The sequence below is a fragment of the Gaoshiqia sediminis genome (assembly GCF_025907915.1).
Taxonomy (GTDB): Bacteria; Bacteroidota; Bacteroidia; order Bacteroidales; family Prolixibacteraceae; genus Gaoshiqia; species Gaoshiqia sediminis.
Genome location: NZ_JAPAAF010000037.1, coordinates 1 through 45,295, shown reverse-complemented (window position 1 = coordinate 45,295; position 45,295 = coordinate 1). Strand labels below are relative to the sequence as shown.

Below are 45,295 nucleotides of genomic sequence, written 5' to 3'. Positions count from 1 at the left end.
CTTCGACGAAAAGTATCTGATTTAAGAATGTTGAACTCCTTCGGAGTTCCTGCTTTTCCGATCCGCTATCCGCCAGTTACACTGGCGGTGATGAACGTGACACTCCTTCGGAGTAATCGGGACGACTAAATAAGAGAACCTCAACCGAAGCACCCGATCACGAAGTGATCCAACCATTCATCACCCCCAATCCAATTGGGGGACTACGACAACCAACCACTCTCCCAACCCCGAAGCGGGTTGTACGAACCGGATATCGCGGCACCCGGAAAGCTTTCCGTCAATAATAATAGATGATGGAACGTGACCCCAACGCCCAATTAAACGAACGCGCCTGTTCTTTGGCAGCCGTATGGTCACGACATGTCGTGACCATACGCGTTACTGCATACCGGAAGCAACTTTTCGGCCCTAAAATCCAATTCAACTCCTTCGGAGTAATCAAGGCGACTAGAAAAGCCAACCTCAACCGAAGCACCCCGATCACGAAATGATCGAACCATTCATCACCCCCAATCCAATTGGGCGAATACGACAACCAATCACCACTCCCGCAACCCCGAAGCGGGTTGTACTAAACGGATATCACGTCTCCCGGAAAGCTTTCCGTCAAAAATAATAGATGATGGAACGTAGCCCCAAACGCCCAATTAAACGTAAGCGCCTGTTCTTTGGCAGCCGGACGGTCACGACATGTCGTGACCATACGCTTTACTGCATACCGGAAGCAACTTTTCGACCCTAAAATCCAATTCAACTCCTTTGGAGTAATCAGTACGACTGGAAAAGCCAAGCTCAACCGAAGCACCCCGATCACAAAGTGATCCAACCATTCATCACCTCCAATCCAATTGGGGGAATACGACAACCAACCACCACTCCCCCAACCCCGAAGCGGGTTGAATGAAACCTTGGATCAGCACCCAAATACCATCATTGGATCCGAATCGAATTTAACCCTGACTTTTCCTTAATTATATCTAAGTCTTTTCTTATTTATCTAGTAGTAAGCTTACAGAAACCTTGGAAAAAGTAAGCTTATAGTCTGAAGTTGATATGGCAGAATCCATTCGATGATCGAACCTGATTGGCCTGCCTTACAGGCCTGGCAAATGCCGGGGTATGCCGGGGTTGAAATGACCTTTCAGACAAAAACGAACGTACTATAAATTAATGGATTACTATTCAGGAGCTGTATTTATATCATCCAGCAGGTAAATTTTCGCAGAAGAAACATGAACATTCGTGCGCTATTTAGTGTTTGATTATTGCGGTTATCTTTTACCGATTTATGACATTTTTTTAATCTTCAAGTCTTAACTTTAATAATTAACCAAAAAATTAAAAAGAAAATGGAACAAGTCCAAGAACAACAAGCTTTTGGCATGCCGCGCATTGGCGAGGCTGCTCCCCAATTTAAAGCCGTAACTACCCAGGGCGAGATCAACTTCCCTTCTGATTATAAAGGAAGTTGGGCCATCCTGTTTAGCCATCCAGCCGACTTTACACCGGTTTGCACATCCGAGTTTATGACCTTCGCCACCCTGGAAGATAAATTTGCCGAAGCAAATTGTAAACTCATTGGCCTGTCGGTTGATGGATTGTACAGCCACATTGCCTGGTTGCGCACCATAAAGGAAAAGATCGAGTACAAGGGCATGAAGGATGTGGAAGTTAAGTTCCCGCTGATTGAAGACATCACCATGGAAGTAGCCAAGAAATACGGAATGATGATGCCAGGTGAAAGCAACACCAAAGCGGTGCGCGCCGTCTTCTTTGTCGATCCCAAAGGAATTATCCGCGCCATCATTTATTATCCGCTAAGCCTTGGCCGTAATTTCGATGAGCTTTACCGTGCGCTGATTGCCATGCAAACTGCCGACGCTTTCTCGATTGCTACGCCAGCCGACTGGACTCCGGGCGACGACGTGATCATTTCGCCTGCCGGATCGTGCGGAACAGCCAAAGACCGGATGGATGGAAAAGAAGAAGGCCTGGAATGCAAAGACTGGTTCTTCTGCACCAAGAAACTGGACAAAGAAACAGTGCTGAAAACCGTGCTAAAAAAATAATGGGTTAATACTAAGTTGATTGAAAGCGGGGTGTCTTCAGGGATATCCGGCTAATTCCTATTCAGGGTTTCACATCACGTGAAGCCCTGAATCATTTACCGACCTAACCTCCTACGCGCTTTACCTTGTAACCCTCGCTCTGAAGGATTTGAATAATTTTATCGCGAAAGTCCCCCTGGATCAAGATTTCGCCATCCTTTGCCGAGCCTCCTACCCCACATTTGGTTTTCAGGGTTTTGCCCAATTCTTTTAAATCATCTTCTGTGCCCACAAAACCGCTAATGAGTGTTACAGCTTTGCCTTTCCGGTTTCGCTTATCAAGCTCCACTTTCAGATTTTGCTTTGCTGGCGGAAGGGTATCCTGGCCTTCCTCCTGCCCGCCTTCAAATTGAAAATCAGGATTGGTTGAATAAACCACCCCCAGCCTATCTTTCCAGTCTTTTGCCATATCGCTAATTTTAGCTCCAAAAGTAGCAGAAAAACGCTAGTGTCCGAAACGCCGATATCCTAAAAATAATTCACCCACCAACGCAATAGCAACGAAAACGACAATTGCCCCAGTCACCAGAATCCCACGTAGTGTCTATATCACAAACACTTAAGCAGCACCACACAAAATTCAGGCACAAAGCAATCCTGTTTTATCCCGATGCGGGTGAACTTTTCGTTCTGCTTCCCGGTTTGAAAGAAAGGGAAACATCTAAGCGAAATGACTAAATTGATCGAAGTACATGCCACCAGCGATATTCTGCCGGAATACAGGAACACCCCCATCGGACTTTTGCTGGAATATCACAACTTGAATAAAACCTTCTGCAAATACGATCAGGCACAACTACTGATCGGGATGTGTATGGACAACCGGAAAAACTTGTGGATACCGGAAAATTTTGCTTTTATCATCCGTTCGGGTGGGGCCAACCTGTTTTATCATGAATTTCAGGTTTCGTATGCCATCGCGGTGGGCGACCTTCGTTACATCGCCCTCATCGGGCACAACAAATGTGGCATGGTTGGACTGGAAGAACGAAAAAAGGAATTTATCAGCGGACTGGTGAAAAATGCAGGATGGAAAGAAGAAAGCGCCAAAAATCATTTCGAAAACCTGTCGCCTTTTTTTGAAATTGGCGATGCCATTGAGTTTTTGGTGGCCGAGGCAAACCGTCTGCGAAAACGCTATCCCAACATAAAAGTGGCCCCGCTGTATTTTAATGTGGATACCGGCAAAATTGCCCAGATCCAAGCATAGCTAAAAAACAAACCCCGAAGCCGAAGCCCCGGGGATTTTGGAATCAAAACTTGAAATCAATTCCGGCAAAGAAATGAATTCCGGCCTGCGGGAAATACCCGTCCATCGCGAAGCGTTCGCCCCCCAACAGATACGAATATACCCAGGCATTACTATCGTATTCGGTATCGAACAGGTTATTCACCATCAGGTGCAACTTCACCTCGTCAAATAGCCTGCACTTCATGGCATAGTCTATTTTCAGGTTGTTCACAAACCAGGCGTCCAACTTACGCTCGCTACTCGATGTATTGTCGATATACTGGTCGCCAACATAGCTGGAAAGCAGGCTGATATTAAGCGCCTGCATCGGCTTATAGCTTAACTGACTGTTAACGATCACGTTTGGCGAAAAAGCCAGATCGGTCTTTCCCAGTTCAAAAGACTCTTGGCCCCAGGTATCCCAGTTGTCAACATACTCAATAAAGTTTTTAATCTTGTTTTTGCTGAAGGTGGCATTGGCGTCCCAGTTTAAGGTACGGCTAATTTTAAGACCGCCCGAAAGTTCAATCCCGGCGCGATAGCTATCGTCCACATTCACCAGAAGCGGCGTACCAACATCGTTTACTTCGCCGGTTTGAACCAGTTGGTCCTTGTAATCCATGTAATACAGGTTAGCCCCTAACAGAAAACGCGATGTTTTCCAGGTGTAGCCCGCTTCGAAATCATTCAGCGTCTCCGATTTTGGCGTTGGATCACCTTCATCCACATCCACAAAGTTGCTGCGGTTGGGCTCGCGGTTGGCACGCGCATAGCTCAAATAAGCTTCCCGTGAGTTATCCGGCCGGTAATACAGCCCGAACTTTGGGTTGAAAAAGTTGAATTTGTGCGACTGCGTCAAATCGCGCAGGTCGTCATCGATACCGTCAATATCGTAATTGATGTGGCGGTATTGCAAATCCGCATACAAACTGAGCGCTTCGGTCAACTGGTAATTGTATTTTCCAAAGAGGTTGAAGTCCTTTTTCAGCCCGGTACCCCGGTACCATTCGTGGTCTTTCTCGTTTTCTCCCATGTACTGCGCCCAAATCACCTGTCCAAAATGATCGCCATCGTACACGTTGTAACCACCTCCAAAGGTAAAGGCCGATTTATCCTGCTCGTAATTCAACGAGAAAGTGGCTCCGTAAAAATCATTGTCCAGCCACTTGCGGGTAACCAAATCGGTAGTTTCACGCCCGTCGGGGGCAATCATCTGAAATTTACTGTATTTCTTGTCTTCCTTGTAGCCTTCGTAATACCCCCGACCGTAGGTATAATGCAGGGCAGCGTTCAAATTGAGCGCTTCGGTAAACTTGTGCGAGACATGCAGCTGATAATGATCCTGCTGATAGTTGTCCACCTCATTTTTGTAAGTGTAAATGTTGTATGTGCGGCTGTCGGAATTGATCATCTCTTCAGTTTGTTGCGGCGTGTACAACCAGTGTTCTTCGTAACGTCTCATCCCTTCCAGGTCGTTGTTTAGCCGAACAGACGGGACTCCATTCCATGCCTGGTAAGTTTCTTCGAAACCCGAAAAAACATTGGCTTTCAGAAGGGTGTTACCCGAATAGTAGGCCGCCGAAACAAAGAACGATTTCAGATCAGACGAGGCGCGGTCGATAAACCCGTCGGAAGTTACTTTCGAAAGGCGGGCATCCACGGTAAACTTGCCGTTGATCAGTCCCGTACCGGCAGCCACCGAATTTTTAACGGTATGGAACGAACCGGATGAAGTTTTGTACTCGGCATACGCCTCTTTGTTGAGCGTAGTGGTTTGCAGGTTGATGGTTGCCCCGAAAGCAGCAGCCCCGTTGGTAGAAGTCCCCACCCCGCGCTGTACCTGAATGTTGTCGATCGATCCGGCCAGGTCGGGAATGTCCACAAACCAGGTACCGTGCGACTCGGCATCGTTCATGGGCACACCGTTGATGGTGACATTGATGCGGTTCAAATCAGTGCCCCGGATGCGGAAATTGGTGTAACCTACTCCTGCCCCGGCATCCGATGTGGCCACATACGAGGGGGTCATACTTAGCAGGTACGGAATGTCCTGCCCCATGTTCCGGTTGTCAATGGTGGCCTTGTCAACTGAGGTTTTGGCCACAGGCGCTTTATCGCCTGCCCGTGTGGCAGCAACCAGCACCTCATCGGTCAACACCCCGGATTGCTTCAACTCAATTTGCAGCGTGAGCGATTTCTGAAGCTTAACCGGCACAGTCTTTTTCTCGTAACCGATAAACGAAATCTGAAGTTCGTAATTCCCGGGCTTCAGTTGCCCGAACTCAAATTGTCCCTGCTCACTGGTAGCAGTTCCCCGGTACGTGCCGTTCAAAATGACGGTTGCCCCGGGTAAAATTTCTCCATCCGCACTTTTCACAACCCCGGTTACCGAAAGTTGCGCAAATGCACATACAACAGCTCCTTGCAACAGCAACAGCATGAATAATCGTTTCATTTTTTTTGAAAATTTGGTTAATAACTAACCAATGAGGTAGGAAACAGCATTTCCTTTCGCCCTCCCTACGCCGGCATTACCCGGATCAGGTTCATTGGGTATGATCTCAGTCCGATTCTTTAGGACACCCCATTGCGTAAAATCGGTAGCAAAGGTAATGTAAAAAATTAGAAAACCTCAACATCTTTTTTTATTCAAATTTCACCCCACACTGAAATTTTTTCAGAACGAACGAGTTAAAAACCTGAAATATTGACCCTTGAAGCGACATTTTGACAAGCAAAACCGGCAGGAAAATCGTATCGGGATACAAAAAATGGCTTGGCCTGCACTTTGATAATCTACAGGTGAAAAGCAATAACAAACAGTGTTTAACTAAAGAATAGGAGGACAAGTTATGTTACCATTAATCCGAAACAACAGAAACGTTCCGAATTTATTTGATGAATTTTTCGGAAAAAATTTGTGGAATGATTTTTTTGAAAAATCCGGATGGAACTCAAGTCCCAGTGTGAATGTTTACGAAAACAAAGAAAACTACGAGATTGAAGTTGCCGCTCCGGGCCTGGATAAAAAAGATTTCCATATCGACCTGAAAGACAATGTCCTGACGGTTTCGTCGGAAAGGAAAGAAGAAAAACAGGAAAAAGAAGGCAGCAAAGTAGTGTTCTGCGAGTTTAATTACTCGTCATTCAGCCGTTCGTTCCAATTGCCCGACGGTGTGGATATTAATAAAATTAACGCTTCGCACAAAAATGGCGTGCTGAAAGTAGTTCTTCCCAAACGGGAGGAATTTAAAGGTCATGCACCACGAATGATCGAAATTTCGTAAGCGCGGCATCATGTGCACAAACGATTTTCATAATTGGTTTTAGTTTAGTTGAGTTTTGGGCCCTGCCGGTTGGCGGGGCTTTTTTATTGAACAACCTGATAATCGATCTCATTAACAATGACCTTCATATCTGTCAGATCCTGTTTGCTGCGTATGCCAATTAACCCATAAACGGGTTTCCCGGGCATCAACTTTTGAGAGGCCAGTTGAAAGTCCATCAGTTCCCGATGAAGGTCGAAATTGGCCTTTTTACGATTAGCCTCGGCTTTACGGGCAAGCTCGTCCGTGAGGTAGTACGATTCCGGTTCATTGGACGCCTGGTGATAATATTCCTCCTCATCATCATTCGAATGAAAGAGACCGTATTCGATCAGGTGGGCCGGAAGAAACAAGATCATGAACGGAGAAACGCGCTGCCTGACCTTTTTGGCCAACCAACGATTGTGAATAATTTCAGCCTGCCCGCCATTTGTCAAAAAAGAAATCTGCGATCCGTGCACCGGATAATTGGCCGTATTCACCAACCGGATCGCAATTACATGAATATTCTTCCGTTTGGCCCATTTGGCCGCCCGTTTATTGTTGGTTTCATCCAAAACATCATCAACAAATCCAAAATTCACCTGATGATCAAACTGCGATTGCGGATAGGCCCACTCCCGGAGGCCGGATAGACTTTTGTGCTGCACGGCACAAGATGACAGCAAACAAATCAAAACCAAGAACATTAAAATCCTATTCATCTACACCCAATCTTTTATCTATCAAGAGATTAAACACCTCCCCTTTTGTTCGTATGATTTATCCGGAATGAAGTTTTTCTCGTCTTCCGGAGAGGGGTCACATATCCTGAAATGTCCTTTTCTTTTCCATGTAAAATTTCCAGATCACGCTTTTGCACAGAATTTCATCGTGCCACTTTTGCGAGGAAAGATGCCGCAATTCTTTCCGCTTTTTCCGCAGCGCCGGCAACGAACGGTAGAAAGCCACATGCGCCCTAAAAACGCTGCCAAACCCATTTACATTCCCTTCACTGAGCAGCTTAAAAGCAGCGGCCCCGTCGAGCAACATGCGCCCTGCCAACACTTTGTAGAACTTTCTGCGTGGCAGGTTTTTATACATTAACCACAAGCTGTTGCGGAAGTTCAGGAAAAGCTTATGCGGATTATCGTATGGCAAGCTACCACCGCCCAGGTGAAAAACCCGGCTGTTTGGCGTAAACTGAATTTTGTACCCCATATTTTTCAGCCGCCAGCACAGATCAATTTCTTCCATGTGGGCCCAAAAGTCGGCATCAAATCCACCGGCCTCGCGGAACAGGTTCGCCCGGATGGCCATGCAAGCGCCAGTAGCCCAGAAGATAGACGTAACCTGATCATACTGACCTGTATCTTTCTCATTGATATTGAGGATACGGCCACGGCAAAACGGGAAGCCCAGCTTATCGATAAAACCACCGGCCGCACCGGCATATTCAAACTCATCCTTGTTGTGCCAACTGAGGATTTTGGGCTGAACAGCTCCCACTTCCGGATTATCTTCCATCAGTTGGATCAGTGGATCGATCCATCCCGGAGTCACTTCCACATCCGAATTGAGCAATATGTAATATTCGGCGTCTATTTGTTTGAGCGCCTCGTTGTAGCCACGTGCAAACCCATAATTGTGGTCAAGCTGAAGCAATTGAACTTGCGGAAATTTTTCCTGAAGAAGTGAAACAGACTGGTCGGTAGAACCATTGTCGGCAACAATGATTCCGACACCTTCTTGCTGACTGTTTTCAATGACGGATGGCAAAAACCGGGGAAGGAGTTTCTCCCCGTTCCAGTTGAGTATAACAATGGCAGTTTTCAATGGCTTCATCCGCGCAAAGATAGTCAGGAAATCATAATCCTTGATAGAATATTGATGAGGTTTTCCTTATTCAAAGCATTTAATTTTTCACTGATTTTCTGCGCACGGTCTGAAATATTTTCTGACATAATTTCTTTAAGCTCTTTGATCTGCTTGCCGGTAAGTTCATCTTCCAGAATATCCCAAATAGCCGATGTGTGCTCTGTCTTCCCGGGGATCCCCAATGTTTCAAGTTCGAGAACCGCAGCATCGAGTATTTCACGGGCTTGCATCTTTACGGGGTCGTCGGTTTTTTCATTACCCGTCGCATCGCGCAAATGCCAGCTCGAATAGTCGTATTTCAGGTCCGAGATCATCTTTACAACCGGGTGGTCCGGCCCAAAAATTCGGGTCAGGAAAAGCAGGGTCTGTTTTTTCCAGGCCTCCAGGTCGAAACTATTATCAGCAAGTTTTTCAACCTGTTTGTTGAGTAGCGCAATTTCTTTTTCAGCCATGTCGTACTTTTTCATGCAAGTTAAGGCATTGGCCGTGGTTGAACAACGGGTATGCTGAAAAACTATCCAAGGTGCTCGTTTACCTTCTCAAAAAATGACTGGAAATAATTGGCATTGGCCGCCACCAGCTCTTTTCCGAACAGGAAATTGTCGCCTCCCTTAAAATCAGACAATTTACCGCCCGCCTCCTGGACCAAAACAATGCCGGCCGCCACATCCCAGGGATGCAGGGCATGTTCGAAGAAACCGTCGAAACGTCCGCAAGCCACGTAGGCCAAGTCAACCGCTGCCGATCCCATGCGGCGCATGCCTCGCGTTTCGATCATGAAAAACTCAAGCAGGCGAAGGTAGTCGTTCAGCATCTCGAAATTGTAGTACGGGAAGCCGGTGGCCAGCAACACATCCTCGTGCTTTGATGACCTGGACACCGAAATTCGTTGTCCGTTCAGCCAGGCGCCGCCTCCCTTCCAGGCCAGAAAAAGCTCGTCTTGGCCAACCTCGTAAACGGCCCCAGCAACCGGGACATTATCTTCCAGCAAACCAATGGATACCGAATGCGGGAAAATGCCATGAATGAAATTGGTGGTACCATCCAGCGGATCGATCACCCATTTGTACTTTTCTCCCTGCTCGCCAGCTGTACCTTCTTCGGTAATATAACCGGCCTCCGGCAAAATTCTCCGAAGCTCGGCCACCAGCATCTGCTCGGCTGTTTTGTCCACGTAGGTAACCAGGCTCGCTTTACCTTTCAGCTCAATGTCTTCACTGGTAATTTTCGACCGTTCCTCGCGAATAAACTGTCCCGCTTTTTTCGCAATTACCCCAATCTGTCTGCAAATATCTTGCAAATCCATCTTTCTTTTTTGTTCGAAATTCGGTTAAAGCAAGGTGACTTCAAAATTTCCTTCGTTATTTATTTCTGAAAGTTTAACCGGGCACACCTGGTTGACCAGTTCGGGACGATAATCCGCTTCTACCCGGATGTAATTGTCAGTGAACCCCTTGAGACGTCCATTATCGTGTTCGTCTTCAAACAGCACCCGACGAACCTGCCCGGCATGTTGTTCGTAAAAAGCCCGCAATTTCTTCTCCGAAAGCATGATCAGCTGATGGGTCCGTCGCTTGCGTTCGTCCACCGGAACAACCGGTTTTATTTCCAAAGCCTTGGTGCCCGGCCTTTCGGAGTACGGGAAAGCATGTAATTGTGAGACATCCAGGCCTTTCACAAAGTTGTAACTGTCCAGAAAGAACGCTTCAGTTTCGCCATTGGTTCCGGCAATGATGTCAACACCAATGAAAGCATTGGGCAATACCGATTTAATTTTGTGCACCCGCTCGGCAAACAATTCGCGATTATATTTGCGTTGCATCAATTGCAATACATCGTTCGAACCCGACTGAAGGGGCAGGTGAAAATGAGGCATAATCCGCTTGGACGTGGCTACAAAATCGATGATTTCATCATTCAGCAAATTGGGTTCTACCGACGAAATACGGATGCGTTCCAGGCCGTCCACTTCATCCAGGCCGCGTAGCAGATCGATGAACTTCTCGTTAGTACTTTTCCCGAAATCACCAATATTCACGCCGGTCAGGATGATCTCTTTAATGCCTTGCGCAACGGTTTCGCGGGCCTCGGCCACGGTATTGCTGATTTTGTCGTTCCGGCTGCGGCCCCGCGCAAACGGGATGGTGCAGTACGTACAGAAATAGTCGCACCCGTCCTGAACTTTCAGGAAACTGCGGGTACGGTCGCCCCACGACACGGCATGAAAAAAATCCTTGTTCTTCTGTTGCGACTGAAGCAACACAAAAGTTTCGTTGCGCTTTTGTAGCCCGTTCATAAAATCAGTCATGCGAAACTTGGCATTGGTCCCCAAAATATAATCAACGCCTTTAATTTCCTTGATCGCATCAGCCTGCAATTGCGCATAACATCCGGTAACCACGACCACGGCATTGGGGTTTCGGCGGATGGCCTGCCGGATGATGTTGCGGCTTTTCTTGTCGCTTTCGGCAGTTACCGAACACGAGTTGACCACATACACATCGGCTTGTTCCTTAAAATCAACCCGCTCGAAGCCCATCACCTCGAAATGGCGGGCAATAGTTGAAGTTTCCGAAAAATTGAGTTTGCAACCCAATGTAAAGAAAGCTGCTTTTTTGCCTTTATAATCCATCTGTTCGTTCCCTTTGTTTTTGGCGCTGCAAAAATACAAAAAATTGACCGCTAAAAAGAAAGGACCTCAACTACATTAAGTTGAAGTCCCTGAAAAGTATCTGAAAATGAGTTCCGGCTACAACAGGTCGCTGGCCAGTTCAGCCAGATAGCTTCGCTCGCCTTTCACAAGGTTGACGTGCGAGAACAGTTCCTGCTTGCGCATTTTGTCGGTCATATAGGCCAACCCGTTCGATTTCATATCGAGGTAGGGCGAGTCGATTTGTTGCAGGTCGCCGGTAAAAACCATCTTGGTTCCCTCGCCAGCCCGCGTGATGATGGTTTTTATCTCGTGTGGTGTCAGGTTTTGGGCCTCATCCACAATAAAATACGAGTTCGACAGGCTTCGTCCCCGAATATAAGCCAACGGGGTAATTATCAGCCGCTCTTCCTTCAGCAGTTCATCAATTTTCTGATATTCCTGGCTTCGCGGGTTGAAGGCATGTTTGATCACACTCAGGTTATCAAAGAGCGGTTGCATATACGGGCTGATCTTTTCGGTGGCATCGCCGGGCAGGTAACCCAGGTCACGGTTGCTGAGGGCCACAATAGGGCGGGCCAACAAAATTTGCTCGTATAGTTTGTGCTGTTCCAGGGCAGCTGCCAACGCCAGCAGGGTTTTCCCTGTACCGGCTTTTCCGGTGAGCGACACCAGTTTGAGATCGGGATTCAGCAAAGCATTCAGGCTGAATGTTTGCTCGGCATTCCGAGGCTTAATGCCGTATGCCACCTTTTTTTCTACCCGCACCATACGTTGGGTGGCGCTATCGTAACGACCCAAAACGCTGGACTTGTTCCCTTTCAGAATGAAAAATTCATTTGGAATGGGCTGCTCTTTCAAGCCGGATTCGGCATAGGGAAATGCCCCTTCGTTGTACAGGGTATCGATCAGCTGATCGTTGAAGTTTTCCATCTCCATGATTGACTTCTCGAAAACCTGGGGATCCTTTATCTTATCATTCTCATAATCCTCGGCCAGAATGCCCAACGATTTTGCCTTCATCCGCAAGTTGATATCTTTCGAAACCAAAATAGTAGGACGCTTTGGATTCTCTTTGGTAATGTGTTCGGCTATAGCCAAAATCCGGTGATCCGGAATATCTTCCTTGAAGGATTGCTTCATCGTCTCGGAAAAAGGCTTCCCGGTGGCGATGATCAACTTACCCAGCTCGGTTCCCAATTGAATACCCCCATTAAACAATTTTTCACCAACAATATCGTCCAGGATGCGCACAAACTCGCGGGCCTGAAAGTTAATCGGGTCGTTCCCTTTTTTGAATTTATCGAGTTCCTCCAAAACTGTTAAAGGAATCACGATATCATTATCTTTGAACTGGTAAATGCAGTTGTGGTCGTGTAGTATAACATTGGTATCCAACACGAACGTTTTAGTGAGTTTTCGGCCTGCCATAGTAGTACGTTTTAGACTTTCTTAAATGTAGAAAAAAATAAGAGACCAATCCTGCATGTACTGTTAAAAGATGTTACTGTTTTATTGACAACCCGGCGCGGTTGTCATAACTATTTGAACAATAATGAAAAGCTATCAGGAAATTTTGAATTATTTATACAGCCAGTTGCCTATGTTTCAACGGACAGGAGCTGCTGCCTATAAGAATACGCTGGAGAACACGCTTGCGCTGGACGAAATGTACCGGTACCCGCACCGCGAATTTAAGTCCATCCACATTGCCGGCACCAACGGGAAAGGATCGGCCTCGCACATGATCGCTTCCGTTTTGCAGGAAGCCGGCTACCGGGTTGGGCTTTACACCTCGCCTCACCTGATCGATTTCCGGGAGCGCATCCGGGTAAACGGGGAAATGATTCCCGAGGAGGAAGTAGTAACCTTTGTGGAACACTTTCAACAAATAAACAAAATTGCCCGCCTCGAACCCTCCTTTTTTGAACTGACCGTGGCCATGGCCTTTGAATACTTCAGGAAATGCCGGGTGGATGTAGCAGTGATCGAAGTGGGGCTTGGCGGCCGGCTGGACTCGACCAACATCATCACCCCCGAAGTGTCGCTGATCACCAACATCAGCCTGGACCACACCAACCTGCTCGGCGAAACCCTTCCGGCCATTGCCAACGAAAAGGCTGGCATTATTAAACCCGGGGTGCCGGTGGTGGTTTCGGAAACCGATGAAAACTACCAGGCTGTTTTTGAGAACAAGGCCAACGAAACGAAAAGTCCAATCTATTTTGCCGACCAGGAATATTCGGCTGCCTATTCGATGTTTTTACCGGAAGGGTTGCAACTTTTCAATTTCAATAAAGGCAAAAAACCGGCTTTCCCCGAACTGAAAACGGATTTGCTCGGCAGCTACCAACGTAAAAACATCTCTGGAGTACTGAAAACACTGGAAATTCTTCGGGAAAAAGGCTGGCAAATCAGCCGGGATGATATTTACCGGGGATTGGCCGGTGTAAAGAAAAACACAGGGCTTCGCGGCCGTTGGGAAATTGTGAGCAACAATCCGTTGATCATTTGTGATACCGGGCACAACGAGGCCGGACTGAAACTGGTGATCGAACAGTTGCGCAATATGGCCTGGAAAAAACTGCACATGGTAATCGGCATGGTGAACGACAAAAATATCGACGGCGTTTTGGCCCTGCTACCACCCGAGGCCAGCTATTATTTCACCCAGGCGAACATTCCCCGGGCACTCGATGCAAAAATTTTAAAAGAAAAGGCCGAGGCGGCCGGTTTATCCGGAAAAGTAATCCCGCCGGTGAAAGAAGCTGTAAGTGAAGCCCGTAGAAATGCCGACGTGCACGATCTGATCTTTATCGGCGGCAGCACCTTTGTGGTGGCCGATTATTTTTCCTGAAAATTTTTTACGATTCTTTTGCACCGTAAAAAAAAGCGCCTATATTTGCAACGCCTTTCTGAAAAACAGGCAACGTTCTAAAGAAATCGGGCGGTTAGCTCAGCTGGTTCAGAGCATCTGGTTTACACCCAGAGGGTCGGGGGTTCGAATCCCTCACCGCCCACACAAATGGATTTCAAATGAAATCAAAAGGCAGTAAATCGTTGATTTACTGCCTTTTTTATTTTTTCTCATACCAAAAAAATCCAATTCCGGATCACTGCATATGAAAGCTATATCCAAATCGTTTCTCCCACTTCAATTTGGTATCTTAATTATTTTTTTCACCTAGATAATGTTTATTTCTCCGCTCCCCTTTCCGTTTGAGTACAGCGTTAACAAAGGAATGTAGTTAGTCGTTTCCAACCGCATTGAAACAATCGCCAGCCATTGGCAACAACACGCCATCCCGCTGACGAAACGGCATACTGAGACTGAGTCTTCCTCACACTTCCAATCCTCTAAATATCAAGCACAAGTGATGCATGAGATTAAATTTGTTTCGATCATATTGAACCTCGATTTCTAATCTCAGTTATTGAACAGGTTTCCTATTTTAACACGAAATTTATTGCTACTTTAGTTTTTACAATCTCGTATTCAGGATAAAAAAAATGACAAAAGAAATCAACAAAATACTTACCGTTTTTTTATTAATATTTTCCTTTCAGAACGGCTTTTCAAAAGATAAATACTTGATTGGTTTTTCGCAATGCGCACAGCATGCAGATTGGCGGCAAAACATGGAAGCAGAAATGGAACGTGAATTAATGTTTCATGATGACCTATCCCTGGTTATTAAACAGGCATACGATGATGCCAACCTTCAGGTGCAACAAATTAATGAACTGATGGAAATGGGAATAGATCTGTTAATCGTATCTCCATATCAGATCAGTCCTGTACAACCGGTTATTGAAGAAGTTTATAGGAAGGGTATCCCTGTGGTTTTCGTCGATAGGAAAATTGATTCTGATTTTTACAGTGCTTATGTCGGCGGAAATAATTATGAAATTGGTGAAGTGGCTGCAAATTACATTGCCAACAGACTGGCAAATACGGGTAAGATTGTTGAGATAATGGGCGGTTTAAATTCGTCACCAGCAATAGAAAGAACATTAGGATTTAATCAAACCCTTGAGAATTATCCTGAGATACAAAACATTGATAAAATAAATACAAATGAATCTCTTGAGGTTATTTCTGATAAACTACCAGAGATAATTAAGAAAGACAGTAATATTAAAGCCATCTTCGCTTTTAATGATGATTTTGCGAAGATTGCGAGTACGGTTATTTCAAAATCATCTTTGGGAAAAGAGGTCTTGATTGTAGGGGTTGATGGGTTACCGAACGAAGGAGGTGGAATAGAAATGGTTGAAGAAGGTATACTTTCTGCGACTTTAATTTATCCAACAGGAGGGAAAGAAGCCATTGAAATAGCATCAAAAATTCTGCATGGCGAACCTTATGAAAAAGAAAATCTATTAGCTACCACCCTTGTTGATCCTACCAATGTTGATATAATCAGGAAACAGTTTGATAAAATTAATTCCCTGCAATCTGACATTTCCAAATCTCAGAACATGCTGCTCACCCTTGGAGAAAGGTATAAAGTCCAACAGTTCATGCTGTATTTTATTACCGGTACTTTCCTGCTTGTAATCCTGTTAATGTTCCTGCTTTTTCGTTCATTTAACAAATTGAAAGATGCCAATCACAACCTGGAGAGACAAAAAGAAGAATTAAAAACCCTGTCGGACAAACTGGAGAAAGTGACACAGGAAAAACTTAGGTTTTTTACAAATATATCGCATGAGTTCAGAACCCCGCTAACGCTGATTGTTGGACCTCTCGAGGATCTTCTTAAGTCATCAGGATTGCCGGACGATATTCGAAAGCGAGTTGGTTTGATGCATAAGAACGCACTTCGTTTGCTTCAAATGATCAACCAACTCATGGACTTCCGAAAAATAGAAAATGCTAAAATGAGGCTTCAGGCTGGTAATTATAATTTGGTTGATTTTCTTAACGAGGTTCGTGAATCATTTTTGCCACTTGCTGATAATAAACAGATCAATTTGATTTTTGATACCGATTTGCAAGAACTTATGGCATGGTTTGACTGGGACAAGTTGGATAAGGTTGTATTCAATCTTCTTTCCAACGCATTTAAATTCACTCCTGAAAAAGGTACGATTCAAATAAAACTCCGAAAAGAAAATCCGATCGTAAAATCACTGTGGGACGAAGAACTGGTTATCGAAATTACCGATAACGGGAAAGGAATTTCTCCCAAACATATCAATCATATTTTCGACCGTTTTTACCAGGTTGAAAAATCTGATAATTTTAAAGGAACAGGCCTTGGACTGGCTTTGTCGAAAGAATTCGTTGAACTGCATCATGGAAGAATAAATGTTGAAAGTGCAGAAGGCAAAAAAACAACTTTTACAGTAAAACTTCCACTGGGAGATGCGCATTTAAACCGGGATGAAAAAGTGTCAGATGACGTTCAAAAACCAATAATGCATGAACAACTGGTTTATAATAAAATTTACCTAAATCCAGAAATTGCCGATAGGGAAACAGGAAAAGAAACAGTTTCATCAGAACGACCAAGAATTCTGTTGGTTGAAGATGATCGTGAAGTCCGTTCGTACATCAGAGAATGCTTAGAGGAAAGCTATGAAATTCTGGAAGCCCCAAATGGGAAGGTTGCCTTAAAAATGATTGAAGAGGAAGAGCCGGATTTAATTGTGAGCGATATAATGATGCCTGAGATGGATGGTCTCGAACTAACCCACCAGCTTAAAAATGATCTGAAAACCTGCCACATTCCAATCATTTTATTATCGGCAAAATCCTCGCTGGAACAAAGATTAGAGGGACTTGAGGAAGGAGCAGATTCTTACATTCCGAAACCATTTAGCAAAGATCATTTACAAATTAGGATTAGAAAATTGCTTGAGCTTCGTGTAAAAATTCACGAACGATATAAAAGCCAACACTTTATCGACGAGGTACCCAATGATATCTCAAGACTGGACAAAAAATTTCTTAACAGAGTATCAAAGATTGTAGAAGACAATCTTCAAAAAGATGAATTTACGGTAGAAGAACTCAGTGATTTGGTAGGTTTATCGAGGGTGCAAATTTATCGAAAGATCAAGAAACTTACCGGAATGTCAGTGAGTGAATATGTCCGTATGGTGAAACTCAAAGCATCCCTTGAATTGATTAGAACGAGTGGTAAAAGTATGTCAGAAATCGCTTACGAAGTTGGATTCTCTTCCCCTTCTTACTTTGCACAGTGCTTTAAAAAACAGTTTGGTATTTCGCCATCCGATTACGCAAAAAAATAGCCCGATGTAAGAATCGGGCTGCAGGATCTGGCTAAACTAACAAAACTATGGTTCCCAAATGGATTTTAAACTCCAAACTTCGCACTTTTGAAGTTTCATGCTTCCATTCTTTGCAAACAGTTCAACTTTATTATAGGGCTCTGTGGGAAAAACGATATCAGTAAACACGAGTAATCCACCGTCAACAAATACTTCCACCGAAGCTTCATCAATAAATAAATGGATCTCCATTGTCTCACCGGCTCTGTATTCTGCGGAATGTTTTCCTGCAAAATTATCAGAAAATGAATCAAGGCCACCATTTGAGCGATCGGTATAAAACATACTTTCAGTAGACAAATATCCAATTTTAAAGTCCTCACCTCGGTTGTTTTTTAACACTATACCAAACTCTTCAGGGCCATCATTTTGTGAATCGTTTTTTAGCTGAAAACTGAATTTCATCTCCGAACGCATGGGCTCAATATTCGCAGTTTCAAGTTGAATTTGTCCGGAAACGACCTGTGACGGTAGCTCGATTCCTTCATCCCTGATTATTTCGAGTTCGGTTACGGGAACTGAAGTCAAAACATACTCATTATTCACCTTTTCCAGTATCAACTCACGAGGGATGGTTGTGGCGCTACGCCATTTTTCGGTAGGCACCGCGGTAGCATAGCTCCAATTGCTCATCCAGCCAATAAACAGACGACGTCCATCCGCTTCCGGAATATCACTCCAGGTCACCCCGGCATAGTTATCCCTACCGTAGTCCAGCCATTTTGTTTCGGATTGTTCTGTCGTAAATTCGCTGCCGTCAAAGTCACCAAGAAAATACTGGGTTGCTGATCCTCCATTAGGTCCTCCAGGATTAATGCTTACCAGCAATACCCACACGTTTTCATCCGACCCTTTGACTTTCATTTCAAACAGATCCGGGCACTCCCACACGCCACCATGTGCACCAAGACTACTTCCAAATTCACTTTCCTTTGTCCAATCAATCAAATTTGGTGAAGAATAAAATTCAACACGATCCTGTACCGCCAATGTCATGATCCACTTTTCTGAGTCTGCAAACCAAGTAACCTTGGGATCCCTGAAATCTCTGATTCCTGGATTTTTAAGCACAGGATTATTCGCATATTTGATCCAGGTTCTTCCTTTATCCTGACTATAGGCAACACCTTGAGACTGGAAATCATTTCGCCCTGCTTCTTCGTCCTCTCTGTTATGGATCGTGTAAATGGCCACGAGAGGAGGCTTATTGGCTGAGCCCAACCCTGAGGTATTCTTCCAATCAACAACTGCACTTCCGGAAAAAATCATCCCCAAAGAGTCAGGATACAAAGCAACAGGCTGATGTTGCCAATGAACCAGGTCCCTACTTATGGCATGCCCCCAGTGCATCGGTCCCCATACATTGTCATCAGGATAATGTTGATAAAATAAGTGATACTCTCCGTCATAATAAACCATTCCGTTGGGATCATTCATCCACATTTTTTCCGGAGAGAAGTGGAACTGAGGGCGGTATTTTTCAGCATAAAATTTTTGCTGCTGGTCATTTATTCCCTTTTGCTCTTTAGTGGTGCAGCTAATTACCACTAAGGCGAAAATTAGGATTAGTGTTATTCTCATTGATTATTGTTTAAATTGTTTATATCCGGTTGTTCTACTTTCGCTTACATTAAGTTCAGCTTGAGGTTAATTGGGTTCACCATTTAAAAGTCAGTTTGATTACTACTACTTTTAAGCCCCCAAAGCATTAATTCTTTCAAGAGAATATTCCCACCTTCAGAAAAGAGCTCCACTTCATTACTGTTCTCAAATTCCGGGAAAATACGTGTTGTAAAAGCATCTTTACCGTTAATGAAGCCTTCCACCACCGAGCCATCGATAAACAGGTGCAATTCAACCGGTTCATTTTTGTTGAGCTTGTAGTCTCCCGATTCCATTTTTTTGTATATCTGTTCGTTTTTGCTTGAGTGTGTCAAATCAACCAGCAGTTTGTCATTTTTGAGATCGAAACAGATCGGCGTTACTTCCCCGTTCTCCGCGTTCTTGCCTATATTAAACCCAAAACGTTCGCAATTTTGAGGAACGATTTTGGCTATAATTTCCAACTGATGCTTTCCGGTTGAAACAACCAGGTTTTTCCCGGGGGTTATTTCCTGTTCGGGGAAGGAAGTTTGATCTTTCCTCAATTTTTGGATCGCCGGATGCGGTTGTTGGTAAATCTTTCCATTCACCAAATCCCAGGTACGCGGGATGCTGTATAGATGTGTCCAGCCCTGCTTCATTTGCATTTCCGCCGGGATAAGATCGGGGATGATTGCGATGGCCGTGGTTTGACCGTCTTCGTCCAGGGCAACTGATGGCGAAAGCATGCGATTGATTACTTCAAGCTTTTGCGGTTTTTTATGATCGGGAACAAAATGATAGTTGACAAAATCACCAACCCAATAAATGGCTACTGCCGGTTTTCCGTCATAGGGGATTGGATTCACAGAAAGAATATACTTTCCGTTCATTTTCCAGAAAACAGGCATTTCCCAAAATATGCCCGAACCGTCATTGGCGGGATCACCTGTAAACAAGGGATGTAAATACTCCCAATTCTTCAGGTCGGAAGATTGGTAAAGCAATACAGTCCCTTTTTTCACATCTTCTTCTATGCCAAAACCAACGATCATATACCAGGTATCGTTTTCCTTCCACACATAAGGATCACGAAAATCTTTTCGTGTATATTGTTGCGGAGGTCCGTCAACCACCGGGTTCCCATTGTACTTCTCCCATTCAATCAAGCTGCTGTCCTTCGGAAACGCCAGGCACATTCCATTCGGTCCGCCATTGCCACCGGTGTACATGATTGCGGGGGTTCCCGAATCATCAATCACCGCGTGTCCCGACCAGATCCCCAGCTGGTCGTAGCCCGGCTCCGGGGTGAGGACAGGGCGATGTTCCGTCCACTGCATCAAATCAGGACTGCTGAAATGTCCCCAGTTGATTTGGCCCAGATAGACATTGTTCCCATTTTTTTGGTTGAAAATGTGGTATTTCCCTTTATAATAGATTAGTCCGTGTGTTTCATTGGTCCAGTTTGCTGCCGGGAGAATATGGTATTTTGGGCGGTTGAAATCACCTTCAAACCGTATCTCCGGTATCGCCAGGCTAGGGCTGTTTTCAACCAGTAATTCAATTTCTTTCTTGTTCAGATCACTTTCCGAAAGCGCCCTATTCCAAACCTTTACCTCATCAATAATCCCATTGATATAAGTAACCGGGAAAATATGGATCTTCTTTTCGCGTGTATCCCGTCCGATCAAAATGCTCGTAAATGAATCTGGCGTTTTAAATGACTCGCCACCCGCGAATACGAGTCTTTCTCCATTCAGGAAAAGGACTACCTTATTATCTGAGACACTTAAAATAACATTTAGCCACTTAAATCTCTCCATTTTGGTGTTGGAAGGATACCAGGATATTTTTCCATCGTTACAAACCGAAATCATAGGTTCGCCAAACTGATTGATGCAAGCTGAAATCCAGTTTGCCGAATCCTGTTCTATAGCGAAAAATCCGGCAGTGTCGGTTGGATAAGTTTCAAGAGCAAACCAGCCTTCAAGAGAAACAGGAGCTGAGACCTCATTGAGGAATTTAGCATTTATGAAAGTAGAATACCCATCGGTGCGAAGGCCTGTTCCACTTATACCTGCAACAAATTCAGCGCTTGTTTTAAATGACCGAATAACGGAATATTGACCGGAAACTGTCTCCATGGTTTCAGTCTGCAAATTCTCTTCAAAAGACCAGCTAGCGTCGTACTTTTCCTGGGAGGTACATGCGCAAAAAAGAAAAAAAGATAGCCCAATGAATATGGATTTTATTTTCACTCTCATTTTATCAGATTTTAGCGGGGAACGTTGATTCGAAAGTCAGTAAGTAGCCCATTTCAGGAAAGATTTTCCATGAAAGAAAAACGCCACAAAAATGAAAAGAGACTGGCTAATTTGATTTTTAGTCAGCCTCTCTTCTACTTTCTCAAACTTGAAATTTATTTTGCTAATAAATAATCAATACTGTTTTTATATATCTTTTGCACGTTACTTAACCAGGGATTATCGCGATCATCATTCATACTCCATTCCATACCACCAATTCCAATTGTGATAATATAGCCTTCGAACCTGCCAGATGGATTCCAGACAATAATACCTGCAAAACCCTGACCGCCTACTGCCCAATCCCATGCGGCAATTGGTTCGGCATCGTAGCGTGAATTGAACGTGTTATAAGGCGAAGTGGTGATCGATCCCAAATTCCATAACGCATTATGGTCTTCTTTATATCCCGCATCGATTACGTAGGCCATATTCGGGGCGTAGAAGTCCAAACCGGCCGAGATAATATTAGAAACTGGCGAACCTGTAAACCCAACCCCCCAGGTATCAGGGTTACTACCTCCTGCTCCGGTTCCGATAATATTTCTTAGCCCGGAGTTATCCCGGCCCAATTCTTCAACGAGCCCGGTTCCCAATAAGCCAGCTACGATTTTACCACCTTGGACATAAAATTTAGAAAGCACATTTAAATTATCCAACAAGGCGGCCGGTTGAGCCGATGAACCGACGTTATCATATACATATAGAATAACATTAACACCATCTAATGCTTCATCTGATAAATCAGCATAGGAAATGTACACAAAATCACTTCCATAAGTTGCTTCTGTCCATTGGGCAGCAGCCTTCGCATCATCATCAGTTATTTCTGCAATTGTTGCACCATCCCCCAGAAAAGCGACTTTTGAAGGCAATAAAGTCGCATAGATTGTATAAGTTCTTTCTGAGACAGCATTACTCACAACCACCTGAAAAGGGGTCGTTAAATCAAGGCTCGATCCGCTTGCAGGCGTTACCGTCGCTCCTTCCGGGGCAGAAGCCTCAAATGCCACAGAACTTAAATCGGTACCCCCTGGCAGACTGATATTTATTGAACCGGACAAATGATCAATTTCAGCGCTTTTGCTATTGATGGTAACACTTTCCACTATATCAAGAACCTTGGGCCCGTCCATATAGTTTTCGCGTTCATTGCAGGATTGTAGTCCTAAGATAAGGACTACAACCGCTACTATATTTACATAAACTAATCTCTTCATTATATTGAATTTTAGTCATTTAAATAGTCGATAATATTCAAGGTAAGCAATTCTATATTACCTTGATAATCGTTGACTCTTCCTTCATTTGAGTCAAATTCATAACCAATAATGGTATTTTCAAGCGTAATTATTCGTCCGGCAAAATCTGTGGGGATATTCATGTCGAAGTTTGCATCCAACGATCCGGTTGTCGGTAAAAACTCTACAGCTCCATATCCAAAAGCATCGCCGATATGACGCAATGTTCCAAGTTTAACCGCGTTTACTGCTTGTTCGAACAGGAGAGCTGCATCTTGTCCACAACATCCGGGTGACAGAATACCATCCATGTGTTGCCACCAGATCAATCTTGCCTCCCGGGTACCGGCGTTGTTTAAATAAAGTTCCCCATCGCCTGCAAATGTCAAACCATTAAATATCGGGTGTCCCCTTCGGTCACCGGAATTGTTGGCATCTCTAACGCCTAATCCCCAAATATCATCTGCCGGTTTATCGTAATCGACACAACCGCCAACACCAGCACAGCCAAATTCAGTATACATATAGTTTCCTAATCCCCTTGGAGCACTATAATCTGCAGGCATACGACCTAAAACATGAATGAATGAAGTAGGATCTCCTGCCAAGAGTAAGTTTCCACCTCCTCTAGCCCAATTTGTTATTGCAGTAGCCTGAGATGCCCCAGGTTGTAATTCGGCTGGCAATAGTGTCATAACATTATCATTTGTTGCAAAATATTGCGTACCGGAAGTAAGTGGGGTCAAATAATATAACATAGCAACATTCGTATTCGCCAAAGCTTCTTCAGTAACATTTGCAATTTTGATATATGCAAAGTCATCAGGATATTGAGCTTTTAAATATTGCGCTGCTGCTTTCGCATCATCATCTTCAAGGGTATTTATACAATCAGCTTCTCCTAAAAAGACTACTTTTTGAGTAGATTCCTTCGCCGATATAGTTACCTGGTATTCTGTCGTTAAACCTTCCAAATTGGTAACAGTATAAGTTACTGCTCCCTGGCTGAAATCCTGAGCTACACCCGAAACCGGAGATACTGTTAACTCATCATTTAGTGTAATTACCGGAGAAATAGAAGTTAAATCTGATCCTGCAGGAAGAATAACAGTAATTGTTGATGCATCATTATCGATAACACCAGTCACGGCGCAAACATCCTCCGAGGTTGCAAAAACATCAATTACTGGAGCTGCCAGTTGTGATACAGTTACCAGATAGGATTTACCGGTAAATCCGTCATTCGATAGAACTGTAAATTTGACTGGATTGGTAAAATCTTGAGCTATACCTGATTGCGGAGACGATGTGGTACCTCCTGGTATGGTATATGAAGGTGTTAATGCTTTCATATTTTCCTGGCTGCCAACTGTAATGTCAATTGTACCATTTACCTGGTCAATAACGCCAACATAATCACCTATCGAAAAGGTCATGATCATTGGATCTCCGTAAGCTGCTATCGTAACAGTATATTCTCTGGTTATCCCATTATTCGCAACCTTAAATACGACAGGGCCAGCGGAAAAATCAGCTGTACTTCCTGAAGCAGGATCTACGGTAGCCCCTTCAGGAAGTGTGATATTAACGACTACAGAACTAATATCAGTTCCCGCTGGTAAAGTTAAATTCACCGCTCCATTCGTTTGATCAATCGTTGCCTTTTGACCATTAGCTTCGAAGGATCTCATAATGGAATAAGTATAATCCGGTACCAGGTCATTAAATTTCACGTCATTTTCACAGCTGGTGAATAATGTCACAATGATCCCTAAAAAAAGAACAGGAATCCATCTGCTAATATTTTTAATTGTGCTTTTCATTTTATCGTTTCTTTTTAATGTTCGTAAATAGTTAATTATGTATAATCAGCGGTTAATAGCCTGATCTTTGTTTGTAAACACCACCTGATGCATCAATTTCAATTTGTGGTATCGGTAAATATTCATCTCTTCCGGAGGTGAATGATGCTCCTGCGTAATAACTCCTTTTGGCACTTTCTTTAAACATGTAGTCATTTAACCAACTCGCAGCAATGCCCCACCGAACCAAATCATAAAAGTGATGCCCTTCATTATGCAGCTCTAAACGACGTTCCATTCGTAATGCCTTTCTGGCATAGTCCTGAGTTACATCTGCAGGATACAGGGCAATGGAGTAATTAGCTGCGTCTTGAGAAGGGATGTTAAAATCATAAACTCTGGGCGAATTTTTTGCTCTGGAGCGAATTTGATTAATGATAGTCATTCCGGTAGCAACATCACCTAATTCTATTGCAGCTTCAGCTTTCCATAAAAGGACATCGCTAAACTTAATTATTGGGAAATCCAGTGCCCCTTTAGCCCAGGGAAAACCACCTGACGCCCTTAAATCGGAATAAGGATCAATTTGATATTTCTTTACGACATAGTATCCGTACGTTGGTAAATCTCTGTTCCAGTTAACCTGCATGGGCATGTTTTGCCAATGCTTCCAGGTTATAGTTGGTCTACCGATAGAGTGATCCAATCTTGGGTCAACAGGTGTTGTCGTATCATCGTATGCCAAATCAGAGCTATTATATGAATCCAATAGTGGCAATCCATCCGAACCAACTTTAAATGCGTTTACAACATTTTGTGACGGTTTATGAAAATCGTCTCCATTTAAATAGGGGTGATTTGTATCATCAGACGGGGAATCAGGAGAATTTATCAGATCTCCAAAATTTAAATTTCCGTACTCCGATCCATCATTTACAGAATACTGGATGGCAAATACATTTTCAGAATTACCATATCCAGGTGTTGAATAGAGTTTTTCGAGGTCATCAACCAAATCATATGGCCCGGCTATTACCTTGTCTGCATTGGTAATAACCTCACTCCATTGTTTCTGAAATAATTTAGCCTTGGCCAGGAAGGCATAAGCAACCAGTTTGTTTACCCGTCCTAAATCCGCTTGGGTTTCGGGCAACACAGGAATCGCTGCATTTAGGTCATTCTCAATTTTTCCCCATAAAAAGGCTGTATCAAAAGAGTTTTCCACACTGGCAACGCTTTCAACCGGTGTGTTTTCATCGATATAGGCGAAGGATCCAAAATTTTTCATCAATTCGAAATAGAAATGGGCCCTCAGCACTTTCAATTCGGCTATTCTTAATTCTTTTTGGGAAAAATCAGAAGTGTTATTCAGGACAATTATTGCATTATTTATCCTGAAGATTCCAAAATAGAGTGCACGCCACAAATTGTAAGCATTCTCGGACGAAGGAAAAACCTGGTGTATTTCCAATGCATGCATACCGCCGCCTGGATTATCACCAACACCTCCGCCGCCTTTATAGGCGTCTCCACTTCGAATATCCGAGAAACACCAATTAGAAGGTGCGTGGTCAAAAGGCCAGTTATCCCTAAACTCCCCTGTGTTAAACCGATAATCTAATCCACTGTAAGCACTCACAACAAGTTGTTCCGGGTCCAGATTATCTTCAGAAACTACATTTTCCGGAGCTACATCCAAAAAGTCTGATTGGCATGCAGCAAGCAGTGATACTGCAATTGCTATTATTAGTAATTTTTTCATCTCGTTAAAATTGTAGGTTAAGTCCGAAACTATAAGTTTTAGTATGGGGATACACGCCCATGCCTGCAATACCAATACCGGTTCTGCTAAGCCCTGGTACTTCGTAGTCAAATCCCGTAAAAGAGGTTATGGTCATCAGATTTTCCGCCTGTATGTAGACTTTCCCCGATTCCAATCCTATCTTCTTAAAAAAGCTGTCCGCCTTGGCGGTGAAGTTGTACCCAATATTTACACTCTTAAGCCTGAAGTATGAACCGTCTTCGACGAAATAAGTAGAAGCTCGTTTCTGATCGTTAACATCTGAGGTACTTAATGCCGGTATAAGAGAGTTAGCGTTATTTACAGCCCAGGCATCTAAGGTGTTTCTCCCGTGGTTAAAGCCAAAATAGGGAAAGTCGAGCATTTCGCGTTGGGCATTATACATATCGTTACCCTGTCTTCCATCGAAGAACACATTAAAATCCCAATTTTTATATCCGGCGTATAAACTTATTCCATACATAAAATCGGGATGCGGATTTCCGATAATGGTCCTGTCATCTTGATTAATCACACCATCCCCATTCAGATCCCTGTATCTGATGTTACCTAATGCCTTTCCCGGTTGGGCTGCATGTACGGCCACTTCTTCCGGGGTTCTGAAAATACCGTCAGCAACATATCCAAAGTAAGACCCGATTGGGTGACCAACACCTGTGTAAGACACCCCATTTAGGATGAAGTTGTCTGAGTTGTTAAGCTTTGTTACTTCGTTCTCATAAGCTGAAAAAGTAAGGTCTGCCCCATAGGTAAATTTATTTCGAGGAGAAGATTTATAGCCTACAACCACATCTATCCCTTTATTGGTCATGTCGCCCGCGTTGAAAAATAAAGTTTTTCCCGCCTCACCTAATACCGATGGCTGAATGATCTGTAATAACAAATCTGATGTTTTCTTTTCGTATAAGTCGATAACTAAGTTTATCTTGCTGTCGAATAAACTAGCATCCAACCCCAGATTGGTTTGATACGACTGTTCCCATTTCAGATCCGGATTACCAACTTGGTTTGGCGATACTCCTAAATCAATTTCGCCACTTCCATTGCCGTTCAAATCATAGTTACTATTTTCAATTGCCTGCTGGTAAATCGAATATTGCGCGTATTCAAGAATATCCGCGTTTCCGTTGGCTCCCCATGAAGCTCTGAGCTTTAAGTTATTTACTTTGGCATTATTCTTCAGGAAATTTTCATTACTTAGGGTCCAGCCAATTGATGCTGTCGGGAATACCGCATATCTGTTATTGCGGCCAAAACGTGAAGATCCGTCCCGTCGAATACTGGCAGATAGGTAATATTTGTCTTTATAGTCGTAAGATGTTTTTGCAAACATCGATTCTCTACGACTGTCTGCGCCTATGCCATAGGCATCCAGATTACTGTTATCGGCCAGAATATCATAAGCTTCGACGTTTTCAAAGTCGACCTCAGTACCATAGGGAACCTGAATACGATAATAGCTGTTATCCTGATTTTTCCAATATACTTCATGGCCAACAAACGCGTTTAATGAATGTACACCAAATTCGCGACTATAGGTTAGCAGATTTGTGAAGATGTAGGTGTCCGTATTGTTCCTGTTTCGAGCATACCGTGCAACTTCCTCGCCATTCGAAAGGTAGACCAGGTTTCCTAAAATACTTCCGTTTTGATTAAAAGCTTCTGTTTGCTCATCAAACTTAAAACGATTATTGTCAAAATTGAACTTGGTGCTGAACTTCAACTCTCCAATAATTTCGAGATCAGCGTATACATTGCCAAATGTCCTCCATGTTTTTTGAGTGTTATTCCTGTTTATATATAAAATCGCCAGAGGATTCCATTTATCCTGAAGCCCTGCTCCAACGGGGCCTCCCCAGGTTCCGTCTTCCGCTTTTAGCGGAATTAACGGATTTTGCAACAAGGCGTCTTCCATCGAATTTCCTTTTACTTCCTGGAAATTTGCCACTGTAAGATTCTCACCGATTGTCAGTTTATCGTTAAACAATTTAACGCTGCTGTTTAACCTGAAGTTTTTGCGTTCGTAATACGTATACTCGACTAATCCATCGTCCTTCGTATATCCTAAACCCATAAATACTTTCCACCGTTTGTTACCATAAGAGTATCCCAGGTCGGTAGTTGTAGAAACGGAGTTTTTCAAAATAACATCAATCCAATTTGTATTAGATAATCTCAGGTTATTGTCTGCATCTAAAAACTCAGGTAAAGGTGTTCCGGGCGTATAAGTAAAGCTGCCTGCTGTTACAGGGACGTTCCCTTGGGCTATATATCTTACATCTAACCATTCCTGGGCATCTAACACGCTGAAATTGTCACGTACCGTGTTCAATGTCACCCGACTGTCCAACGTAATTTTATGTGCTCCGGTTTTAGCTTGTTTAGTTGTAACAATAATAACACCTCTTGCTGCTTCGGTTCCGTAAATACCTGCTGAGGCAGCATCTTTTAGTACCTGAATACTTTCAATATCATTGGGGTTTAAACCTGCCGGTGATGTTGTTTGAACACCATCGATAACCCAAAGCGGACCTGTTCCTCCAAATACAGATGTTAAACCACGTATCGAGATTTGGGTATCATTACCTCCCGGTACTCCTGACGATGTCAGCGTTAAGCCAGGCACCTTCGACTGTAGCTTTGATACGACGTTTGGAGTTGATACCTGGCCTAAATCTTCGGTTTTGACAATGGAAATTGCCCCGGTGATATCTGCTTTTTTCTCAACTGCGTACCCCGTGACAACCACTTCTTCCAGTTGTTCGGTGTCTTCTTCTAGAATAAAGTCATAAACACTTTCTGCACCAACCACTTGTGATGCATCATTGAAGCCAATAAAAGAAACAATCAACATATCCCCCTGATTGGCCTGGATTTGATATTTACCATCAAAATCCGTAATTGTCCCGTTCGTCGTCCCTTTTACTACAATAGTCGCACCGGGTAATGGTTCTCCATCACCTGACTTTATTGTTCCGGAAATGGTGCGTTGTTGTGCAAAAGATAAAAGCGAACTAAAGACCATTAAAATAAAACAAAAGCTTTTCATTGCATTTTTCATATTAATTATCATTAGTTAGTTCGTAAATAGTAACGTCTGCTGTTGCGGTTCCGCCGTTAACAAACATATCGACGCCGGTTGCGTTGGCAAGTGTTGGGAAAAAACGTCCGGTAAAATGTGCTTTGTCATCCATGAATACTTCTAATACCGATCCATCTACAAAGACACGTACATGAATTGTAGCCCCTTGAGTGATGGCATAATTACCTGTTCTGACATCTTTCCGAACCTTTGAGCTCAGTGACGATTTTGAAGCGTCTACACCCCACTTCTGGGTAGCAAAGTTGTAGTAAACTTTATACTCTTCTTGGCCATCAGGTGATTTGCCGAAGATAAAGCCAACCTGGTCAGCATCGCCGGTATTGATTGTTGCGTCGACTTCAAAATGACGACCATTATAGTTGTTGAAATAATTCGTTCCGCCAATTTCTAATGTCAGGTTGTTGAATGTACTTTGAGTTCCTCTGAGTCCCTCTAAATTTGGGTGAGGTTTAATTAAAATGGTGTTGTCAGCATCCAATCCCCATACCTGCGGCACACTGAATAAATTAGCCCACCCTTGCTCCATTTGAAACGTAGCATCTACCTCGTCAGGAATAATACCGATGGCTGTTATCCGGCCTTGTGCATCTTTTGTAACTGTTGGAGATAGAAAGCCATTAACGACTTCTAAGTTTTTTGGTTGTTCAAAATCGGGTGTGAAAACGCCATTTTCAAACTGTCCAATCCAATAAGTTGTAATTGCCGGAGTATCATCAGGAGTTTTTTGAACTAACAGCATTTCTTTTCCGTTAGGAAACTCGTATAAAACAGGCATTTCCCAGAATTGTCCTTCGCCTTCATTTTTTTGCCCTTGATAGGCAATCCCTTCATAGTTCCAATTTTTAAAATCTTGACTTTTATAATAGACTACGTTACCACCAATTGATGATATTCCACTACCGACTATCATATGATACATACCATCTTTCTCCCACACATAAGGATCTCTAAAATCCATATTTACACTAGGAGGTGCTTGAGAAATTACAGGGTTGTATGAATCTTTATGAAGTGTCTGATAATTGTTTGCTGATGTTGCGGTGCCAATGCCTGCTTTTACTCCGTCAACACCTGTATAGACTACTGCAGGTGTCCCGTCCTTCAAAATAATGGAACAGCCAGACCATATACCCACCTGGTCCCACCCCTCATCGGGCCATAAAACGGCATTTTGTTCGTCCCAATTCACTAAATCAGAACTCGTGAAGTGCCCCCAGTTTTGTTGAGCAATCCCCAGAAAAACGTCATTCTTTTGGTAAAACATATGGTATTTATTTTGATGATATATAAGTCCGTAAGACTCATTTGCCCATCCATATTCAGGGACAGCATGGTAGACAGGACGATTAGTATCATCTGAATAATCAATGTTAATTTGATAAGATACTGCTGACGGCGGGGTATACTTGCCATACTCGGAATCGGCAATCTCCTGAGATAACTGCCCTGAATAGATCAACAACTCATCAATAGCTCCTGAAAAATAGTCAACATCATAAATGCCAATCTTCTCACCACTCGTGTTTTTACCAATACTAAAAGGAGTGGTTCCCACTGGCCATGATATGTTACCGACTGGAATAGTGGTGTTTATAACAATTCTACTATTGATAAAAACTTTTATTAGTCTGCTCTTTGGACTGATACCTACCATGATAAAGCTCCACATGTCTCTTGGTAAACTTTCGGATGTAACATGTTCATACTTAATGCCACTCAGATAGTACTGGATTACAATTTGACCAAAGCGATTTATGCCGACCATAATACCTGTATTTGATCCTTCAGAAGTCATTGCTAACATGGCTGCGGTACCAATAGGATATGATTTCGGTGAAGCCCATAAAGACAAGCAAAACTGGCTGCCGGGAAGTATGTTGCTTGGTATGTTTCCGGGAATCTGACTGGATAACCCATCAAAAAATAATGCATTGCTTTTTACACCAGGCATTCTGTTAACGCTGTTACCTAATATCTCGTAACTGTTATTTGTAATTGATTCAACTGTGGTAGTGCCGGTAGTTTCATTAAATTCAAAAGCGACAATCTCTTTGATGGTTTCAACCGGAGGAATTACCGGAGGACCAGGCTCATCATTTTTACCACACGATAATGTGAGACTAACGAAAAATGCTAAATAGAATTTATTAATTAGTTTCATGATATATTAAGAGTTAGGTACTATCATTTTAACTTTTGGATCATTGTACGCGATCTCGGTTAGAGCAGGACTATTAAAGCCACCTGGATCATCATTGTTTTAAATTTCGATTAGTTACCCGATAAAATCCCATTGATTTCATCCATATCATATTTCGGTGTGGCGCCGGATTTTGTTGCAACAAAAGCTCCTGTTGCGCAGGCAAAAGCCAGAGATTCTTCCGGTGTTTTATCATTTACCAGTGAAGACACCAACCCTGCTAAAAATGCATCGCCCGCCCCAACGGTATCTACGGCTTTAACTTTAAATCCGGGATGTTCGTAAAATTTATTATCATAATACAGAAGCGCTCCGTTTTCACCTTTTGTAACACAAACCATTTGTACGTTGTAGTGCGATACGAACCACTTGATCAGGCTTCTTTCGTCGTATTTATGTTTGTTGTACCATTGAGCAAACACAAAGAGTTCATCATCATTCAATTTTACAATGTCGGCTTTCCTCAAGAGAGATTCCGTAACTAATTGTTCATCATGGGGTTTGCGAAAATTTACATCAATAAGCTTAATTCCGCTATAATCCAACAAAAACATAATAGTTTCACGTGATAGTGGATTCCGGGAAGCAAGAGTACCATAAATCATGAGTCCTGCCCGTTTAGCTTTATTCATTAGTTCATTAGTCAGCTTAATACTATCCCATGCTACTGGTTCGCAAATCTCGTAGGTTGCATTATTGTTCTCATCCAGATGGACAAGAACTTCACTGGTTGGGAGGTATTCATCTGTTTGAATATACTTAGTATCAAGACCTGACTCTTCGAGGAACGTTTTTAACTCTTTGCCTTCCTTATCGTTTCCAATACAGCTAGCTATAGCCACATCCATGCCTATTGCATTCAAATGAAGCGCAACATTCATGGGTGCTCCTCCTGGTTTTGATCCAGAAGGCAACCGGTCCCAAAGTACCTCACCGATGCATAAAATTTCTTTGTTCTTTTTTTTCATGATATATAACTGAATCAGTTAACATTAATTGAAGCTCTTAAACGACCTGCTTCGCTTTCATTTCAAGTTGAATATCCTCAAGCGACTTACCTTTGGTCTCAGGTAATACTTTCCATGCAAAAAAGAAATGCAGAACCATCATTACTGCAAAAAAGCCAAAAGAAATTCCGCCTCCCACAGAATCATTAATTACCGGAAATCCCCATATAATGGCCGCCGCCATTATCCAGTGAGTAAATGTTCCCAGCGCTTGACCTTTTGACCGCACCTTGTTCGGAAAGATTTCTGAGATTACAACCCAAAGCACAGCACCTTGAGAAAAAGCGAAGAAAGCGATGAATCCCATCAGGTAAATCATGACTCCATAACCTCCCAAATCACTATAGTTTCCAGTAAAGAAGGATTTTGAAAGCATCCCGAGAAAAAAGACCATGCCAATAGATCCGGCCATCAACAAAGTGCGGCGACCATATTTGTCGATCAGAAACAATGCAACAAAAGTGAAAAGCAGGTTCGTGGCTCCAACGGAGATGGATTGAAGTAAAGAAGCATTCGTTCCAAAGCCGGCCATTTCAAAAACTCGAGGCGCATATATCATGATGGCATTTATCCCAGCCAGTTGATTGAAAGCTGCTATCAAAATGGCAATCATTACTGGGAAGCGATTCTCTTTAATAAATAACTTCCCATGTTCAATTCTCTCCTCCTTCTCAACAGCATCTTTAACAATGCGAACTTCTTCTTCCGGATTTTCTGCTTTAATGCGTTGAAATACAGAAAGTGCTTCATCATTTCGTCCTTTGTTGATCAACCATCTCGGACTTTCGGGGACCAAATTCAGTAATAAAAAGAAAAGAGTTGCAGGTACAAACTCAACACCGATCATCCAACGCCATGATGAATATTCAAACATTTGTGCTAAAATATAATTTACAGCAAAAGCAAGAAAAATGGCGGTTACTACGAAAAACTGGTTAAGCAGTACCAGCTGCCCTCGTTTCTTGGCCGGTGAAATTTCTGCAATAAACATAGGCGTAACCACAGTAATACAACCAAGCAAAACTCCCGTGAAGAAGCGGAAAATCAAAAGCATTGTCCAGTTTATTGCAAGAGAACTTCCCAGTGCTGAAAGAGCAAAAAGTCCGGATAAGAAAATGAGCGATTTCTTTCTTCCATATTTTTCGGCAGGTTTACCAATTATAATGGTGCCTATAATGGTACCTATAATGGCAATCGATATGGTAAAACCCAGTCGGAAGCTATTCAAATTGTATAAAGTTTCTAGTTGTGCAGTAGTACCTGACATCATGGCGATGTCGTAACCAAAAAGAAATCCGCCTAAGGCGATGATTAATGCAACTGTTAAGATGTCTTGCTGTTTCATTTCAATTCAGAATTATTGGTTTATCCTGAATCAAAGTTATTTCAACCAACAAGGTTTGGCTTCCATTCATGGTTCAAAGACTTATATACATGTTACATTTTCAGGGAATTTGACTGGCATTTTAGCTTATGTTGCGGGGATGTAACGCATGTTTCACAATGGAGCAGAAGGGTAGGATTCAAAAACTTATCAATCTTTAATGGATTTGTTTAGACACAATTCTAAATTAATTGGCTAACTACTTCAGAGAAGGCAAAGATCCATAACGATCCCAGGATATAAGGCCCTCTAATGCCTGTAATCCTTTCGAATAACTATGCTGATAAATGGTTGAAGCCGGATTAACTCAGACTTAGACAAGCAGTTGATTAGGGAATTAATTCATCCAAATAATCAAGAAAAACTGGATTCAAATACTGTTGGTCAACTGAAAGGTAGAAATGCTTTAGGTAATGTGATAGATAGACTCAGCCGGGTATTATAGACGTAAGCATTCGCTGAACCCCGTGTATTTTCCAATGCAGTGAGTCATTAAGTTTGCTCTCAACTAAAAATGAAAGAGAGATGCTAAACGCTCAAAAGTTCCTGACGATGTATCATGATTACCTGGATTCGGGGCTTACGGTTCGGGATTATTGTGCCAACCAGCAAATGAATGAGGCTAAGTTTTATTACTGGCAAAACAAACTAAAGAATCAGCTTCCTCCCAAGCGAGGCTTTGTCCCGTTGGTTTTTAACCCGCAAGGGCAAACTTCGGCTCCCGCTGTCTCTGGGAATAAACAATACCAACACTCCGGCAGCAGGGAAGGTTTCAGTTGTGAAATCAGCTATCCTAACGGCATTTCTGTGAAGTTGAGTGGGATGGCCGATGCCGATATCCTGCGTTCATTGCTTCAGTTAACCGGTCAGTAGTATGTTCAGCCTGACTACATCGATGAACTACTACCTGTATGCCCATCCTACCGATATGCGCCGCAGTTTTTACACCCTCAGCGGCATGGTGACCAACCAGATGGGACGCAACGTACAGCATGGTGATGTTTTCATCTTCATCAACCGCCTTTGCACGAGCATGAAAATCCTGCACATGGAATGCGGCGGATTGGTCATTTATCACCTAAAGCTCGAATCGGGACGCTTCAAACTTCCGGTTTTCGATGAGCAGACCAATACATTCCGCGCCAGTTGGCATGATTTAATGATGATGGTTCAGGGCGCTGCCGGGGCTGAAGATATGAACAAACACAAGTGGATAAAACCTTCAAAATAAGCGGGTTTTAGACCAATCTTGGTCGTAATTATTGCCTGTTTTTGAGTATCTTCGGGACATCAAAAACAGCAACGGGGATGACTGAGGAAGACCACTATTTTGTGCAGCAGCTGCTGGAACACCGCGATGAGCTTTATCGCGAAACCGCCCGGTTGAAAAGCCGGATTTCGGAGTTGGAAAACTTCGAAACCGAGAAAGTAGCTTACCACAAACTGCTGGATGAAAAAGATGAACTGATCAGTAAGCTAACCCGGCAGGTTGAAATGCTTCAGCGTCGTATTTGGGGCAAATCAAGCGAAAAATACATTGCGGAAGACCCTCAGCAGCGCAAACTCGATTTTGACGGCCTGGACCTGTTACCCGAGGAAAAAGAACAGGCCGAGGCTGCCCAGACCGAGATTGAGAGCTACAAAACGGTGTGTGTGAAGGTGAAAGAAAAGAAACACCCGGTGCGCAAACCGCTCCCTGAGAGTTTACCCCGCAAGGAGTGCCATATTTATCCTGAAGGAATCGATCTGGCTGGCTATACCGAACTAAGCCCGGAAATTACCGAGGTGCTGGAACGCGATCCTGCCCGCTGGTATGTCCGCCGGATTATCCGTCACAAATATGTTTTGAAGGATAAAAGCCAGGAAACCGAAAAACAAGTGGTTACCGCCCCAATGCCAGTCCTGCCCATTGCCAAAAGCTATGCAGGAGCAAGTGTGCTGGCCGACATTATCATCGACAAATACGTAAACCACCTGCCGTTTTACCGGCAGATCCAAATGTTCAAGCAGCAGGGCATATCCATTTCCCCGGCTACTATAAACGACTGGTTTGCCGAGGTAGCCGACCTGATGCGGCCTGCCTGGTATCGGCTCAAAGAACTGGTGCTGGCATCAAACTATATCCAAAGCGACGAAACCACCATCCCCATCATCCACAACGAGAAGCACCAAACCGTAAAAGGTTATCTCTGGACGGTTCGGGCTGTGATGGAAAACCTGGTTTTTTTTCATTACGACCACGGGTCGCGGGCACAAAAAGTAGCGCTCGGTTTGTTCAAAGATTACCAGGGAGTCATCCAAACCGATGGTTATTCGGTTTACGATATATACAAACGCAAGAAGGGGGTTTTGCCCATCGGGTGCTGGGCACACGCACGCCGTTATCAATACTTGTAGGTAATCAAAAGCTGTCTTTTTGAGTCTCTGATAATAAGCCAATTATCGTCGATACTCTACAGAACAGCTTTTGATAATAATTATGCGAGACCTTTTAAAAACGATCTGAGCTTCTTGTCTTTTTCCCAAGATAAAATCCTGATTTCTTTATCAAATACGTCACGGGATGCTTTTTCCAAAGATTCTCTTTTCAGCTTTGAATCAGCTCTCGCGTAAATCTCCGTAGTTTGTATGGAGACATGCCCCAGGATGTCGCGTATATACACTAAGTTCACGCCTGCCTGCAAGAGGTGCATCGCTTTGGAGTGGCGCAGGATGTGCGGACTGATTTGTTTCGGGATGAGTTCGGGATAAGCAGCCCTGGCCATAGCAGCATATGTTTTCAATATATAAGTGATTCCCGAGCAGGTAAGTTTGGCACCGCTACTGTTGAAGAATAACGGACGATCTATTTGTGAAGGAGTGTTCAAACGGTTCTCTTCCAAATAAGTCGTAAGGATATCGACTTGTTGTTCCCTCAGTGGAACCACCCGTATCTTATTCCCTTTCCCATGCAAACGAACCAAAGCAGGCTTGTCCAGCCTCAAACAAGATGGTGTAAGGTCTGCCAGCTCCTGAACACGGGCTCCGCTTTCATAAAGGAGCGAAAGCAAAGTAAGGTTCCGTCTGCTATGTCTTTCTTTGGTCGGAACTTGCTCCAGTAAGCACTTGATGCCATCTACAGTAAGGTAATTTACCACAGGCACCGGAGCCTTCTTTGATTTGATTGAACGCATGGATTGCCATGTTGCCAGCCTGGTCGGGTCCTTGCGTTCCAGGAACTCACAAAAAGAGCGTATAGCCGCATAGCGCTGGTTACGTGTGGACACACTGTTATTCCGGTTGTTTTGCAGCCAGTTCAGAAACGACAGTACAACGTCACGGCTCAGGTTTTTCATCGAGAGTTTGTCGACGCATATACCTCTGAGATCATTCATATAATCAATCAAAAGTATAAATGTATCCCTGTAAGAACGAACCGTATGTTTGCTGGCTCCTTGTTCCGCACCCAAATAATCGGTAAAGAATGATTCCAAATATTCTGCAAAGTCAGTCACACCTGTTTTCATAATCCTGTTTGAGTTTAGAGATGATAAATGAATAGACCTGATCTGTAACTTCGGCGTTCATTTTCAGAACTTCCGGGTACATTTCCTGTGTCAGTCTGACATAGGTCTCCGTATCCAGCACTTTCCTGTGCCCCATAAATGTTGCCAATAAAGGGAGAGAACAATAAAGATCCACTCCATCCCTTGTCAGTTTGATGAGAGAGTGTACGGCTGTGCTGTGACGGATTTCGTGAACCATAGGCCCCCGTTGGTCACAACGCCTTGGGATTTCGCATTCTTCTATAATACGATGGAAATAGGTCAAAACAGTCCGGCGGGAACAAGGTCTTCCGGTAGCGGAAACAAACAAATGGGAGTCCGGATTTGCGACACCTGGTGTGGGTATCCTGTTCCGGTAACTGATGTATTGCCTGAGAACCTGTTCCAATGTTTCATTGACAGGAGCCAATCTTTGACAACGGTTCTTGGTATTATTCAGTACGATGACTTTCCGATCAAAATCGACATCCTTATTCAATATGGAAAGAGCCTCGCTGATTCTTATTCCGGTACTGTAAAGCACCCGTATCAGCGCAGGCATAATAATCATGATGCTTTTAGCATGATGCTCCTTCATGGCCAGGTTATCACAAACATTGAAGATAGTCCTCATCTGATCATGCGTAAAGATAGTGGGAGTATAATTGGCAAAGCATTTTCTTGGCCGTCTGGGAATATAGCATTCGTAGCCCAACAGGCACATATAACGGCAGAAGTCTGCCATGGCACAATACTTCTGATAAAGGGTGTTTGGCTTGTCGCAGGTTCTGGTGCCCACCCAGTTCTTTACATCCCCGGAGCTGATAAAAAGGTCCTTCTTAAAAGTTTGCGTGAAGAATTTATCAAATTCCAGCAACATCCACTTAAGTTGTGTTGCCTTATAGCCTTGTAGTTCTTTCCCGTGTATAAAGTCATTAATGAAAGGAGCAAAAATGCTGGTGTATTCAAATATCTTATTCATAAAACCAACCTCCTTTCTGCATGTAAAAACTGTCGGGAACGGGCGGAACGTAAAGTGAACAACGCAAGAGTCCGTTTACATCAACCCCCAAATAAATCATGGTCGTCTGACTGTTACGGTGGCCTAATGTTTCTGAGATTACAGGTAACGTAGTGCCTTGTTTCAGGAGCTGGGTTGCCAGGCTATGACGGAGACAATGCGCCCCGTGATGCCTGTCTTTAGTCTCGATCCCAGCTTTATAAATGATACCGGATACTATACCGGACAAACCGGGAACGGATATGGGTGTATATGGTGCATTGGCAGTAAGGAAAATCGTTTTACTGTCAGATTTGGGACGCCCGTTCTGAATATAATCGATAATGGCTTCTCCAATGACAGCTAAAAGCGGTAGTTCGATTTCTTTCTTCGTTTTCCATTGCACGAGATTGATAATATTCCGGTCCCAATCCAAATTGCGGAACTGTAACAGACAAATGTCACTTGCTCTCAGCCCCAACCGGGACGCGAGCAGGAATATGGCATAATCACGTTTTCCTATTCTGCTCGTCTTCTCAATCGATGCATCCATCTTCCGGATTTCTTCGATATTGTATAGAGAAGGCAGCTTTTCTGCGCGATAGCCTTTGATGTAATACAGAGGGCTGCTTAAATCCGTTTCTGTCAGGTGCATTTCAAAGAGATAATGAAGGAAACGACGCACCGGAACACAAACGCGCAGTTGGGTGTTCTGCAGTGAAGCAACAAACCGACTGATGGCGACGCTATCCAGATTCTTCAAGCAGATATGGTCCTGCCGCATACGAACTGTAAAATGGCTTAGTGCCGTAATATACATACGCATCGTTTTTCCCGTCGGGCGGCTGTCAACCTCAAATTGTTCCAAAAAGGTCTGCGCATGTTTCCCGAACGCGCCTGATAAAGGAAAAGTTTTAAGACGGATTCGCTTTCTTCGTACCGGAACATGGTTGAGCATGTCATTTAGAAGGTTTAAAGAATGCCCGATCTCTTTCAGCCTGTAATCTTTGATGTTCCCTTCCGTTAGCATTTCCAGCTGATATTTTTCACCGACACTCTCATCGTACAAGTCTTGCCCTTTCGACCTCATGTAATCCTTCAATTGAAAGAGATGTCGTCGGTGGCGTTTAATTACGCTCGCTTTAAAATCCAACTGGCTGAGTGTGTTCAAACAGTCTTGGACTAGTTCCTCAATAAATGTATGGTTCATAATGTAAATATTATGGCTGTGACATTACAGCTATAATCAATTTACATCAAATATTATCAGCAGATTACTATCAAAAGTCAATGCTGAATGTCAGATAGTTATAGTGGATATAATGTAAAGACTTTTGATTACCTACAAGTATTGATAACGGCGTTTATCAGAAGCTTTTGATAAACGCCGTAAATTTGACGAAGCTTTAAAAGAAGACCAAGCCCGGGCATCGTATGCACTGGAGCAAATCGGCCTGCTTTACGATGTGGAACGGCAAGCTGACCAAGAAAACCTGACCGATGAGCAGCGGGCAGAGCTGCGTTCCAGGTTGGCCTATCCGATTATGGTAGCTTTCGAAAAATGGATGGTCCGCGAACATTCCAAGGTCTTGCCTAAAGGGAGGATTGGTAAAGCCATCAGCTACACCTACGGAATTTATCACAAACTAACCCGTTATCACCTGGACGGTAAATTGAAGATGGACAACAACCTGACCGAAAATGCCATTCGCCCCATTGCTTTGGGACGCAAGAACTGGCTGTTCTGTGGCAACGACAGCGCTGCGGAAAATGCGGCTGTTATCTATTCTATGATGGGCTGTTGCAAAGCCGCCGGGGTAAACTTCCGCGACTGGATGGTCTTCTTCCTGGAAAATGTTCACCTCTACGACAACGATTACACCAAAGACCTGGCTAAACTACTGCCGCACAATTTTAAATCCCAGATTCCGGAGAACTCTTAAATCTCTCAAAGTTCTCCGAACATTTTAGAGAAACTTTGAAAGAGAACTGCTCTGTCTTTAAAAACAAGACGTGGTTGGGCGAATGCTTACTCATAGACAACTTATTTAGTCTGTCTGTAAAATTGATTCAATCAGAACATTATCAACGATTACAACAACTTTTAAAGAAAATGGAGAGAGAAAAAAAAACAGCATGCGTCTGATCTGAAAACATTTAGCCATAATATTATCCCAATCGTTTTAACGATTACCCCCACCCACAAAAAGAGGAATACTTTACAAAAGTTTTCCTCTTTTTCTTTTTTAACCAAAAGCACATCTCCGTTTATTCTTCTTTCAGCAAACTCAGCAGTTGTGCATAGCCTTCCATTTCACAAAAATTGTTCAGGTAATAATCGCTGTCTGTTCCACCAAGCGATTTCAGACGGTTCCAATCCCGGCAAGCACCATCTTTATCCCCTACGCTGTAGCGACACATGCCTCTGGTTGCCAATAAGCATTTATCATTTGGCATATAGCAAATAGCACGGTCGTAATTACGCAGAGCACGACGGTTCTGGTGTTTATCGTACAATTTCTGGTTGGCTTTGGAAAAATAATGCCTGGCCTGTTCCAAAAAATAGGTACTGTTCTCCAACGCACTCTTGGGATTGGCACAAAAACTGACCGAAACTTCTTTTTCCATATCTACCGGTAAACCGTTATTGAATCCCGGCAGCCAAAGTCCTTCTGTACTTTCAAGCACATGGATCACTTCCTCGTCAATGTCCGGCGACACACTGTTGATGATCTCAAAGTCGGTAACCTTGCCATCAGCCGTTACAATAAATCGGACCACTTCGGTTCCTTCATCATACCATTTTCTGGTATTTCGACGATACTCAATCTGCGAAATCAGATAATTTTCGATTGTGCTGAAATTCTGCATCTGCATTCGTTCAACCAACTTCTCGGTTCCTGCGAATTTCGGGGGAGTTACCTCAATCTCCCCCACCATTATTCGAGGGTTCACCTGCCCGAAGGCGAATAAGGAGAGTAAAATGCACAACATGGAAATCATTGTTCTTTTCATGGCCATGAAATTTTTAGTTTTCCAAACACGAGTTTAAAATATAATTCAATCAAACATAGATCAACGACAATCAAACAAATCGCCGTTTTTTGCACGGTAAAGTTACAAAGCATGAAATGGGATGACTTAGTACAGATTAACACGATCAGTGTAAAAACAGACCAATAATTGAAAATATATCCCACCTTCTGAGGTCTTTTTTAAAAGGAATGAATTTCGCTATCACATTTTTCAGGAAACGGCCAGGTAGCTGGTCAAGGAATAGCAGGGGAAAAGTCCTGATGAGTTGATACAGAGGAAATCAAACACCAATCAGAAAATAAATCCCGGCAGCGAGGATGGTGAGAACGGCAAAAATGAGTGCCCATATTATTAGTGTACTATTTCGTCCCCAAAATTTGTTTGAACGGAAGCTGCCCGTTGATTCATTTTCGGATAGGCTTTTAAATTTGCCCGGCGCATATCCAAAATGTTCGTGAAAACATTTATTGAAGTAGCTTGGACTACCGAATCCTACACGATACGATATTTCGGAAACGGTACAGTCGTCAGTCATCAACAATTCCTTGGCTTTATTTAGCCGAACTTCGCGGATAAACTGACTGCTCGTTTTGTTTAGGCTTGACTTCAGCTTGCGATGCAAGTTGGAATGACTCATATCCATTTCCCGTGCGAGATCGGACACATTGAGGTTCTCATTTGCCAGGTTCTTTTCAACAATCTCTGTTAGTTTTTTTATGAACTTTTCATTCATCGCAGCTGTGTTTAAAAAGTTCAGGCTCGAATTCAGCAACGATATCAGATACGATAAAAACGCTTTATGGGTTATTATTTTAAATCTCCACCATCAAGTTATTTCATTCATTTTGAATACATTAAAAAGACACCCAACAGACAATCAGTCGGTTAAAATTCAGCATACCCGTCAAATACAGCTTGACTGGAAACAAAAAAGAAGGGAGCGGCCTGTTTCCGTTTCCCTCCTATTAAAAACGATACACGTTGCTGGTTTTCATGTACCGGATGATTATTCGCTGCACTTACAGCTGTGAATAGTCAAGCGGAACGAGGAATATTTTATTGACCACACTCACCGTGTTGGCGTATTCGGGCCTGACTTTCATCTCTTCCCATTCGGGACTGCTGGTAAATCTTTTCCAATTCTGATCGCGCTCGGCCAAATCATTAAACCAGAGCATGTACATGAGCGCTGGCATTTGCGGACCGGCAAGGATTTCTCCAAAGAAAACCGGATGAAGCCCAACGTTGTCGAACAGTGTCAGTTCTTCGCGGTTAAACATGGCGACCTTGCGCTGTGCTGCCTCCTCGTTGCTGCTTTCGTAGGTGCGCAACTCGAAAACGCCACGCGACTGGCCGGGTTGCCGAAATTTCGGAATAGCATCGAAGGCTTCGAGCAGATAGGTCTCAAACCGGGTATAAGCGCCGTTTTCAGCCGATTCACCAAAATAAGAGCTGGCCTTTTGCAGAAACGATTTATCTTGCCAAATGGCTTTTTTAACCCGGTGATAGTCGGTGAGCGACGGATAAACCAGTAAAAAATAAACTGTTGGCGGCTCGGCTTGGCTGTATTCGCCAAAGGCGCCCACTTTCACGCCCATTTGATTCAACGCCGGAATCAAGGCCTCGCGGTAAAACTGGTCCACTTTGTTTTTCTGTCCATTATTTTTGAAATGGTACACACGCCATTCATAAATTTCCTTTGCAATAATGGCCGGCTGCACACTGGCAGCTGCCTGCCCGGCAACAGCAGCTCCGGTAAGAAGGGCAGTTCCTTTGATGAAATTTCTCCGCTTCATAGTAATTGATTTATCAGGTTTAGCTGTTGAAGATACAAAAAGCTTTGTTCCTGTCCGCTATCGCAGAAGAAATTATAGGTTCACTCAAAAGCTCCCATTCCAAACAGTGCGAAATCGTATTTGATTGGGTCATTCGGGTCGAATGTACGGAGCTTTTCGGTCACTTCCAGCACAGTTTTCCAGTCGTCCTGCCTGCGCGAAAGCAAACCCAACTGACGTGCCTGCGTACCCGTGTGCACATCCAGCGGGAGCATCAGCGCCGATGAAGGAATTCCGCGCCACAAGCCAAAATCAACGCCAGCTTTATCCGTTCTCACCATCCACCTCAGAAACATATTCAGCCGTTTGGCCGAAGCCCCTTTATCAATGTTGGACACATGCTTTTGGGAACGCGCTTCGTGCTCGACTTCAAAAAACACCCGCCGGAAATGCTGCAAAGCCGAGGCAACACGGTTATCGATTTGAAAGCCTTTGGTAAAAACCGTTTCAAGTCCGCCGCAGTCTCGGTAAATATGCTGCAACGAGCGCAAAAAGAAAAGACAGTCGGTGCCATTGAAGGTACGGTGTTTAAACGTCTGAAACTGTCCCCAATCCTTTTCTTCGGTATGAAGCAGAAACTCATACGGATTGTTACCCATCAGCTGCATGAGGCGAAATGCATTTTTAATGATGGTTGGTCGTTGTCCCCAGGCAATGCTGGCGGCCAGGAACCCGGCAATCTCAATATTTTCCTTTTGCGAGTATTGTTTTGGTACCTGAATGGGATCTGTTTCGATAAAGGAAGGCCTATTGTACCGTTGGGATTTTTCCTCCAGCAGTTCAAATAGCTCGCGATGGGTAAACATGGGAATTAAATTTTTCAGGCGATCGAACTATTCTTCAATCCGGCCGTCCTTCATGCGGATGATTTTGTCGGACTGGCGGGCAAAGTTTTCGTCGTGGGTAACAATCACCAGCGTTTGGTTGAAACGGTCGCGCAGCCTAAAAAACAAGTCGTGCAAATCTTCGCGGTTTTTGGTGTCGAGGTTGCCCGAGGGTTCGTCGGCCATAATCACAGCCGGGTCGTTGATCAGCGCCCGTGCAACAGCCACACGCTGACGTTCGCCACCCGACAATTCGGCAGGCTTATGCGTAAGCCGGTGCCCCAGTCCCAAAAAGCTGAGCAGTTCCTTGGCCTTTTCTTCGGCTTCCTTTTTCGATTTTTTAGCAATAAAAGCCGGAATGCAGACATTCTCCAGCGCGTTAAACTCGGGTAGCAGATAGTGGAACTGAAACACAAAACCAATCTCCTGATTCCGGAATGCGGCCAGCTGACGTTCGCTCAACGAGAAAACTTGTCTGTCTTTTATTTGTACCGAACCTGTATCGGGCAGACTCAGCGTACCCAAAATCTGCAACAAAGTAGTTTTCCCGGCGCCGCTGGGGCCGACAATTGAATACAGTTTTCCCTGTGGGATTTCCAGGTCGATACCCTTTAGCACCTGCAAGGAACCGAACGATTTGGTTATATTTTTTGCTTTAATCAACGTGTTTCTGTATCAAAAGAGGATATCCTGGTCTTATTCAGACAGGCCATCGTTAATGTCCTTCGTTAACTTATGGGTGCTTTCTTTCACCGAAGAAGAGATATTATCGATATCCTTTTTAAACTCGCCGGTGTTTTCGTTCAGTTCACGTTTAATTTCGTTGGTGGCCTTTTTAAACTCCCTGACACCCTTTCCAAGGGTACGGGCAATATCGGGAATTGATTTTGATCCGAAAAAGAGCAAGGCGATCAACATCACCATCACAATTTCGCCGCCACTTATAAATAGTAAGGTCTGAGCCATTTCATTTTAATTTTCAGCAAATATACAAACAACTTTTCTTCTTCCTTCGCCAGACCAACAGGAAGTCAAACAAAAAGGCCATGCTTTCAATCAGGTTTTCAGGTGGATTTTATGAAAAAAGAGGCCGTCTCAAAACAAAATTTGGGACGGTCTTTCTTTTTCTGGATTTTGGAGATTTTAGATTTTGTAGTTGGTTTGTTTATGGTTCCA

Annotated in this window: 33 protein-coding genes, 1 tRNA gene, 2 pseudogenes and 1 riboswitch; of the genes and pseudogenes, 10 read left to right on the top strand and 26 right to left on the bottom strand. The window is 43.6% G+C overall.

The features are described 5' to 3' along the window. The first annotated feature begins 1,352 nt into the window (after positions 1 to 1,352). Positions 1,353 to 2,072, top strand: coding sequence for a peroxiredoxin (locus tag N2K84_RS17155; RefSeq protein ID WP_282593061.1), 720 nt, complete (start codon positions 1,353 to 1,355; stop codon positions 2,070 to 2,072). A 103-nt stretch (positions 2,073 to 2,175) separates the two neighbouring features. Here the strand turns inward: N2K84_RS17155 and N2K84_RS17150 are convergent, their stop codons facing one another. After that, positions 2,176 to 2,520 (bottom strand): translation initiation factor, encoded by a 345-nt coding sequence (locus N2K84_RS17150; protein WP_282593060.1) that lies wholly within the window; start codon positions 2,518 to 2,520, stop codon positions 2,176 to 2,178. Positions 2,521 to 2,781: 261 nt separating this feature from the next. Between N2K84_RS17150 and N2K84_RS17145 the strand changes: the two genes are divergently transcribed. After that, the gene (locus tag N2K84_RS17145) at positions 2,782 to 3,321 is read left to right on the top strand and encodes a carbonic anhydrase (protein WP_282593059.1); all 540 of its coding nucleotides are present in this window, start codon (positions 2,782 to 2,784) and stop codon (positions 3,319 to 3,321) included. Positions 3,322 to 3,364: 43 nt separating this feature from the next. Here the strand turns inward: N2K84_RS17145 and N2K84_RS17140 are convergent, their stop codons facing one another. Further along, on the bottom strand, positions 3,365 to 5,797 hold the full coding sequence (locus N2K84_RS17140; RefSeq protein ID WP_282593058.1) for a TonB-dependent receptor: 2,433 nt from the start codon (positions 5,795 to 5,797) through the stop codon (positions 3,365 to 3,367). Positions 5,798 to 5,842: 45 nt separating this feature from the next. Beyond that, positions 5,843 to 5,939: riboswitch (TPP riboswitch) on the bottom strand. 369 nt (positions 5,940 to 6,308) lie between these two features. On the opposite strand from N2K84_RS17140, the gene N2K84_RS17135 reads away from it, so the two are divergent. Further along, complete coding sequence (locus N2K84_RS17135; RefSeq protein WP_282593057.1) at positions 6,309 to 6,629, top strand: Hsp20/alpha crystallin family protein; 321 nt, start codon at positions 6,309 to 6,311, stop codon at positions 6,627 to 6,629. Positions 6,630 to 6,712: 83 nt separating this feature from the next. Here the strand turns inward: N2K84_RS17135 and N2K84_RS17130 are convergent, their stop codons facing one another. The 6 genes from N2K84_RS17130 to N2K84_RS17105 all read right to left on the bottom strand — a co-directional run bounded on the left by N2K84_RS17130 (position 6,713) and on the right by N2K84_RS17105 (position 12,606). Further along, on the bottom strand, positions 6,713 to 7,372 hold the full coding sequence (locus tag N2K84_RS17130; RefSeq protein ID WP_282593056.1) for a hypothetical protein: 660 nt from the start codon (positions 7,370 to 7,372) through the stop codon (positions 6,713 to 6,715). Between the two features lie 97 nt (positions 7,373 to 7,469). Next, on the bottom strand, positions 7,470 to 8,492 hold the full coding sequence (locus tag N2K84_RS17125; protein ID WP_282593055.1) for a glycosyltransferase family 2 protein: 1,023 nt from the start codon (positions 8,490 to 8,492) through the stop codon (positions 7,470 to 7,472). 14 nt (positions 8,493 to 8,506) lie between these two features. Continuing rightward, the gene (locus N2K84_RS17120; protein WP_282593054.1) at positions 8,507 to 8,992 is read right to left on the bottom strand and encodes a hypothetical protein; all 486 of its coding nucleotides are present in this window, start codon (positions 8,990 to 8,992) and stop codon (positions 8,507 to 8,509) included. A 47-nt stretch (positions 8,993 to 9,039) separates the two neighbouring features. Next, positions 9,040 to 9,831 (bottom strand): inositol monophosphatase family protein, encoded by a 792-nt coding sequence (locus N2K84_RS17115; RefSeq protein WP_282593053.1) that lies wholly within the window; start codon positions 9,829 to 9,831, stop codon positions 9,040 to 9,042. Between the two features lie 24 nt (positions 9,832 to 9,855). After that, entirely contained in the window at positions 9,856 to 11,157 is a 1,302-nt protein-coding gene (gene mtaB, locus N2K84_RS17110; protein WP_282593052.1) for a tRNA (N(6)-L-threonylcarbamoyladenosine(37)-C(2))-methylthiotransferase MtaB, read from the bottom strand. Positions 11,158 to 11,274: 117 nt separating this feature from the next. Continuing rightward, complete coding sequence (locus N2K84_RS17105) at positions 11,275 to 12,606, bottom strand: PhoH family protein (RefSeq protein WP_282593051.1); 1,332 nt, start codon at positions 12,604 to 12,606, stop codon at positions 11,275 to 11,277. 124 nt (positions 12,607 to 12,730) lie between these two features. On the opposite strand from N2K84_RS17105, the gene N2K84_RS17100 reads away from it, so the two are divergent. From N2K84_RS17100 to N2K84_RS17090, 3 genes are all read left to right on the top strand, one after another. Beyond that, a complete protein-coding gene (locus N2K84_RS17100) occupies positions 12,731 to 14,032 on the top strand; it encodes a bifunctional folylpolyglutamate synthase/dihydrofolate synthase (RefSeq protein ID WP_282593050.1) in 1,302 nt (433 codons plus the stop codon). A gap of 88 nt (positions 14,033 to 14,120) precedes the next feature. Next, a tRNA-Val gene (locus tag N2K84_RS17095) sits at positions 14,121 to 14,195 on the top strand. A 490-nt stretch (positions 14,196 to 14,685) separates the two neighbouring features. Further along, positions 14,686 to 17,436: a substrate-binding domain-containing protein gene (locus N2K84_RS17090; RefSeq protein ID WP_282593049.1), complete on the top strand. Its 2,751-nt coding sequence runs from the start codon at positions 14,686 to 14,688 to the stop codon at positions 17,434 to 17,436. A 45-nt stretch (positions 17,437 to 17,481) separates the two neighbouring features. Here N2K84_RS17090 and N2K84_RS17085 read toward each other — a convergent pair whose 3' ends face one another. The 9 genes from N2K84_RS17085 to N2K84_RS17045 form a co-directional block, all read right to left on the bottom strand. Further along, a complete protein-coding gene (locus N2K84_RS17085) occupies positions 17,482 to 19,056 on the bottom strand; it encodes a glycoside hydrolase family 32 protein (RefSeq protein WP_282593048.1) in 1,575 nt (524 codons plus the stop codon). A gap of 83 nt (positions 19,057 to 19,139) precedes the next feature. Beyond that, on the bottom strand, positions 19,140 to 21,200 hold the full coding sequence (locus tag N2K84_RS17080; RefSeq protein WP_282593047.1) for a glycoside hydrolase family 32 protein: 2,061 nt from the start codon (positions 21,198 to 21,200) through the stop codon (positions 19,140 to 19,142). A 275-nt stretch (positions 21,201 to 21,475) separates the two neighbouring features. Next, entirely contained in the window at positions 21,476 to 22,582 is a 1,107-nt protein-coding gene (locus tag N2K84_RS17075; RefSeq protein ID WP_282593046.1) for a DUF4960 domain-containing protein, read from the bottom strand. 11 nt (positions 22,583 to 22,593) lie between these two features. Further along, complete coding sequence (locus N2K84_RS17070; RefSeq protein ID WP_282593045.1) at positions 22,594 to 24,426, bottom strand: DUF4960 domain-containing protein; 1,833 nt, start codon at positions 24,424 to 24,426, stop codon at positions 22,594 to 22,596. 52 nt (positions 24,427 to 24,478) lie between these two features. Then, on the bottom strand, positions 24,479 to 26,167 hold the full coding sequence (locus N2K84_RS17065; protein WP_282593044.1) for a RagB/SusD family nutrient uptake outer membrane protein: 1,689 nt from the start codon (positions 26,165 to 26,167) through the stop codon (positions 24,479 to 24,481). Between the two features lie 4 nt (positions 26,168 to 26,171). After that, a complete protein-coding gene (locus tag N2K84_RS17060) occupies positions 26,172 to 29,267 on the bottom strand; it encodes a SusC/RagA family TonB-linked outer membrane protein (protein WP_282593043.1) in 3,096 nt (1,031 codons plus the stop codon). Position 29,268: 1 nt separating this feature from the next. Beyond that, positions 29,269 to 31,470, bottom strand: coding sequence for a glycoside hydrolase family 32 protein (locus N2K84_RS17055; protein ID WP_282593042.1), 2,202 nt, complete (start codon positions 31,468 to 31,470; stop codon positions 29,269 to 29,271). Between the two features lie 110 nt (positions 31,471 to 31,580). After that, positions 31,581 to 32,477 carry a carbohydrate kinase family protein gene (locus tag N2K84_RS17050; RefSeq protein WP_282593041.1) on the bottom strand — a complete coding sequence of 299 codons (897 nt, stop codon included), beginning with the start codon at positions 32,475 to 32,477 and terminating at the stop codon, positions 31,581 to 31,583. Between the two features lie 37 nt (positions 32,478 to 32,514). Next, complete coding sequence (locus tag N2K84_RS17045) at positions 32,515 to 33,861, bottom strand: sugar porter family MFS transporter (RefSeq protein WP_282593040.1); 1,347 nt, start codon at positions 33,859 to 33,861, stop codon at positions 32,515 to 32,517. A 564-nt stretch (positions 33,862 to 34,425) separates the two neighbouring features. On the opposite strand from N2K84_RS17045, the gene tnpA reads away from it, so the two are divergent. From tnpA to tnpC, 3 genes and pseudogenes are all read left to right on the top strand, one after another. Beyond that, positions 34,426 to 34,773 (top strand): IS66 family insertion sequence element accessory protein TnpA, encoded by a 348-nt coding sequence (gene tnpA, locus N2K84_RS17040; RefSeq protein WP_282593039.1) that lies wholly within the window; start codon positions 34,426 to 34,428, stop codon positions 34,771 to 34,773. 1 nt (position 34,774) lies between these two features. Beyond that, the gene (gene tnpB / locus N2K84_RS17035; protein WP_282593038.1) at positions 34,775 to 35,131 is read left to right on the top strand and encodes an IS66 family insertion sequence element accessory protein TnpB; all 357 of its coding nucleotides are present in this window, start codon (positions 34,775 to 34,777) and stop codon (positions 35,129 to 35,131) included. Between the two features lie 77 nt (positions 35,132 to 35,208). Next, a pseudogene (tnpC, locus tag N2K84_RS17030) lies at positions 35,209 to 36,282 on the top strand (IS66 family transposase); the annotation flags it as partial. Between the two features lie 95 nt (positions 36,283 to 36,377). Here the strand turns inward: tnpC and N2K84_RS17025 are convergent. Genes N2K84_RS17025 through N2K84_RS17015 form a run of 3 tightly spaced genes read right to left on the bottom strand, consistent with a single transcriptional unit; the run spans position 36,378 to position 39,634 of the window. Then, a complete protein-coding gene (locus tag N2K84_RS17025; protein ID WP_282593036.1) occupies positions 36,378 to 37,406 on the bottom strand; it encodes a tyrosine-type recombinase/integrase in 1,029 nt (342 codons plus the stop codon). Beyond that, complete coding sequence (locus N2K84_RS17020) at positions 37,387 to 38,406, bottom strand: tyrosine-type recombinase/integrase (protein WP_282593035.1); 1,020 nt, start codon at positions 38,404 to 38,406, stop codon at positions 37,387 to 37,389. The genes N2K84_RS17025 and N2K84_RS17020 overlap by 20 nt, the downstream gene beginning before the upstream one ends. Further along, on the bottom strand, positions 38,399 to 39,634 hold the full coding sequence (locus N2K84_RS17015; RefSeq protein ID WP_282593034.1) for a site-specific integrase: 1,236 nt from the start codon (positions 39,632 to 39,634) through the stop codon (positions 38,399 to 38,401). The genes N2K84_RS17020 and N2K84_RS17015 overlap by 8 nt, the downstream gene beginning before the upstream one ends. Before the next feature lie 175 nt (positions 39,635 to 39,809). Here N2K84_RS17015 and N2K84_RS17010 point away from each other — a divergent pair. Beyond that, positions 39,810 to 40,367, top strand: a pseudogene (locus N2K84_RS17010) (IS66 family transposase); the annotation flags it as partial. 325 nt (positions 40,368 to 40,692) lie between these two features. Here the strand turns inward: N2K84_RS17010 and N2K84_RS17005 are convergent. The 6 genes from N2K84_RS17005 to N2K84_RS16980 all read right to left on the bottom strand — a co-directional run bounded on the left by N2K84_RS17005 (position 40,693) and on the right by N2K84_RS16980 (position 45,085). Next, positions 40,693 to 41,439, bottom strand: a complete 747-nt coding sequence (locus N2K84_RS17005; RefSeq protein ID WP_282593033.1) for an energy transducer TonB — start codon at positions 41,437 to 41,439, stop codon at positions 40,693 to 40,695. Between the two features lie 301 nt (positions 41,440 to 41,740). Next, complete coding sequence (locus N2K84_RS17000; protein ID WP_282593032.1) at positions 41,741 to 42,193, bottom strand: helix-turn-helix domain-containing protein; 453 nt, start codon at positions 42,191 to 42,193, stop codon at positions 41,741 to 41,743. A 286-nt stretch (positions 42,194 to 42,479) separates the two neighbouring features. After that, positions 42,480 to 43,256 (bottom strand): NIPSNAP family protein, encoded by a 777-nt coding sequence (locus N2K84_RS16995; protein ID WP_282593031.1) that lies wholly within the window; start codon positions 43,254 to 43,256, stop codon positions 42,480 to 42,482. 80 nt (positions 43,257 to 43,336) lie between these two features. Further along, entirely contained in the window at positions 43,337 to 44,101 is a 765-nt protein-coding gene (locus N2K84_RS16990; protein ID WP_282593030.1) for a TIGR02757 family protein, read from the bottom strand. Between the two features lie 27 nt (positions 44,102 to 44,128). Next, positions 44,129 to 44,782, bottom strand: a complete 654-nt coding sequence (locus tag N2K84_RS16985; protein ID WP_282593029.1) for an ABC transporter ATP-binding protein — start codon at positions 44,780 to 44,782, stop codon at positions 44,129 to 44,131. Between the two features lie 33 nt (positions 44,783 to 44,815). Further along, positions 44,816 to 45,085 carry a Sec-independent protein translocase subunit TatA/TatB gene (locus N2K84_RS16980; RefSeq protein ID WP_282593028.1) on the bottom strand — a complete coding sequence of 90 codons (270 nt, stop codon included), beginning with the start codon at positions 45,083 to 45,085 and terminating at the stop codon, positions 44,816 to 44,818. Positions 45,086 to 45,295: the final 210 nt, after the last annotated feature.

Excerpts from the sequence above, each read along its gene's own strand:
- N2K84_RS17155 (WP_282593061.1), top strand. The coding sequence starts at position 1,353 with ATGGAACAAGTCCAAGAACAACAAGCTTTTGGCATGCCGCGCATTGGC.
- N2K84_RS17150 (WP_282593060.1), bottom strand. The coding sequence starts at position 2,520 with ATGGCAAAAGACTGGAAAGATAGGCTGGGGGTGGTTTATTCAACCAAT.
- N2K84_RS17145 (WP_282593059.1), top strand. The coding sequence starts at position 2,782 with ATGACTAAATTGATCGAAGTACATGCCACCAGCGATATTCTGCCGGAA.
- N2K84_RS17140 (WP_282593058.1), bottom strand. The coding sequence starts at position 5,797 with ATGAAACGATTATTCATGCTGTTGCTGTTGCAAGGAGCTGTTGTATGT.
- N2K84_RS17130 (WP_282593056.1), bottom strand. The coding sequence starts at position 7,372 with ATGAATAGGATTTTAATGTTCTTGGTTTTGATTTGTTTGCTGTCATCT.
- N2K84_RS17125 (WP_282593055.1), bottom strand. The coding sequence starts at position 8,492 with ATGAAGCCATTGAAAACTGCCATTGTTATACTCAACTGGAACGGGGAG.
- N2K84_RS17120 (WP_282593054.1), bottom strand. The coding sequence starts at position 8,992 with ATGAAAAAGTACGACATGGCTGAAAAAGAAATTGCGCTACTCAACAAA.
- N2K84_RS17115 (WP_282593053.1), bottom strand. The coding sequence starts at position 9,831 with ATGGATTTGCAAGATATTTGCAGACAGATTGGGGTAATTGCGAAAAAA.
- mtaB (WP_282593052.1), bottom strand. The coding sequence starts at position 11,157 with ATGGATTATAAAGGCAAAAAAGCAGCTTTCTTTACATTGGGTTGCAAA.
- N2K84_RS17105 (WP_282593051.1), bottom strand. The coding sequence starts at position 12,606 with ATGGCAGGCCGAAAACTCACTAAAACGTTCGTGTTGGATACCAATGTT.
- N2K84_RS17100 (WP_282593050.1), top strand. The coding sequence starts at position 12,731 with ATGAAAAGCTATCAGGAAATTTTGAATTATTTATACAGCCAGTTGCCT.
- N2K84_RS17090 (WP_282593049.1), top strand. The coding sequence starts at position 14,686 with ATGACAAAAGAAATCAACAAAATACTTACCGTTTTTTTATTAATATTT.
- N2K84_RS17085 (WP_282593048.1), bottom strand. The coding sequence starts at position 19,056 with ATGAGAATAACACTAATCCTAATTTTCGCCTTAGTGGTAATTAGCTGC.
- N2K84_RS17080 (WP_282593047.1), bottom strand. The coding sequence starts at position 21,200 with ATGGAGACAGTTTCCGGTCAATATTCCGTTATTCGGTCATTTAAAACA.
- N2K84_RS17075 (WP_282593046.1), bottom strand. The coding sequence starts at position 22,582 with ATGAAGAGATTAGTTTATGTAAATATAGTAGCGGTTGTAGTCCTTATC.
- N2K84_RS17070 (WP_282593045.1), bottom strand. The coding sequence starts at position 24,426 with ATGAAAAGCACAATTAAAAATATTAGCAGATGGATTCCTGTTCTTTTT.
- N2K84_RS17065 (WP_282593044.1), bottom strand. The coding sequence starts at position 26,167 with ATGAAAAAATTACTAATAATAGCAATTGCAGTATCACTGCTTGCTGCA.
- N2K84_RS17060 (WP_282593043.1), bottom strand. The coding sequence starts at position 29,267 with ATGAAAAATGCAATGAAAAGCTTTTGTTTTATTTTAATGGTCTTTAGT.
- N2K84_RS17055 (WP_282593042.1), bottom strand. The coding sequence starts at position 31,470 with ATGAAACTAATTAATAAATTCTATTTAGCATTTTTCGTTAGTCTCACA.
- N2K84_RS17050 (WP_282593041.1), bottom strand. The coding sequence starts at position 32,477 with ATGAAAAAAAAGAACAAAGAAATTTTATGCATCGGTGAGGTACTTTGG.
- N2K84_RS17045 (WP_282593040.1), bottom strand. The coding sequence starts at position 33,861 with ATGAAACAGCAAGACATCTTAACAGTTGCATTAATCATCGCCTTAGGC.
- tnpA (WP_282593039.1), top strand. The coding sequence starts at position 34,426 with ATGCTAAACGCTCAAAAGTTCCTGACGATGTATCATGATTACCTGGAT.
- tnpB (WP_282593038.1), top strand. The coding sequence starts at position 34,775 with ATGTTCAGCCTGACTACATCGATGAACTACTACCTGTATGCCCATCCT.
- N2K84_RS17025 (WP_282593036.1), bottom strand. The coding sequence starts at position 37,406 with ATGAAAACAGGTGTGACTGACTTTGCAGAATATTTGGAATCATTCTTT.
- N2K84_RS17020 (WP_282593035.1), bottom strand. The coding sequence starts at position 38,406 with ATGAATAAGATATTTGAATACACCAGCATTTTTGCTCCTTTCATTAAT.
- N2K84_RS17015 (WP_282593034.1), bottom strand. The coding sequence starts at position 39,634 with ATGAACCATACATTTATTGAGGAACTAGTCCAAGACTGTTTGAACACA.
- N2K84_RS17005 (WP_282593033.1), bottom strand. The coding sequence starts at position 41,439 with ATGAAAAGAACAATGATTTCCATGTTGTGCATTTTACTCTCCTTATTC.
- N2K84_RS17000 (WP_282593032.1), bottom strand. The coding sequence starts at position 42,193 with ATGAATGAAAAGTTCATAAAAAAACTAACAGAGATTGTTGAAAAGAAC.
- N2K84_RS16995 (WP_282593031.1), bottom strand. The coding sequence starts at position 43,256 with ATGAAGCGGAGAAATTTCATCAAAGGAACTGCCCTTCTTACCGGAGCT.
- N2K84_RS16990 (WP_282593030.1), bottom strand. The coding sequence starts at position 44,101 with ATGTTTACCCATCGCGAGCTATTTGAACTGCTGGAGGAAAAATCCCAA.
- N2K84_RS16980 (WP_282593028.1), bottom strand. The coding sequence starts at position 45,085 with ATGGCTCAGACCTTACTATTTATAAGTGGCGGCGAAATTGTGATGGTG.